We start from the raw sequence: 56,340 nt of genomic DNA, 5'->3' as shown, positions 1-56,340 counted from the left end.
TGACTTTGGGGTTGGGGGCTTGGGCCAGTGCGTTGCCTGCGGCCAGTGCGAGGCCAGTGGCCATGAAGTCTCTGCGTTGCATGCGGTCGGGTCTTTCTGTGGTGGTGGAAGGTAGGGGTGCGTTGGAATGTGTCGAAATCAGTTCACGCAGATTTCATCGGCCAGGCGGCGCATGAAGCGTTCGCACCAGGCCAGCTGGTCCAGCGTGACCCATTCGTTGGGCTGGTGCGCCTGCGCGATGTGACCGGGGCCACACACAATCGTCGGCACACCGGCCTGATGAAACAATGCAGCTTCCGTGCCAAACGAGACCTTGCCCGCACCCGAGCTGGCATCTGCACCGGCACAGGTGAAGCACAGCCGGGCAATCTCGCTGTCGGCGTCGGTGGCGAATCCGGGCAGCACCGAGTTCAGCTTGTGCGTGATGCCGGTATCTGGCGCCACCGCCTGCATCGCGGGCAGCAGGCTGTCGGCGAAGGCCTTGGCTTCGTTGAACAGCAGCTCGGGCGAATTCATGTGGTGGTGGCGGATTTCCCAGGTCACATCGCAGTCGCGCGGAATGATGTTCAGCGCGGTGCCGCCGGCAATCACGCCGGTGTGAATGGTGGTGTGGGGCACGTCGTAAATTGGATCAAACGGGCCTTCCTCCACCAACCGGCGGTGCATGGACTTGAGGTGCGCCACAAATTCGCAGGCAATCTCGACCGCGTTCACACCCAGTGGCGTGAGGGACGAATGCGCTTCGAAGCCGCGCACCGAGGTCTTGTAGGCGTGTTTGCCCTTGTGTGCAATCACCACCTGCATGCCGGTGGGTTCACCCACAATGCAGCCGGCCGGCTTGTAGCCTTGGGCCACCATGTCGGCGATCAGGCGGCGCACGCCAATGCAGCCGACCTCTTCGTCGTAGCTGAAGGCCAGGTGCACAGGCCGCTTGAGTTTGCGCTTGAGCAGTTCCGGAACCATCATCAGTGCGGTGGCGCCGTAGCTCTTCATGTCGGTCACGCCACGGCCGTAAAGCTTGTCGCCGATGATCTGCGCCACGAAGGGGTCGGTGTCCCAGGGCTGGCCATCGACTGGCACGACATCGGTGTGACCCGACAGCACGAGGCCACCCAATTTGGTTTCACCGTTCTCGGCGGGCAGCGTGGCCCAGAGGTTGGCCTTCTTGCCGCTGTCGTCGTAGGTCAGGTGGGACTCGATGCCGTAGGACGCCAGCAGTTCACGCGTCCATTCGATGATGGGCAGGTTGCTGTCGCGCGAGACCGAGGCGAACGAAACCCATTTCTCAATCAGCGGAAGGGCGGCCAGGTCGGCCGCGATGGCAGATTGCAAAGCGGTGGTGTGAAGAGGTGCGTTCATGGTGTGCCTTGTCAAAAACGGGCCGGCACGCTCGGGTGTCTGCCCACAGCATCGGTACAGGCGCATCTGCAGCGCGCCCCGGCCGAAAAAATACTAAGTATGCAAATTGTAGGCCTGCTGTGCAAACAGCGCCGCGCGGCGTGGACGCCGGTTGGCGACGCACACGCGTGAAAAAGCCACCTGGGCAGACTGCGCAGGTGGCTTATTGGGGAGGCGACGCGCTGTGTGCGAAGCGTCTTCAGTGTTGCGCGGGGGGGGGGGCTTACTTGCCGCCACCACCGCCACCACCGCCGCCGCCGCCGCCACCGCCACCGCCACCGCCACCGTTACCACCACCATTGCCGCCTCCGTTGCCGCCTCCGTTGCCGCCGCCATTTCCACCACCGTTGCCACCAGCATTCCCACCTTTGCCGCCAGAGCTGCCTTTGCCGCTGCTGGCGTTGTCACTGGTCCTGGACAGGCCGGCGGCCTTGGCTGAAGCGGTGGTCGTGTCTTTGGACTTCGCTTTGGCCGCAGCTGCGGTCTCCTTGGCTTTGGCCGACGCGGTGGTGGCCTTGGCGTTCTGTTTGGCGGCACTCATCACCGAGCCCAGGCTGACGCCCAGGCCCTTTGCGATCTGGCCCCAACCCATGCCGCTGGCACGTGCATCGGTCACGCTGCTCAGCGCGCTGGCCAGTTGTGCCGGTGTGGGGTTGGTGATGTTCTGCTGGGCCAGCGTGGTCTGGGTCAACGCCATCGCAATACTGATATTGCCAAATCCCATGGGGCCTGTGGCCGGGGATACGCTGGCCGATGGTGCGCTGGGGTTGCTGGGGGTGGCGCTCAGGCTGATCGTCGAGCTGGTCCGCAGGCCGCTGACCATGGCCTGAGCATTCTCCGGCGAGCCGGCCATGCTGGCGTAACCCGACGCGATCTGCGAGCCGGGCTGGCTGGTCGTTGAGCTTGCAGTCGTGGTGGTGGAGGTACCGGTCGTGGTCTGTGCCCACGACAGACCGCCAAATGCAAGCGCACTGACGGCAAGGGCTGTGATGGCCAGTTTGTATTGGGGTGTTGACATGATCGTTGCCTCTATCGGAAGTTGAAAGGTATGGCGCCGGAGCAATGCTCGGGCGTCATGACGCGATGATGAGCCTGTTTGTTGAGGCGAAATCGCGTTCTGGAAACAGTCCTACATTCTTGGGCGCTTTGCGCTGACAAAGCGTCTCCTGGTGTAAGAAGTGCAAGAAGTGCAACCGCGATCGCCTTGCGGACTCCCTGCGCAACGGCGCCTCTGCCGTCCCGTTCCGCCGCGACCTGACAATAGACACTCACCCCGCATCGGTGACGGTATTCCCGAAGGAATCAACCCATCCGGCGCGGTATTCTTTTTAGTTGCTTCCTTCGCTTCCTTCGTTTGATTTGCACCAACCGCCAGCCACTCCAGAAAGACATTCATGAGCGTTTCGATCTACACCGCCTCCGTTCCCGTTTTCACACAGATGCTGGGAGGCCTGCAGGGCGTTCTGGCCAAGGCCGAAGCGCATGTGGCAGCCAAAAAGCTGGACCCCAACGCTTTGCTGCAGGCCCGCCTCTACCCGGACATGTTTCCGCTGTTGCGCCAGGTCCAGGTGGCCAGCGACTTTGCCAAGGGGGTGGCGGCCCGGCTGGCGGGCGTGGAGCCGCCCAAGCTTGACGACACCGAACAGACCTTCGCCGAACTGCAGGCGCGCATCGCCTCAGTGCTGACGTTTATTCAGAGTCTGGATGCGGCCCAGTTTGCCGATGCGGACACCCGCGAAATCGTCACGCAGGCCGGCACGCCCAAGGAAAAGCGCTTCACCGGCAGCAGCTACCTGTGCAACTACGGCTTGCCGCATTTCTTTTTTCACACCACCACGGCGTACGCCATCCTTCGCCACAACGGCGTGGAAGTGGGCAAGAAGGATTACATCGGAACGTATTGAGCTGCGCGGGTGTGGCGCCAGCAGCAGGCCAGCGTTTCAGAGGATCAGCGTTTGCGCAGCGGCAGCGGTTCGGTCGCTGCGTAGGCGCCTTTGGCATGGGGCCCTGCGGCCTCGCTGCGCAGCAGCATGTCGGCGTCACGCACCGCGAACATCCGTTCAAGGTCCTGCTTCAGGTCGTCTTCGGCGCTGAACTTGCGCGGTGGTGCAGACCACAATGCAGGGTCGGGCAGTTCGGGATACGGGCAGCTCTTGCCGGTTTCAAACTGCCACGACACACCGTAGAGCCAGTCCTTGGCGTGCGGCTCAAACCGCACGATGTCGTGCATCAGTGACTTTTCGAACGCGACAGCATAGGTCAGCATGCGGATATCCCAGTGCTTCATGATGATCCGCAGGTACATGCCTTCACCGCGGCTGCGGCTGGAGACCAGCAGCATCTGGCAATCGAGCCAGCCGGCGGGGATGCCGTGCCGGCGTGTGGCGTCGTTGAGCAGCACCTGAACCAGTCGCCGGCGCAGTGAGTTGGGCGAGCCGTCTTCAATCGTCGGCGGGCCTTCCGGGCTTTGTGACGGTGTCGCCGATACGGTTTTCTTGTGACTTTTCAGCCCGAACAACTGGCGGATCTTCATGGGGTGCCTCCTGGAGCGACGTTCTCCTCCCTGGAACTCAGCCCACCCGCTTTCCGAATGGTTGCAAACTGTTTCCTTATGTATCTAATTATTTCGTCTTAGGGGATGATGCGCCCGGCTCCCGAGGGCGTCAAGTGCCCATACGGTATGGAGCGCGCAATTATTCACACCAAAAGCGGTTCAGATCGGCCTGCGCCTTGATAAGTCTTAAGTATTCGGTTGGCTGCTGGTCGGCCTGATGCCTGTCGTGGCGGTCTCAGGCGGTGCGCGCCCGGTTCTCCACGACTGCGCAGCCGGTGATTCGCCAGCTTTTGTCTTTTTGCCGTGCCAGGCTGTAAACCGCCAGCCAGGCCGTGCCGCCCGCATCGGTCATCTGCACGCGCTGGATGGCCTGGTCGCCTTCACCTTCGGGCTTGAGGAAGGCGACGGACGCGGGCCGGTACACCACCGGATAGTCCCGGCGCACCATGGCCAGAAAGGCATCGGCCGATCCCATCGCCGCCTTCACATTGGGCGCGGCATAGGTGTAGGCCTTTTTGGCGTCGTCGCGCGCAAAAGCCTTGAGCTGCGCCTCGATCACTGTGCGCACCTGCTTTTCGTCGGCGGCCGTCAGGGGTGCAGCCTGCGCGCCGGCGGGCTGCAGTGCCGCCAGCACCCACAGGCCACCCGCCATGAAGAGGGTAGCCCTGCGTGTGACTGTGCGGGGGGATGCGAGAGCCATCGTGGAAGTGGTCGTCATGGGAATGTCCTGTCTCGCGGTTTCACGGAGCTGATCTTGCCGTATCGATCTTGACTGTAGCGATCTTGTCGGTATGCCAGAGAGTACGCAGCATCTGGTTGACTGGATGCTGCACCACCGCTGGCCGCCTAGAATTGCCGTGCCGGTTCGCACCGCATGGCGTCTGCCCACACCGTTTCTCCTTTACCTTTTTCCACCCCATGTCCTCTTCACTTCAGGTCATCGAAGCCCAGACCGGCGAGCAGCCCGTCGCCACCATCCTCATCATGCACGGCCTTGGCGCGGATGGGCGCGATTTTGTGCCGATTGCCGAGCAGCTCGACCTCACTGCCGTGGGCCCGGTGCGCTTCCTGTTCCCCAGCGCGCCCAGCATTCCGGTCACCATCAACGGCGGGTATGTGATGCCGGCCTGGTATGACCTGATGGGCGCAGATCTGGTGAGCCGTCAGGACGAAGTCGGCTTGCGGCGCTCGCAGGCCTCTATCGAGGCGCTGATTGGGCGTGAAAAGTCGCGCGGCATCCCGGCCCGCCGCATCGTGGTGGCCGGGTTCTCGCAGGGCTGCGCAATGGCCCTGATGACCGGTCTGCGTCACCCGGAGCGTCTGGCAGGCATTGCCGGTTTGTCGGGTTATCTGCCGCTGGCTGACAAGACCGCCGCCGAGCGCAGCACGGCCAGCCTGGAGACGCCGATCTTCCTCGCCCATGGCACGCACGATGGCGTGGTGACGCTGCCGCGCGCCACCGCTTCACGCGATGCACTCACTGCCATGGGCTATCAGGTCGACTGGCATGCCTACCCGATGGAGCACTCGGTGTGCCCGCAGGAAGTGACAGACCTGCAGGACTGGCTGCTGCGCGTGCTGGCTTGATGACTTGATGGCTTGAGGTCAGCCCGCCGGCTTGCGATCGCCTTGCACCCGGTACAGCAGGAACGCGGCGATCCCGAGGTTCAGCAGGTTCCATGCGATTCCGTTCAGAAAGGCCGCGTGGTAGGAGCCGGTGAGGTCAAACACCTTGCCCGACATCCAGCCACCCAGCGCCATGCCCACCATGGTGGCCATGATCACGGTGCCGACCCGTGCACCGGCTTCTGACGGCATGAAGTATTCACGCACGATGATGGCGTACGACGGCACGATGCCGCCCTGGAACAGGCCGAACAGCGCGGCAATCAGGTAGAGCGACACCAGCCCGTCAAACGGCAGGAACAGCAGCAGCGCGATGCCCTGCAGCGCCGAGCCCAGCAGCAGCGTGCGCAGCCCGCCGATGCGGTCGCAAATCATGCCTGACACCAGCCGACTCACTACGCCGCAGGCCAGCATCAGCGACAGCATTTCGGCGCCACGTGCTGCGCCGTAGCCGAGATCGGTGCAATACGACACGATGTGCACCTGCGGCATCGCCATGGCCACGCAGCAGGCCAGACCTGCAACGCACAGCAGCGTTTGCGCCTTGCCGGGTGCCATGCCAAATGGCTGGGTGCTGGGCACGGCCGATGAACGCGCGTTGGGCGCTGCCGCCACAGCCAGTGGCGGGCGCTTTTTCATCATCAGCGCCAGTGCCGTCATGCTGACCACGCTGAAGAGGCCCAGCCCCATGTAGGTGTGGCGCCAGCCCTCGGTCTCCACAAAATGCTGCACGATGGGCGGCCAGATTGCGCCGCCCAGATAGTTGCCACTGGCGCAGACGGCCACTGCAATGCCGCGGCGCCGCACAAACCACAGCGAGGTGTCGGCCAGCAACGGTGCGAAGGTCGTGGAGATGCCCAGCAGACCAATCAGCAGGCCGTGCGCGAGAGTGAAGGTCCAGATGTTGTCAGACAGCGCGGCGGCGAGGTAACCCAGGCCGAGGCCGAAGGCGCCAATCAGCAGCGGCAGCATCACGCCAAAACGGTCGGCCAGCCGCCCCATCAGCATGCCGCCGATGCCAAAGCCGATCATCATCAGCGTGTAGGGCAGGGATGCATCGGCGCGCGCTACGCCGAACTCGGTCTGCACGGCGGGCAGCACCACGGCCACCACATACATGCCGCTGGCGCCCACTGTCATCAGCGCCAGTGTCACCATCAGGCGCATCACGGCGTAGCGGGAGTCTGCCAGGGGTTCAGTGGTCATGGGGTGCCTGACCAGGGACGGAGCAGGGACGGGGTAGGCTGCTCTGACGCGGCGCCACAGGACCACTCAAGGTGCGTGGCGCCGTGCCGGGAGCGCGAGGGCTCAGCTGCGGTCTGAATAAGACGCCGGCTGCGTGGCCTCAAAATCAGGGCGCTCGCCATCATTGTTCTCGCGGTTGATTTCCCGATCGCGAATCATGAACAGGCGCTCCAGATCCTTGAGTGTTTCGGTGTCTTCCGGGGATTTTGAATCGGCAGCTGCCACCGGTGCTGCTGCGGCCACAGCTGGCGCAGCTGCTGGCACGCGCCCGGGGGCGCTGGCTGGCGAGACGCGGCCAGCCGGCAAGGTGCTGGCGCCTGGCTTTTCGCCATCGGTCCAGAACGATTTTTCCGGCAACACGGTGTAGGGGCAGCTGCCCTCAACTTCCAGTTGCCAGGATATGCCATGCAGCCAGTCGGTGGCGCGCGGTTCAAAGCGGGTGATGTCCGTCATCAGCGTTTGCTGGAAGGCATGCATGTGATTGATCAGGCGCTGGTCCCAGTGCCGCACCACCAGGCGGACGAACAGACCAGCGCCCTTGGTCCGGCTGGCAACCACCAGCAACTGGCATTCCAGCCAGCTCGATGAAATGCCATGACGCCGCATCACGTCGCGCATCAGCACCTGAACCAGCTGCCTGCGGGTGGCGTTGTCGCTTCCGTCCTCGATCGTGACCGGGTTGTCGCGCGGGTCCCTGGCCTGGCCGCTGGGCATGAAGCCCGAGCTGGGAGTGCTTTTGGCGAAGTCGCCGGAACGCGAGCGCCCCAGCAGCTTGTTGATCAGATTTTTCATTCGATACCAGTTCCACGCGGTTTCATACCGTTCACTGCGGTGGCAGCCTGGAACGCGCTGCACCTGCTCACCCAACCCTGAAAACGGGATTCATCGTCGTTCAGGCGCCCGGGCAAGTCAAGCACAGCGGCTTCGCAGGGCGCTTTGTCGTGGTGTGAGGCCGACAGGCGGCCCTGTCAAGCCTGAGTGTCACGCGGTGCTGACATCTGCACTGACAGTGCGCTGACATCTGCAGTTACCAGCAAATGCCCACCGATGACCGCAGCACCGCCCTGTTGCAACATCAATTCGGCACTGGCGTGGGCTGCCCGCCTGGGCTGCCCTGTGGCCGGTGCAGGAAAGCCAGGCCCTGCCAGCGCGAAGGGCTGACGTGTGATAAGTTCCACACCCGACCGTTACAAGGGGAGGCATAACAACCATGAACACGCCACACACAGCATCGGCCTCGGCAACCGTCGGCATCGGGAACGGCCTGAAGGCGCTGACGCCTGAACGGCTCAAGGGCATGCGCCGCGGGCTGGAAAAAGAAAGCCTGCGCGCCCAGCCGGGCGGCGGCCTGGCACTCACGCCGCATCCGGCAGCTTTGGGCTCGGCCCTGACCCACCCAGGCATCACCACCGATTTCAGCGAATCCCAGGTGGAGCTGGTCACCGGCGCCCACCTCAGCGCAGAGGCCACCCTGCAGGAGCTGACCGAGCTGCACCAGTTCACCTATGAGGCCATGCAGGCCATGGGCGACGAGATGCTCTGGGTCTCCAGCATGCCCTGCGGCCTGCCGACCGACGAAACCATTCCCATTGCCCGCTTTGGTTCGTCCAACGTCGGACGTGCCAAGAGCGTGTACCGCATGGGCCTGTCGCACCGCTACGGGCGGCGCATGCAGACCATTTCGGGCATTCATTACAACTGGTCGCTGCCGGGGGTGAGCAACGAGCAATACTTCGCGCTGATCCGCAATTTCCGTCGCCACGCCTTTCTGCTGCTGTATCTGTTTGGTGCGTCGCCGGCCGTGTGCTCCACCTTTGTCGCCGGGCGCCAGCACGAGCTGCAAAAGCTCACCGATACCACCATGTACATGCCGCACGGCACCTCCCTGCGCATGGGGCGGCTGGGCTACCAGAGCGATGCACAGGCCTCGCTGGCAGTCAGCTACAACAGCCTTGACGGCTATGGCGCCTCGCTGCAGGATGCCTTGACCCGGCCGTACCCGGCCTATGAGGCGGTGGGCATCCAGAACCCGGGTGGCGACTACAACCAGCTCGCCACCACGCTGCTGCAGATCGAAAACGAGTTCTACGGCACCATTCGCCCCAAGCGGGTGATCTTCCCCGGCGAGCGGCCCCTGCACGCCTTGCGTGAGCGCGGCGTCGAGTACATCGAGGTGCGCCTGATGGACCTGGACCCGTTCGAGAAAGTCGGCATCAACGCGCAGACCATGCGCTTTCTTGATGTGTTCCTGCTGCACTGCCTGCTGTCCCCCAGCCCGAACGACACGCCGCAGGAAATTGCCGAGCTCAAGCACAACCAGCACCACACCGCTGCGCGCGGCCGCGAACCGGGCCTGCTGCTCAAACGTGGCGGGGGCGATGTGCCGCTCACCGAATGGGGTGCCGAGGTGGTGGCCCAGTGCGCGCCGATTGCTGCCGCGCTGGATGCGGCGCATGGCGTGACGCATTACAGCGAAGCGGTGGTGTCGGCCGAGGCCGCACTGCTTGACCCGGCCAGCCTGCCATCGGCGCGCGTGCTGGCGGCGATGGCTGCCGAGCACGACAACTCTTTTGTGCGCTTTGCGCGCGCCCAGTCCGAGAAAACCCAGCGCGCCCTGCGCGATACCCCGCTGGATGCTGCTGCGCGCGAAAGGCTGAAAGCGTTGAGCGAAGAATCGGTGCGCGAGCAGAAAAAAATCGAGGCTGCCGACACCATGCCCTTCGAGCAGTACCGCCAGCAGTATGTGTCAGCCGACCGGCTGGGCATTCCCCGGCGCGAAGTGGCGCACGCCTGACGGCACCAGGCTAGCGCGTGGCGCTGGCGACCGTTGCGGCGATGGTTTCCTCGGCTTCCTCCTGCCACCACGCCACAGCGGCGTAATAGCCTTCCCACACGCAGCCGTTGCAACCCCGGCCACAACAGGTGGTGGGCTCGGCGGGGGGTGATCGCAGCGTCACCCCGGCGGCTTGCGCGCGCTGCTGAAGCACACTGAACACGTGCTGGGCAGTGTCTCGGTCAGTGCACGCGCCCATGGTTGGTATGCGCTGGATGCGAAACCTGCGTAATTTGCGCGGGAATCAGTTCTTTTGTTTGGCCGTCATGCGCCGGCGCACATAGAGGCCCGCGAAGGCACAGCCGAGCACGAGCGCAAACCATCCGACAACCGCCGACTGGGCCACGATGCCCTGCATGCCTGGCGAGGTGATGAAGTAGGGCGACAGCAGCACGCCGAGGCCGATCATGGCGCACAGAATGCCCTTGATCAGCAGCTCATTGCTGGCTTTGGTGTGGGCCTGACGGTTCACTTCCGTGTTGGGGCGTTGGGTGGGGGCGTTCGGAAGCGGCATCGGGTACTCGGGTTGGACTGGCGCCGGAAAATGCGGGCCACAGGGCGCCATTTTCGCTGATTGCGGGTTGTCCGCCGCCGCCTGCCCCGGACGGGCGACAATTCAGCCCTTCACCGGCTCACCAGAGAAAGAACGATCCCGATGGCCATCCAGTGGTTTCCCGGTCACATGCACCTGACCAAAAAAGCCATCAGTGAGCGCATCAAGGAAATTGATGTCGTCATTGAGTTGCTCGACGCGCGCCTGCCCGGGTCGAGCGCCAACCCGATGCTGGCCGAACTCACCGGCGCCAAGCCTGCGCTCAAGGTGCTCAACAAGCGCGACCTGGCGGATCCGGCCTGCACGCCGCTCTGGCTGGCGCACTACAACAGCCTGCCCAACACCCGTGCGATTGAGCTGGACGCCAGCGAAACCACGCCGGCCCGGCGGCTGATTGACGCCTGCCATGCACTGGCGCCCACGCGCGGCAGCATGGTCAAGCCGATGCGGGTGCTGATCTGCGGCATTCCCAACGTCGGCAAGTCCACGCTGATCAACACCCTCACCGGCAAGCGTGCCGCCAAGACCGGCGACGAGGCGGGCATCACCAAGCTGGAGCAGCGCATCGTGCTGGCCGACGGCTTTTATTTGTGGGACACCCCGGGCATGCTGTGGCCGCGCATCATCGTCGCCAAGAGCGGCTACAACCTGGCGGCCAGTGGCGCCATTGGCCGTAACGCCTTTGACGAAGAAGAAGTGGCGCTGGAGCTGCTCGACTACCTCATCTCGCACTACCCCGCGCTGCTGCAGGCCAGGTACAAGGTGGGGGTACCGCCCGGCGTGACCGACGAGCAGATGCTCGAAGCCATTGGCCGAAAACGCGGTGCGGTGCTGCCGGGTTCACGGGTCAACCTGCAGAAAGCGGCCGAGATCGTGATCCACGAATTCCGTGCCGCCACGCTGGGCCGCATCACGCTGGAAACGCCGGAAGAGTTCGCCAGCTGGCTGGCGGCAGGGCGTCTGCTCGATGCGGAACGGCAGGTCAAGAAAGACAAGATCGAAACCGCGCGGCTGGTGAAGCTGAAAAAGCTGCCACGCCCCGACTCGCGCAGCAAGCCCTGAGGCACGCCGTTCAGCACACGTCAGTGATGCCCGGCCGCCTCCTTGGCGCGCATCTTGGCGGCGATGTATTCGCCATGGGTCACGTGCAGCAGGCCGGCGATCTTGCTGATCAGGTGGTTCTCGTGGGCGTCCAGGTGCGCGTCTGAATACGCCACCTCCCACATCGCCTCGACCACCCGTATTTTCTGGGCCTGGGTGAAGTGCTCGTTCATTCGTGAGGTGAAGCGGTGGTAGTCGTACAGCCCCTGCGCTTCCTGCTCAGCCAGCGCCACCAGCCGCTCCAGCTCGGCGCTGCTGAGCGCAAATTTGGCGCGCAGCGCACCCAGCACGGCACTGCGCTCGGCGGGCTGGATCTGCGGGTCGGCCCGCATCACTTCCACCAGCAGCACCGCCGTGCCCAGTTGCAGCGCATGCTCGCGGTCGGCGGGGGCCGCGCTGGTGCTTGCCGACACAAAGGAATCAAAAAGGCTTTGCAGGGATTGCAGCATCGGAGCGTTCCAGTCGAAGTGAGTGCCGGACTTCCTATCCGGTCGATGGCAAGGAAGTTAGCATTTTCGGCCCGACCCTCGGCGGCGTGGGGCTGAGCATTTTGCAGGCATCCCGTTGCAGCCCAATGCTGGCAAGGCCTGCGCGCTTTTTCCACCCTTTTATCCACAAGGTGACCCACAGGAACTGGGGGTAAAAAGCTCTGATTTCCAGCCCCACCCTTGGCGGATTTCACCCTAAGCACGCGATTGGCGATTCAGAGCAGCGCGCGTGAAGCACGGCCAGCTTTACGAACTCGGGGCCCCGTCCGACTGGCTGCACGCATGATTCCAGCTGAGAGTGCACGGCTTGCTGCAGCCTTTTGTCGAGGCGGCGGGGCACCCGCTGGCGAACTGAATGCCAGCGCATCTCTGGAAGGGCGGTGCAAGGCATCTGGACACCATTGCAATCGCGAGGTAATTACCCGGTAAAGCTCTGATTGGCTTACACGCGCTTTGCAATCGCAGTCCAACAATGCATTCACCGGGACAGCACAAACGCCTTCAGAAAGCGGTGCCCCGGTCGCCGCCTGATGTGTGGCTTGCGCGCTCTGGAATCCGTTCTGGGGCCTGCAGGTCACACCCCGGTGGTTGGTCAGTCCATCCACACGCAGGAGAACCTCATGACATCGAAAATTTTCAAAGCCTCTTTCATCGCATCAGCACTGTTCGCAGGCATGGCGTTTGCCCCAGTGATGGCGCAGACCACCTACACGCCGCAGATTGACCAGACGCAGCAGAACATCAGTGCCCGCATCCAGCAGGGCATGCAGGCAGGGCGCATCACGCCAGCCGAAGCGCAGTCCCTGTACCGCCGCGACCGCGAAATCACCGCCCGTGAAAGTCAGTACAAGTCCAACGGTGACATGTCACCCCAGGAGCGCCAGCAGATCCGTGCCGACCTCGCTGCCCTGAGCAATGAAGTCGAACGCCTGATCGCCAACGGTGCCGTGGCGGGTCAACCCGGTCAGCCCGGATACCCCGGCAATGCAGGCAATACACCCGGCATCGACAACGCCCAGTACAACGTCAGCCAGCGCATTGACGAAGGTGTGCGCATGGGACGCATCAGCCAGCGCGAAGCGCAACGGCTGCAGCGCCGTGAGCGGCAAATCCAGCGCCATGAAATGGATTTCAAGGCCGATGGTGTGGTGACCCAGCAGGAACGCCGCCAGCTGCGCAATGAAGTGGCTGCGCTGCGCGACCAGATCGAACGCATGATCCAGAACGACAGGCGCAATCGCGGGTAATCGCGGTTGAGCCCGGCCGGCGGCGCACTGAAGCGCCGCCGCGCATCCTTCACGATCTTCACGAGAGAACCGCATGAATAACAAAACCCTGATGGCCGTCCTGACGGTGGCCTCCCTTGCCTTTGGCGGCCTTGCGCTGGCCAAGGACAAGGACCACGACAAGCGTGGACACGACGACCACAAGCAGTACAAAAAGCACCAGAAGGCCCACGGCAAGCATGGCGGTGACCATGATGACGGTCGCCGCTATGAAAACAGCGACAACGGCCGGCGCGGCCCGCCTGCGTTTTCGCAGGCTGGCGGGCGCGGTGCCGGACCCGACCACGCCTTCTACAAAGGCCAGCGTCTGCCGGTGCAGTACCGTGACCGTGGCTACTGGGTGGACGACTGGCGTGGCCATCGACTCAGTGCGCCGCCTGCGGGCTACCACTGGGTCCAGACCGGCAACGACTATGTTCTGGTTGCCAACAACACGGGCTTGATCTTCCAGATCCTCCTCGGCCAGTAGGCAATCAAGCGCTGCCCCGTGAAAAGCCGCCCCAAGGGGCGGTTTTTTCATGTCTGCATGCTCATCTGTGTTCTCGCCTTTATTCCGGCCTGCATCCAACGTGCGCCGCAGTGCACGCAGACCATGCACGGGATGTAGTTCTAAAGAAGGCATTTGGTCGTCTGTCTTTACCCGTTTTCATCGGCTGTTTAGAACCAATGAACTACCGTCGCGTGAAGCCGAAAACGAGGTGAGACAAATCGCGGACCGTGCAAATTTCACGCGCTAAACTCAGAGGGCGCGTGACGTCATTTGATCGTGTTCATGCGCTTCTGTGTTTCCCTTCTGCAGGGCAGCGCGGGCTGCTGCAGGACACCGCTGATGGGCTTCACGCGCGGAAAGACACACATGCAGTTGAGCCAGCAGAAAGCATCGTCCAGGGATGGCCGCACCGTCGTGGTGCCGGACTGCCATTGGCCTGTGCCTGTCCATGTACCCATTCAATCTGCTGGCAAGCCAGCGCGCCAGCAAAGGCTTGCAGCGTGACAGAACCCCAGCTGGAAATGCTGATGGACGCCATGCCGCACATGGTGTGGCTGGCCAGCGCTGACGGACGCTGCACCGCCTTCAATCGCAAGTGGATCGACTACACCGGCCTGCCTGCCGAGCAGAGCCTGTCTGCCGGCTGGCTGGCCCAGCTTCACGCCGACGACCTGGCCCGCGTCACCACGCAATGGTCACACGCCCTGGCCCACGGTGAATCGTTCGAGGGCGAATGCCGCATCCGCCGTGCCGATGGTCACCACGGCTGGATGCTGGGCCGCGCCGTTCCCCAGCGCGATGCCATGGGCTATGTGATCCAGTGGGTCGGCACCTTCACAGACATTGACGAGCTGAAGCAGGCAGCAGTGCGGCTGGAAGAAAACATGCTGATGAACCGTATCGCCGGTCGTGTGGCGCACCTGGGCGGCTGGACGATAGACCTGCCCGAGCGCAAGCTCACCTGGTCCGACGAGAACTGTGCCATTCACGATGTGCCACCCGGTTATGTGCCCACGCTGCAGGAGGGCATCAATTACTTTCTCCCAGAGCACCGCTCCATCGTGATCCGCCATGTCGAGGCCTGCGCCCAGCACGGAACGCCCTATGAGTTCGTACTGCCCAAACTCACCGCCAAGGGCCGGCAGATCTGGGTGCGCTCCATTGGTGAAGCCCAGCGCGATGCCGATGGCAACATCGTTCGCCTGCAGGGCGCGTTCCAGGACATCACCGAGCAGAAACTGGCCGAAGAGCGCATGCGGGCGCTGGAAGTGCAGCTCACCGACACGCTGGAGAGTATCACCGACGGTTTTCTTTTGATGGACAGGGACTGGAACTTCCGCTTCGTCAACGGCCATGCCGAGCACATGCTCAAGCTCTCGCGGCATGACCTGCTGGGCAAGAACTTCTGGGAGGTGTTCCCCCTCACGCTGGGCACGATTGTCGAAACCGAGTTCCGCCAGGCCATGGCGACCCGGCGTACCGCGCAGTTCGACAACTTCTACGAACCGCTGGATTCGTGGTTCAGCATCCACGCCTATCCCACCCATGCCGGGCTGGCGGTGTACTTCCAGAACGTGACCGCCCTGCGTGCCCAGCAGGATCAGTTGCGACTGCTGGAAACGGCAGTCTCGCGCCTCAATGACATCGTGGTCATCATGCAGGCGCCAGACGATGGCGAGTCTACGCCGCGCATCGTCTTTGTGAACGATGCTTTCGAGCGCCACACCGGCTACACCCGCGAGGAAGCCGTGGGCAACACGCCCGGCTTTGTGTGGGCGCCGCACAGCCATCGGGCGGAGCGGGAGCGCATTCGCGCCGCCATGCAGAAGTGGCAGCCGGTTCGCGGCGAGGTGGTGGTGCAGACCAAGTCGGGGCAGGCGCTGTGGCTGGAGATCGATGTGACGCCGATTGCCGACCCCACCGGTCGCTACACCCACTGGGTGGCGGTGGAGCGTGATGTGTCCGAGCGCCGCCATCAGCAGCAGGAAATCCTGACGCTCAACAGCGAACTGGAAGCGCGCGTGGAACTGCGCACCGCCCAGCTGGCCGCTGCCAACAAGGAGCTGGAGTCGTTCGCCTATTCCGTTTCGCACGACCTGCGTTCGCCGCTGAACACGGTCGATGGTTTCAGCCAGCTGCTGCTCAAGCTGGAGTCCGAGCACATCAGCGACAAGGGCAAGCACTACCTCAACCGCATCGGGGTGGGCGTCAAGCACATGGGCGAGTTGATCGAGGGGCTGCTGACGCTGGCGCACCTGTCGCAGGAGCAGATCCGCTCGGAGCTGGTGGACCTCTCCGCGATGGCCCGCCGCATTGAGGCCAGCTGCCGCGACCGCGACCCCAGACGTGAAGCGCAGGTCGAGGTGCATGTGCAGGAGGGCCTGCAGGGCCGGGGCGACCCTCGCCTGCTGGCGGCGGTGCTGCAGAACCTGATCGACAACGCATGGAAGTTCACGTCCCGGCAGGCCGCGCCGCGCATCGAGGTGGGCAGTCAGCCGGGCAGCGATGGCGTTCCGGTGTTCTATGTGAGAGACAACGGTGCTGGTTTCGACATGGCTTTCGGTGGCAAGCTGTTTGGTACCTTCGAGCGGCTGCACTCCCCGGGCGATTTCCCCGGAACCGGCATCGGTCTGGCGACGGTGAAGCGCGTCATTGAACGGCATGGTGGTCGAGTGTGGGCTGAAAGCAAGGTCAATCAGGGCGCCACCTTTTATTTCACTTTGGCGCCTGCGCGCCGCTGAGTCTGGCCGCGCGTGGGCATCAGTGGCAGGGCGACAGTATGCCGACTCGAACCGTGTCGAAGCCCCTCTGGCACTTCAGGTTGAACCGCTTCCTTGCGGCCCTTCTTCCCGATGAAAGTCACAATCGAGCTTCTTCATCGCTTGCTGGCCCACCCCTGATCCATCCCCACCCGTGATCGACCTCCTTCCCCTGGCACTGCTGGCCACCCTGGTTTTCTTTGTGTTTCGCAAGCGCGAGCGCCTGCGCCGCGTGGTGCTGCTGGGCCAGCACCTGATGCAGTTCCAGATTGAAAAACTCATGGAAACCGTGGCCGACGGTTATCTGCGTGCGTTGGGTGAGCCCGACCCGACGCGCCGCGAGCAGATCTGGCGCTATCTGGACGCCAACGAAACCCAGCTGTGCGAGCAGTTCGAGCGCTTTGTGGCCGACTTTGCAAAGCGGGGAGAGGTCGAGACGCGCGTGAGCAAGCTGCCCATCGGCATTCCCATGGCTACGCAGATGTTTCCGCAGGCTACGTTTGATTTGCGCAAGGCGCTTGCCATTCATGCGCACGGGCTCACGCAGGCGGCTAGCAACGCCCTACAACGCACACCGCGCGACAAGGCTTTCACGATGTCGGCCGAGCTGTTCCTGATGCAGCACACCTGCCACTGGTTCTGTAACTCTCGCGCAGTGGCAGATGCGCGCCTGCTCGCACGTCACAAGACCAGCCACGCGCAAGTGCTGGCGGCGGTGGGGGCCGACACGCGCCGGGCCTATCTCGCGCTGACGGGTATCGGCTAGGCTCTTGCCGTCAGGCGCGGGGACACCTATTTCCTGACCAGCGTCACCAGTGCAATACCGCCGAGTACTGCCGCAGAAGCCAGCACCATCGGTAGCGAGAGTGATTCAGCAAGCAGCACCACACCGCCCAGCGCGGCAATCACCGGAACGCTCAGTTGCACCACTGCCGCCTGCGTGGTCTTCAGGGCGGGCAGGGCGTGGTACCAGATCGCGTAACCCAAGCCAGAGGTGACCGCGCCCGAGAGGAACGCCAGCCACAGCCCCGTGCCATCGGGCGTCAGCTGGTGGCGCGCGATCAGCGCCCACAGCAACACCATGGGCACGGTGCGCACAAAGTTGCCTGCTGTCTCGCGCGTCGGGTCTGTGGCGGCTGCGCCAGGCGCAGAACCTCGCTTGCCGCGCACCGAGTAGATGCCCCACGACACGCCGGCAGTGATCATCAGCACCGCACTGAGCAGCGACGGTGTGGCCAGCCCCGGCAGCATCAGCACCACCAGCCCCGCCAAGGCCAGCGCCAGGCCAGCCAGCTGGCGCCTGCCCAGACGTTCGCCCTGCCAGAGACCATAGCCCGTCATCGAGGCCTGTACGGCGCCAAACAGCAGCAGTGCGCCCGTGGCCGCCGGCATGCTGACGTAGGCCAGCGAAAAGCACATGGCGTAGGCGAACAGGGCGGCGGCCGACAGCCAGTTGCCCCCCAGTGTCACGCTGCGCTGGGCGCCACCGCGCAGTTGCACCAGTAGCCACAGCACGCAGGCGCCAGACACCATTCGCATTACCGTGAAGCTGGCAGCGTCAATGCCCGAGTCGCCTGCGCTGGTGGCTTTCAGCGCCATGCGGCACAGCAGCGAATTGCCCGCAAAGGCCAGCATGGCCAGCGACACCAGCAGCGCAAGGCGAAGCGGAGGCATCGTCATTCAGGCCTGCCTCCACACCAGCAACAGGTTGTTGGCCGGCATGGCGTGCCGCGCTGCGAGCCGCAGCCCGGCCTTGTGGGCTTCGGCTTCCACCGCTTCGCGTTGGCGAATGCCCCAGGCAGCATCGCGTGCGCGCAGGCTCTGGTCAAACGCCGCATTGCCCTCGGAGGTAGGCACGTCACGCTCCAGAAACGGCCCGTAGGTGATGAGCACACCACCCGGTGCCAGGTGCCGCGAACTGCCGTGCATCAGCGCGGTGCAGGCGGCCCACGGCGCGATGTGCAGCATGTTGGCGCAGTAAATTGCGTCGAACTGGGCGTCGGACTTTGTATGGTCGGGCAGCCATGCGGGCGCCATCACATCCAGCTGCAGGGGCGGGCGCACATTTGTCAGGCCCTCGGCCGTGGTGAGCGCTGCAATCGAGTCCAGCGCCTCGGGCAGCGGATCGCTGGGCTGCCAGGTCCACTGCGGCAGGTGCCGCGCAAACCACACCACATGCTGGCCGCTGCCCGAAGCGACCTCCAGTGCGTTGCCGCCAGCGGCCCGGGGCGCCAGCACCTCGCGCAGTGTGGCCAGGATGTCCTGCTTGTTGCGGTCTGCTGCCGGGCTGAACAGCGTCCTGCCCGCTGCTGGCACATTGCTGCCGAGTGCACCAGACCTGGACGGATTGGCCTGCAAGGGCTTCAAGGCACGATGACGATGGCGCCCGTCGTCTGGCGGGCTTCGGCGGCACGGTGAGCGTCTGGCAACTGCTCCAGCGAAAAGCGTGCGCCAATCGTTGCACGCACTGCGCCGCTGGCCATCGCCGCAAACACATCGGCCGCATTGGCGCGGAAGGTGATCGGGTCAGCGTTGTGCGGGAAGACCGAAGGCCGCGTGAGAAAGAGGCAACCCTTCTTGTTGAGCAGCTCGGGCTCTATTGCCGGGGCCGGACCGGAAGCGGCGCCGTACAGCACCACCATGCCGAAGGGCGCGGCGCAATCGAGCGAGCCCATGAAGGTGTGCTGCGCCACCGAGTCATACACCACCCGTGCCTTGCGGCCACCACTGGCAGCAATCACCTGCGCCACCCAGTCGGGCTGGGTGTAGTCAATGCACACATCAGCGCCTTCGGCCACGGCCAGCGCGCATTTGGCGGCGGAGCCTGCGGTGCCAATCACGGTGGCGCCCAGCGCCTTGGCCCAGCGGCACAGAATCAGCCCCACACCGCCAGCAGCAGCATGCACCAGCACCACATCGCCCGGCTGCACCGAGTGGGTTTTCTTCACCAGGTACTGCGCCGTCATGGCTTTGAAGAACACCGCGGCAGCGGCCTCGTCGCTGATACCTGCCGGAATCTTCACCAACTTGGCTGCCGGCACGTTGCGCCGGTCGGCATAAGCGCCAACCCCGGCGTTCATGTACACCACGTGGTCGCCCACTTTCAGGTCGGTTACGCCATCACCAAGGGCTTCCACCACACCAGCTGCCTCATGCCCCAGGCCTGTCGGCGTGGGCAGCGGATACTTGCCCGCGCGCTGGTAGATGTCGATGTAGTTGAAGCCAATCGCCGTCTGGCGCAATTGCACCTCGCCAGCAGCGGGCGCGGGCAAGTCCAGCGTGGCCAGGCGCATCACCTCGGGGGCGCCAAATTCGGTGAGCTGGATGGAGCGGGCTTGGGTGGTTTGGGTCATGGGGGCTTGTCTCTTTGGAGGTTGTTGGAGTCAAGACGTATTTTCGCCTTGCTGGCCCAACCGCGCTCGCCGGCCCCGATCGACAAACCGTCAGGCTGCCGCTTTGCCGGGCTTGCTGGCCCCCATCGCGATCAAGCCTTTCTTCACATAGTCGTCAAACTGCGTGCGCGGCATGGCGGTGAGCCCTGCGACGCCGTCGCCAGCGTCCCAGCTCAGCGTGGCGCTGTCGGGTGCCAGCGTCACCTCTACCGGACCCATCGGTATTTCAATCGGCGCGCCATCACCGGGCCTGTAAGTCACGCAGCCTGCTATCGTGCCAGCCAGGGGAACAGGCTCAGCGGCGGGTGGTGCTGTTGATTTGTCCATGCAACTCTCCTCAAAGCTTCATTAGGACAGCTGGCCCGGCCGTGGCGTGTCAGCCAACAGCGGTAGTTTGTGTGGACGTGCAGAATTGATTCAGCGGGCGCCGTGGCCACGCTAGAACGACGAGCCTGGCTCGCTTAAAAATGCCGTTTCTTCAGCCGTGGAAGCCCGGCCCAGCACGCCATTGCGGTGCGGATAGCGGCCAAACCTGTCAATGATGGCTTTGTGGCGTAGCTCATAACTCAAACCGTCTTCAAGCCCTGGCTGTGAGAACAGGCGCACGGCCTGCACATGGATCAGCGGCGATTCGCTGTGCATGTACGGCATGTAGGCAAAGCGGCGCTCGGCAGTGTTTAACAGCTGGTCTTGCCCGTTGGCCACAAGTTCCTGGGCCAGGGCCAGCGCCAAGGCGTCTTGTGCAAAAGCCTGCGGCCTGTCACGAAAAATATTGCGCGAAAACTGGTCAAGCACAATGATTTCCGCCAGCCGACCGCCATGCGTCGCGCGCCAGCCAAAAAGCTCACACCGCGCAGCGGCTTCCAGCGTTGCGCCAAAGCGCGTGCGAATCGTTTCGTCAAGCGCGAGGTCTTTGACGAAGTGCTGCTTGTCAGTCAGCTCCTCAAACCAGAAATGAAGAATGTCTTTGGCCTGCATGGCTGCGTCAGCTCAGCTGCATGACGCGCCGGCGGTACGCGTGAAGGTTTGGCCTTGCGCCAGTGCCAGATTGCCGCGGGCCGACGTGATGCGCAGCACGTTGTCAACGGCCTGCAGCACCAGCTCGCCGCTGCTGCCTGCGGGAGTACGAAGCTCGGTACCGCTGATCAAACCCGCAAGGGGCCGTGTACGGTCACGCCAGGCCAGCGTGCCTTCAAAGGCCTGGTACTTCTGCGACAGGCGCAGGCTTGCACCACGCAGCAGACCGCTGGCACACCACAGCCCCTCCACCCGGGCGGGCACCGTCCATAAATGAACCTTGCTCGACTTGTCGCGCCCGACCACCTTGTCTGGCACCGGCAGCACCGTGGTGCGGTCAGGCAACCAGTCACCCATGTCCCAGTCGTGCGAAACAATGCGCGTGCCCGGTTTGAGCGCGAGGATGGCCGGGCGCAGCTGCAGGTTGAACTCCGGCAGCAAGTACATGGTGATCACGGTGGCCGCTGACAGATCGGTCTTGAACAGGTCTTGCACCCTGAACTCAACCTTAGCAGCCACGCCCGCGTTGCGCGCGCTGGTGTTGCTGGCTTCCACCAGCCGCGGGTCAATCTCCACACCCAGACCCGTCGCCTCAAACCGCTTGGCTGCGGTGATCACGATACGCCCGTCGCCGGAGCCGAGATCAATCACATGGTCACCGCGTTTGACGCCTGCGCTGTTCAGCATCTCCAGCGTGACGTTGTCGGGGGTGGTGATGAAGGGGACTTCGTCCGTGAGTTGGGCGTGGGCAGCGGTGGAAGTAATGAAGATAGCGTACGCGAGCAGCGTAAGTGAAAGTGCTGGAGTCATATGTTCTGCCTGTTCAACCGGATACGTGATCTGCCCAGTCATCAGAAGACTCTAACGATCGCCTTGAAAGATTATTCTCGCAGCCCACTCGACGACTTACTTCGAGTGTGTGAGACACATTGGCTCGGTGACGCAGAACCTAAACGCTAGAAATTTCGGGCGTGGTGTAGTGACCATTTAACTTACCGCTTTATGGCTGTTCTTTACACCGGAGAGCGACTTTGATGTTGGTAATCTGGATTTCCTATGACTCGCAAAAACCTTCGAAAAGATCGTGAATGCTGAGCTACCTCTAACGGGTTTTGATGAGACATGATTTTTTGAGGGTCTGCGCCTTTGTCATACTCAAATTTCAAAGCAGCTTTATTTAGCAAGGTTTGCGCGTCGAGAGAGTCTGCCTTGTCCGGACAGACGCTTCTTACAAGTGCGGGCGTAACTGCAAATCGCTTGGGCTGCTTTCGTAATGCGTCTACATCTGCTATGAGCCAGTTTTCGACGCAACTATTTTTAACTACGACTTCTACCGCTATGTGAGGATACAACTTAGTAAAAGCTGCTTGCAGATTTTTAGAAAACGTACTTGCACTTGGGTTGTCTTCTAGATCAATTAGGACCACGATAAGGTCTACATTGCGCCTGCAAAAGTAGCCAATAGCCGCTTTGGCTGAGGCTGCGACCTGGGCTGGCGTAGCTTTCGGTTGTAGATCCGCCCTAAGCGGTTGGCCAAGAATTCCGTTCGGCGACGTCAGTTTGGGTATCAGCTGCTTAAAAGCGGGTACTTCGCCGTTGCCTTCAACAACTATTCCTATTCGCGCCACAGCTATCTCCCAGAAGGAACGGCTTCATCCACTATTCCTAGATCCAACAAATCGAACAATCGACCTTGCCCATTTTCCCAATCGTGAATGATCTCCGGTCCTATCTCTGTCAAGTTACGTATTGACGTTTCTCCGTTTATTTTGAAGCAAACCCACACGTCATTCGGGGATACTAAGTTAAGTATTACGGGGGAGTGCGTTGTGACGAAGACCTGTTTTTGCTTGCTTATCTTCTTCAACTGATTCGCAAGTTGACGTACTATCCAAGGGTGTACTGAGTTCTCTGGCTCCTCAATGAACATGAGGTCATTTCTGGGGTCAGCAAGCGATACCAATATTGCAAGGGATTGAATAGTGCCGTCTGAAACGTCTTCTGCGGTCCACGGTCGATTAAAGCCTTCTTCCTGAAAAACTAAACCTAGCGTTTTAGTATGAAGATATTGAGTGGAAATACTTTCAAGAGTTGGCACAATCGATCTCATAGAGGAGACCACAGATTCCCATTTGGCGGGATGTTTTCTTGAAAGCCAATCAATTAGTGAGGGCAGGTTCTGACCATAGCCAGACAATCGAGGATTTGGAGATGGTGCTCCTGGCGTTCTGCAAATTTGCGGTGAAAACTGAAAGACTGAGATTCCCGATAACGCAGTAGCAATTGCTGGAAAAAATACTCTGACATAGCTTTCGTCGCCTTCTGTATTGGCAATTTGCTCCGAAGGATCGCCTACTAATCGAAGATATTCTTTAAATCTATCGCCTATTTCTGCATTCGAGCTTTGAAAACTTACTTTTCCATCATTTTTTCTTAGTGTGATGGTAATAACGTCAGGGTCACGCGAAGACTCTGGTTGATTTAACCCTATCACCAGCTCAATAAGCTCGTCTTCTACGTAGTAATCAGCACTGATTGCTTGCTTAGACGCTCGCAGAGAAATTTTGTGTTCAAAGCTAATTGCACGAACTCTAGCAGCCGATATGGACCGAAGGACAAAGCTGCGGCTTACTGCTCGTCTGGCCTCAGCTTTCTCAAACTCAGCTTTAATTACAAAAGTGACTGCGGATTTCGTCCGCCGTTGTCGACGGAATGCGATATTTTCGAATCCTCCCTTTTTTGCAACAGCAAAATCAATTCCATTGGCATAGATATCGGCAATGAAGTCAAAAGAGCTGGAAAGGTTTGATTTACCAGAACCATTTGCTCCAATGATCACTGTCATATCTGAGGGGATAAGCTGCACCGACCTGAGGGATTTGTAGTTGTTTATCTCAAAAGAAAGTAGCTTCATTTTATTTCTCTCAGTCGGTCGTTGCTCGTGAGTTTATGTTCTCAACTCAATATCGTGTGCACTTTAGCCTTCGGAGAACTCTTTTAGTAGTAACTTATTTGCTGAACGAGTCCTTCATCCCTGTCACCCGGTTGAACACGGCCTTGCCCAATTGGTGATCAAGCATGTCCGTCACAAAGTACCCGTGCCGCTCAAACTGGAACCGCTGCCCCGCAGGCGCTGCGGCGGCTGAAGGCTCCACATAGGCAGTCACCACGGTGAGGCTGCCCGGATTCAGCTCTTCCAGAAAATCGTTGTCGCCGGCGCCGGGGTGTTCGGTCTTGAACAGGCGGTCATATAGGCGCACTTCGGCCTGTGCGGCATCGCTCACGCAGACCCAGGTGATCACGCCTTTGACCTTGATGGCGTCGGAGCCCGGGGTGCCGCTCTTGGTGTTGGGGATCAGGGTGGCGTGCACTTCGGTCACGTTGCCTGAGGCGTCTTTGGTGGCGCCCGTGCATTCGATGACGTGGCCGTATTTCAGGCGAACCTTGTTGCCGGGAGTCATAGAACCATCCACCGTGCGCTGCGGCGGATAAAGACGGAAGAAGCCTTTGGGCGGGGTTTCTTCGTAGTCGGTGCGTTCAATCCACACCTCTTTGCCGATCTTGAAGCTGCGTTTGCCTTGTTCGGGGTGGTGCGGGTGCACAGGGGCGCTGCACTCGTCCAAGCTATCGGTACCCATGACCTCGTCCCAATTGGTCAGTACCAGCTTCACCGGGTCCAGCACGGCCATGGCGCGCGGTGCTACTGGGTCCAGCGTGTCGCGCAGCGCGCCTTCGAGCGTGCTGTAGTCGATCCAGCTGTCGCTCTTGCTCACGCCAATGCGCTCGGCAAACAGTTGCAGTGCCTCGGGCGTGTAGCCGCGGCGGCGCAGGCCGACGATGGTGGGCATGCGCGGGTCGTCCCAGCCGCTCACGCGCTTCTCGTTCACCAGCTGGGCCAGCTTGCGTTTGCTGGTGAGCACGTAGGTGAGGTTCAGGCGGGCAAATTCGTACTGGCGGGGATGCGGTGATTCAATCAAACGGCCTTCGGCCAAGCGATCGAGCAGCCAGTCGTAAAACGGGCGCTGGTCTTCAAACTCCAGCGTGCAGATGCTGTGGGTGATCTGCTCCAGCGCGTCTTCGATCGGGTGGGCGAAGGTGTACATCGGGTAGATGCACCATTTGTCGCCAGTGTTGTGGTGGTGCGCGCGGCGGATACGGTAGATGGCCGGGTCGCGCATGTTGATGTTGGGGCTGGCCATGTCGATCTTGGCGCGCAGCACGGCGGCGCCGTCGGGCAGCTTGCCATCTCGCATTTCGCGAAAGCGCGCCAGGTTCTCGGCAGGCGTGCGGCTGCGGAAGGGGCTGTTGGTGCCGGGGTGGCCGAAGTCGCCGCGGTTGTGGCGCATTTCTTCGGCTGTTTGTTCATCCACATACGCGTTGCCGGATTCAATCAGGTACTCGGCCGCGCGGTACATGAAGTCAAAGTAGTCGCTGGCCTGGTAGGGCTTGGCGCTGCCGGCGGGCTGGCCCAATTGCACCCAGTCAAAACCCAGCCACTTCACCGCGTCGATGATGCTGTCGACGTATTCGGTGTCTTCTTTTTCGGGGTTGGTGTCGTCAAAGCGCAGGTGGCACACACCACCGTAGTCGCGCGCCAGGCCGAAGTTCAGGCAAATGCTTTTGGCATGGCCCACATGCAGGTAGCCGTTGGGCTCTGGCGGAAAGCGCAGGCGCACTTTGGCCGGGTCGGGCTGGCCGGCTGCGTGGTGGGCGGCGTCGCCGGGGCTGCCGCCCCAGTGGCGGGTGGCGTAAGTGCCTTCGGTCAGGTCTTTTTCGATGATCTGGCGCAGGAAATTGCTGGGCTTGGTGCCCTCTTTGCCGGGGTCTTTGTCGGTGGTCGCTGAAGGGGTCGCAGAGGGGGTGGGGGAGCTCATTGATTGATTTTAGGGCTACGGGCCAAAGGTTACGTTTCGCTACGGTCTTCACTGTGCATCCGGTATGCGGTTACGGCCACCGTGCGTTTAATTGACACGTGGGCACTTCCTGCCTGCTCAAGGAGAACCTGATGAACTTATCCCTCAAAGCCAACCGCTCCCGCGCCCTTGCTGGTACAGCGGCCGTCCTGGCCGTCGCCGCCATGGGCTTTGCAGGCGCAGCGCAAGCCCGTGACAATGTGTCGTTTTCCATCGGCATTGGTGTTCCGGGCGTGGCTGTCGGTGTGACCAACGCCTACCCGGTGTACAGCCCGCCGGTGTATGTGCAGCCTGCGCCGGTGTACTACCAGCCGCGCCCTGTGTACGTGCAGCCTGCGCCGGTTTATTACCAGCCACGTCCTGTGTATGTGCAGCCCGCACCGGTGTATTACGGCCATCCGCATGGCTGGAAGAAAAAGCACGGTCGCCGCGATGGTCATGGTGGCTACTATGTGCAGGGCCCACGCCCCGGGTATGGGCAGGTCTATTACGGACGTTGATCTGGCAACCTGGCGTCATCCGACCTGATCTGGCCACTGTCTCAGCCGCACAGTGGCCAGCAGGGTACGGCAAACCTGCTGATGTGCGGGGTACTGGGTTGATTTGGTGACGTGGCGTGCGCCGCATCGCGGCGGGAGTTTCTACCCCCAGCGCTGTTCAGGATTAGGAGCCAGCCTCTGATTCTTCGGAGTTGCGGTCGACGCCCGTCACTTCACAAGGGCCAGTGCGAAGGTTGGCACATAGGTCACCAGCATCAACACCACAAGCATCATCACGATGAAGGGCATGATGGCGCGCGCCACCGGCCATAGCTTCAATCCGCTGATAGCCATGCCGACGAAGAGGCAGTAGCCGATGGGTGGTGCGGCCATTCCAATGGCCACATTGGTGACGATCATGGCGCCGAAGTGGATGGGGTCCACCCCGAACTGATTGGCGATGGCAATCAGCATCGGGCCGAGGATCACCATGATGGCGATCTCGTCCATCACTGCGGCGAGCACGAAGAATCCAATGTTGAGCGCAGCCAGCATGATCCATTTCTCATGGATGTTGGCGCCCAACCAGGCTGCGAGCTTGGTGGCCATCTGCTCCTGTGCCACCAGAAAACCAAAGCCAGTGGAAACAGCCACGATGGCCATCACGATGGCGCTGAGAGACATCGCACGGCCAATAACAGCCGGCAAGTGACTCCACTTCAGACGCCTTTCAATCACGCCACCGACGAACAGGGCATAGAGGCAAGCCACCACCGCCGCTTCTGTGGGCGTGAACGCGCCGCCGTAGATTCCCCCCAGCACCACCACAGGTGCCAGCAGGGCCCAGATGCCTTCGCGCAACGCGGCTTTCACTTCGACTGCCGTGGCGTGTTTCTCGCGTGGTCGCTTCTCACGCAAAGCCTGGATGGTCACGATGACGGCCAGGCCAGCAGCCATCAGCAGCCCGGGCAGCACGCCCGAGAGGAAGAGCTTGGCGATGGACTGCTCGGCGATGACGCCCCAGATGACAAACGCAATCGACGGCGGTATCAATGGCGCCAGAACACTTGCGCTCACGGTCAGGGCGGTGGCGTAGGCGGCGCTGTAGCCGCGTTCAATCATGGCCGGGATCATCACGGCTCCAATCGCTGCCGTTGTTGCGGGCGCTGAACCACTCACGGCGGCAAACACCAAGGCCGCCACGATGACCACCCAGCCCATGCCGCCAGGCAGGTGGCGTACGAAGACGTCGGCAACACGCACCAGCCGTTGCGACAAGCCGCCCGCACTCATCAGCTCGCCAGCCAGCATGAAGAAGGGAATGGCCAGCAGGCTGAAGCTCTGCGTGCCAGCCACCATGGTCTGCGGCAGCAGCATGGGCTCGATGCCGGCCGCGACGATTGCCGCCAGCACGCACAGCCCGATCGCGAAGGCGAAAGGAAAGCCGAGAATGACGAGTCCAGCAAAACCAGCCGTCAGAATCAATGCAGTGGTGGACATCTTGGGCGCTGGTCTTTACTTGGCGTCAGGCGGTGCTGAAGGTGCCGGACCCATCAAGGCACGTTCAAGCGCAAAGATGGCGATCAACGCACCGCCTGTTGGCGCACTGGCATACAGGAATGCGATGGGGTAGCCGATGGCCGCCGACGTGGTTCCGAAGGAATCCACCACGTAGCGCACGCCAGCCCAGGTCACAAACACGCCCAGTCCGGCGATGCCAAGCGATACCAGCACCTCGACTGCCCGCTGCAAAGAGGGTGGCAACTGGTCGACCAGCAGGTCCATGCGCACATGGATCGCGTCGCGCACGCCCACGGCGATGGCCAGCATCATCACCCAGCCGAAGCAGCCCAGGGCGAGCTCTTCGCTCCAGCTCAGTGCTTCGTTAAAAACAAGGCGCATCACCACCTGCAGTGACAGCGACACCAGCATCAGAACTGCCAGTGCCACGATCACAACCCTGAGCACACCGGTCAACTGATCGAGTAGACGGCGTGCAAGGTCACTCATGTTGGTTTTCAAGGCATGGCAAGTTGGGTTGTTACTTCACGGCGGCGAGCACCTGCTCCAGCAACGGGCCTGCCTCACTCTTGCGGAACTTGTCGTAAACCGGGGCTACGCTCTTGCGGAAGGCGCCGACATCGGCCACGGTGTTGATTTTCATGCCGTTCTTCTCCAACTTGCTGACAGTGGCTCTGGCGTCAGCCAACGAAACCTGGCGTTGTACGGCAGTCGCGCTTTTGGCTGCACTCAAGACAGCGGTGCGCTGCTCGGGCGTCAGCTTGTCCATGGTCCGTTTGCTCATCACCAGACCGATCATGGAGTAAGTGTGATTGGTGAGCGAGAGGAATTTGGTGACTTCGAAATACTTGTTGGCGTCAATCACTGCCAGCGGAATTTCCAGGCCGTCGATGGTGCCCTGTTGTACGGCCGTGAAGGTTTCGCCCCATGCCATGGGAACCGCCGAGCCACCGAGGCTGTTGAACATGTCAATGAAGACCGGGTTCTGCATCACGCGGTACTTTACCCCCGTCACATCGCCGGGCGTATTGACCGGCCGCTTGTTGTTGATCATGTTGCGGAACCCGCCCTCCATGTACCCCAACACGACGATGCCTTTGGTCGAGAGGCGTTTGGACAGGTTGGCCCCGACGGCACCATCGAGAACCTTGTGGGCTTGCGCTTCATTGGCGAAAAGAAAGGGCAGGTCGTTCACGCTGAATGCGGGCTCCAGCTGTGCGATCACCGCGTTGGTGATGATGCCCGCATCCACGGTGCCGAAGCGCATGCCTTCGAGCATCTGGCGTTCATCGCCGAGTTGGCGATTGGGGAACAGTTGTACCTGTACTGAGCCGCGCGTTTCGCGCTCTACTGCACTCTGGAAAGCCCTGGCACCGGAGGCATAGGGGTCTTGGGCACCGTCGGATGTGGTCCATCCGAGCTTGATGACGGTGGGGGCTTGCGCCAGCGCTGGCCCGGTGACGCTCAGGCAAAGGCTGGCGGTCAGTGCCAGAAGGGTGTGCAGCTTGGATCGACGGTTCATGGTTGTCTCCTTTAATAGTAATGACACGGGTGGCGGTTTTCTGTTCACTGCGCCCAGTACAGCCTGCTGGGGTTGTCAACGAGCACTTGCTGGAGTTCTGCGTCGCTGCAGGCATCCAGCAGGGCATGGACGAGGTCTCCGTCGTCAACCATTGGCGGCGCAATGGCAGGGTGCGGCCAGTCGCTGCCCCAGACCAGTTGGCCGGGGTTCGCCCGCAGCAATGCTTCAACGAGCGGCAATGTGTCGGTAAAGCCGCTGCGCTGGCTGGTCAGTCGGTAGAGGCCGGAGAGTTTCACCCAGGCTCGCCCTTCGCGCACCAGCGCCAACAGGTTTTGAAATCCGGCACTGCCAAGGGCCTGATCGGCTGGAACGTGACCGCAATGGTCCACGACCAGCGGCACGCCAAAGTCGGCGAAGGCCAGTACCTGCTGCGGGTCGCGCGAGACATCCATCAGCACCTGAAAGTGCCAGCCAAAGTCCCGCACACGGTCAACGATACGCGTGAGCGCCTGCGCTGACACGCCGCCCTCAAACAAGGCATTGAAGCGCGTGCCACGGGTACCGAGTGCATGCCAGCGTTCTATGTCGGCGATCGGTGTGTCCGGGTAAACCACGGCCACGCCACGCATCCAGTCGCCACACAGTTTCAGCCAGTGCTCGAAGCTGGTGTGGTCCCTGCCATAAACACTGGGGTGCACCAGAACGGCGCGTTCCAGACCGAGGGCGTCGGCCATCGCGCGGTACGCGGCCAGCGGGGCCTGGGTCGGCGTGTAGCTGCGGGGCTCCTGAAAGGGAAACGGCATGTCCTGGGCGGCGCCGGGCTCAAAAATGTGGAAGTGGCAGTCGCAAGCGCCGCGAGGCAGGGGACGCGCAGGGGGCGCGACCTCAGCGCGGAACGGCAGGTAGCCCGGAGAGGGCTGGTCGGTCTGGGAAATGGCTGGGATAGACATCATTGAAGTGCATCCTAATTAAATTCTGGACTGTCCGATATGGCCAGAATCGAATATATTGAAAGGCCAGAATCCGTAGGTAACAGGAGCTTCATATGGCCCGACAAAGCTCAGGCGCGCTACTTCCAGGGCTGAACCTGTCTCGCGACAGCCGCACACCGATCGGCCGTGAGCTGTTTCAGGCCTTGCGTGAATTTGTCATTTCGGGGTGCATCAAGCCGGGCATGCGCATGCCAGCCACCCGAAACCTGGCCACCGAGTTGGGCGTGTCCCGCACCACCGTGGCCCAGGCCTACGAGCAGCTGAAGTCCGAGGGCTATCTGATCGGGCGAGAGAAATCGGGCACATTCATCCCTGCAGTGCTGCCTGACGCGCGCCAGGTGCTGGTGCCGCGTCAGTCCAGCGATTCAGCGGCCGAGATGGCAGCGCCCCCGCCGACGCTGGCCAGGCGAATGGAAGGCACAGCAGCCGTAAGGGCGGAGCGCGGCATGATCGCGCAGCCTTTCCATCCCGGCATTCCGGACATCGCCGCCTTTCCGGCAAAGCTCTACGTTCGCATCCAGCGCCGCGTATCACTGGATGTGATCAGGCGCGGCGCGGCGCGCTGTCCTGCCGAGGGCACGCCAGTGCTTCGAGAGCAAGTGGCGGCGTACCTGGGGGCGAGCAGAGGCGTGATCTGCGATCCATCGCAGGTGTTCATCATTTCAGGCGCCCATCAGGCACTGCACCTGATCATGCTCGGGCTGTCCAACCCTGGCGATGGTGCCTGGACCGAGAACCCCGGTTACCCGGGGGCGCGCAAATCGTTCGCTTTGTTCGGGCTGCGGACGACGGCAGTTCCGGTCGATGCCGAGGGGCTGATGGTTGCAGAGGGGCGTCGGCGCGATGACCATGCCCGCTTCGCTTACGTCACGCCAGCGCGACAGGCTCCGTTGGGTCACACCATGAGCCTGAGCCGGCGACTCGAATTGTTGCGCTGGGCGCATGAGCGTGACGCGCTAGTGCTGGAGGATGATTACGACGGTGAGTACCGCTTTGGCGGTGCCCCGGCCCCCTCGTTACAAGGGTTGGACCCGGACGGGCGCGTTCTGTATTTCGGCACCTTCAGCAAGACCCTGCTGCCGTCGCTGGGTGTTGGCTACCTGGTGGTGCCACGACGCTACGTCAATGTGATGTCCAAGCTGATTGATCTGGCTGGAAGGCCGCCCAACCTGGCCACACAGCTCAGCATTGCGCACCTGATTGAAAGCGGTGCGTTTGAATCGCATGTGCGTGCGATGCGGACGCACTATCGAAGGCGTCAGGATGCACTGCAGCACCATTTGCGTGAGAGTTTGCAGGACCTCGTGCGGACCGAGGTTCTCAATGCAGGTTTGCACCTGATCGGCTGGCTTCCCCCTCACCTGGACGACCGCCGTGTGGCCGAGAACGCATGGCGGCTGGGGCTGCTGCCGCGTCCGCTGTCTGACTTCGCCGTAGAAGGGCAGTTTCCGCCAGCCCTGATGCTGGGGTTTTCAAACCTGCCGGATGAGCGCATTCCCGAGGCCATTCAGACGCTGCGCCAGGCGATCGTCGAAGGCTGAAACCTGCGTAGTTGGCCTAGCCGCGATCAGCAGGCCGCCAGAAGACGTAATCGGCCTCGTAGGGCACGCTCATGCGCATGCCCAGTGCGGCTGCGGTGCACGACTTGCCGGTCACCACACCCCCCTGGTTGCGCAGGTTCTGGATGTAGCTCACGTTTTCGAGTGCACCGCGTCCCTCGGTCGGATCGGCCTTGGCACGCAGCAAGGGCATGTTGCCGCTGCTGAGGGAGACTTCCACAAACTCACGCGCTATCACCTCGGAGCCGTCGCTGTGCACCCAGCGCGAACGGGTGCCGGGGTAGTAGGTGACGACATTGCCGCGCCCGTCCTGCAGCTGCAGGCTGGGGTTGCGCAGCAGCCAGGTGTATTCAAAGGGCGTGCGGCGGACGGCCTGGCATTCGTACAGAAGATCGCCACGGCCCTGCGCCTGCAGCACCACCACGTTGCCCGCCGGCACGCGAATGTCGGCAGGCAAGCTGGCCTGGTCGAGGTTCTGCAAGGGGGCAACCAGGCTACAGGCGCCCAGCAGGCTCAATGCAGCCGTTGCTGCGAGGGACCTGTACAAAGGTGCCCGGCGCCCGGGTGGTACCCCGGGGCAGGGATCGGCAGACCGCTGTTTCATGGCGACTCCTTCAGACGGTGTGCTGGTTCAAGCGGCTTTCCAGAAGATGTAATCAGCCTGGTAAGGCAGCGTCAGCTTGTCGCCGACTTCGGTCTGCGTGCAGCGCTTGCTCATGTCCTGACCGCCTTTGGTGCGGATGCGCTGGATATAGGTGATGTTCTGCATGGCACCGGGCGCGGCGCTGGGCGTGCCTCTGGACAACTGGTTGGGAATGTTGGTGGCGCCGGTGGTGGGTGCCAGTGCGAGCTGTGTGCCAACGACGCTGGAGCCGTCGGTGTGCGTCCAGGTGGCTGGGGGGCCGACATACCTGCCGACCACTTTGCCGGTGCGGTCGCGCATTTCAGCTTCGGGTTTCATCAGCACCCAGCCAATCGCGCCTGCGTTGGCGGGGTTGGGTCGGCATTCGTAATTGAGCAGGCCGACAGCGGTGGTTTCCAGCGCCACGACGTTGCCCGCGGGTACCAGCATCTGATCGTCCAGGCGATCCTGGCTGTACTCTTTTGCAGGCGGTTTGACGGTGGAACAAGCCGTCATCAGCAGGGCGGTGCCCGTGACCATGACGGTGGTGATGGCGGCGCTCTTGGTCCAGGCCAACAGGACGTTGTGGGTGGATTTCATCGGGACTCCTCGGGGTGTATAGACAAAGTCCAGTACACCGCGCCGGAGCCCCTGGCCCTGTAGGACGCTTTACCGAGAACTTGCGGGCGCAGGGCGGCTTTGTCTGGCAGCAAGCTGTCGCACGCGCCCCTCGGGGTTGTGCCGGTCCTACCAGCGGTCTGATCGCATCTGCAGGTCCCACACGCCTTTGCGCACCGCGTACACACCGACGACGCCGTAGCGCTGTTCGCCGACATCGTCCCATTTCATCGAGCCTGTTACCGGCGCATAACCGTCGAAGCTGCGCAGCGTGTCGGTGATTCTTTTGGGATCAGCCGAATCAGCGCGCTTCATCGCGCCGGCCAGGATATACATCGCGTCGTAGGTGTAGTGGCCACCGTAGGCGGGTTCTACCTTGAATGCATCGACGTATTTGGCAAGGAACTGCTTGCCGCTGGCGAATTCCTTGGCGTCCAGAATCGGTGAGGTGGCGTAAAGGCCTTTGACTATGTCGCTGCCCTTGAGCATGGTGGTGGTCTTGATGGTGTCGCCGCCCAGAATGCTGAGCTGCGTGTACTCCACCTTCTTCAGCGCATCCAGCAGGGCCAGCACCTGGAAATCATTGAGTGTGGTAACGACCACTTCCACGTTGCCGTCCTTGAGCTTGCCGGCGAGTTCATCGAAGGCGGTGGTCTTGTCGTCAAACGACTGGCGGATGGTGACTTCTTTTTTCGCCAACTTGAGCTGCTCCACCGCGCCATCGGCCAGGCCCTTGCCGTAAGGCGTGCCGTCGTCCAGCACCGCGAACTTGCTGGCGCTGAGCTGGTTGGCTGCAAACGAGCCGATGGCCTTGGCCTGCAGGGTGTCGTTGGCCACCAGCCGATAGGTGGTTTGCAGGCCGAGTTGTGTGAACTTGGGGTTGGTCGAGATGGCCAGCTGGGCAATGCTCTTGGCGCCGTAGATGGGCGCCGCTTCAATGCTCACGCCGGAGTTGAGGTTACCGATCACGGCGACCACGCCGGCGTCGATCATCTGCTGCGCCACTTCCTTGCCGGTGGTGGCGTTGGCCCGGTCGTCCATGGCCACCACTTCCAGCTTCACCGTCTTGCCCTTGATCTTGAAGCCTTCCTGGTTGATGTCTGCTACGGCCAGCTTCACGCCGTTGAGCAAGTCCTGCCCGAGTGCGGCGAGGTTACCCGAGAGGGGCTGCGCCACACCGATTCGGATGGTGTCAGGGGTCTGGTTGCAGCCGACCAGCAGGGTAGTGGCGGCTGCAAGGCCAGCGCAGAGAGCCGCCAGGGTCAAGCGACGTACATTGAAATTGTTCATGGTCAGAACCTCGTTGGTTGGGGTGTGACGGAATGTAAGTTTCAATCCGGTGACGTGGATAGCGGGTTTCACCGTTATTGAATGAATGTCTGTATTGATTAGCTGAGCTAATGCTCGATGGTGGGTCGCAGCGAGCTGTTTGTGCACCGTTGCGGCGCAGATTCATCAGTTGGCCAGGGCTTTGGACCAGAACGGTGAGAGGCGTGGCCGGACCGGCGATCGCCACGGCGATAATCCCGGTGCATCAAAGGAGCACCCGTTGGACACCGTATTGCTGATCAAGGCCGCCGTCATGGGCATCGTCGAGGGCCTGACCGAGTTCCTGCCGATCTCGTCGACCGGTCACCTGATCTTGGCCGGCTCCCTGCTCGGGTTTGGCGGCGAGAAGGCCAAGGTGTTTGACATCGCCATCCAGACTGGGGCGATTTTTGCTGTGATCATTGTTTACTGGCAGAAGATCCGCAGCACGCTGGTGGCTTTGCCGACGGAAGAAAAGGCGCAGCGCTTTTCGCTCAACGTGCTGGTGGCGTTTTTCCCGGCGGTGATTCTGGGCCTGCTGTTCGGCAAGGCGATTCAGGCGCACCTCTTCACGCCGGTGGTGGTGGCCAGCACGTTCATCATTGGCGGCTTCATCATTCTGTGGGCTGAAAAACGCCAGCAGGCGAACCCGGCAGCGGCGCGTATCCACGATGTCGATGACATGCGCGTGTGGGATGCGCTCAAGGTCGGGCTGGTTCAGTGCGTGGCGATGATTCCCGGCACCAGCCGCAGCGGCGCCACCATCATCGGCGGCATGCTGCTGGGTCTGTCGCGCAAGGCCGCGACCGATTTTTCTTTCTTCCTTGCCATGCCGACGCTGATCGGCGCCGGTGCCTACAGCCTGTACAAGGAGCGCGCGCTGCTGTCGATGGCCGACCTGCCGTTCTTCACGGTGGGGCTGGTGTTTTCGTTCCTGAGCGCGTGGGTGTGCGTGCGCTGGCTGCTGCGCTATATCTCCAGCAACAGTTTTGTGCCGTTCGCCTGGTACCGCATTGTGTTCGGCCTGGTGGTGCTGGGCACCTGGTGGTCGGGCCTGGTGGACTGGGCTGCGTGACGCATGTGAAGGCGGCGTGCTGCCGGTCCTTCCACGGAGCGTTCAAGCGTTCTTGAGTTTGTCCACCAGCGCGGTGTAGGCCTGCATGGCCGACTCGCGGGTTTCACCGCGGCGTTTGGCCCACGCGTCGTATTTGGCGCGTCCCACCATGTCCATCATGCCCGGTCGGTCGCCCGTCACGTCGCCGGTGGTAGCCTGCTTGTAGAGCGCATAGAGGTCGAGCAGTGCATCGTTATCGGGTGGCTTGCTCAGCGTCTTGACGGCGATGCCTGCGGCTTCAAAGGCTTTCTCAATGTCAGACGGTCCGGTATCGGCCACAGGGGCGCCGAAGCTGGCGTCTTCCAGTGCCACATCGTCCGGGAACCAGCGCGCATCGAGCAGGCGACCTGACCGCACCGCGAAGGCCAGCACGCCCTGCGATTGCAGCGCACCAGCCGTCAGCGTGGCCGGCCACACTGCCATGCCCGCGTTGAACACCGGCTCGCCGAAGGCGGTGAACTTGACCTGGCTGCCCAGTTCACCGGGGCCTTGTGCCCAGCGTTGCAGGCTTTGCAGCCCCTTGCTGCCGCGGTAAATGCCGCTGGTGCTGTTGTGGCCGGGCTGGAACCAGGCCATGTCGGGCGTGCCCTTGCCGAACAGGCCGGCAAAGTCGCCCACTTCGAGCAGCGCGCGCAGTTCGTTGGCAAAGGCGCGCAAAGCTTCGGGGCTCATCTTTGCATCGTCCACCGCCATGCCCAGCGAGGCGGCGCTGCTGGCACCGAAGAACTCCAGAACGCTGCGGGCGACCTGCTCGCGGTCGTTGTCCACGCAGATCATGTGATAACTGTTTTCCAGCACCACCATGCGCGCTTTAGCGCCACCGATCTGCTCGACGAGAAAGTTGGCGGAGTTCAGGCTGGTGAGCTCGTCCTCGCGGGCGTGAATCACCAGCGTGTCGCTGACGATGCTCTTGAGGTTGGTCATGACCCAGTGGCGCAGGCGGTCCACCTGCCGCACGCAGGCCAGCGGCACCCAGCGGTAGTGAAAGGCTTCCCCGCGTGCGAACTTGGCCTTGACGATGGCGCGAAGCTGTTCGTTCTTGATGCCGTAGGGGTCTTCTTCCTCGACCTTCATGCGCGACTGCAGGCCGGGCACCCAGTACACTAGGTGGCGCAGCGGCGTGTACCAGGCGGTGGCCCAGCCGTCGATGTAAATGGGTGGCGCCAGCGCAATCAGCTTGCCGCAGGTGTGTCGCTGCCGCTTGGCCAGCTCAATTGCCAGCAGCGAGCCCATGCACATGCCCATCAGGTGAAAGTGCTCGTGCTGCGCGGCCACTTCGTGGTACTTGGCAGTCACGGCATCCATCCACTGCTCGGCCGTCACATTCACCAGATCTTCAGGCGTGGTGCCGTGGCCCGGCAGGGTGAGGGAGTGGGTGACGAAGCCCGCGTTCTTCAGGCGTTTGTGCATGGAGCCCAGGTCGTACTGCGTGCCGCCCAGGCCATGAATCAGGAACACCGCCGGCACGCTGCGGTCCAGTGTTGCTGCCCCGGCATTGGGGGCGCTCGTTGTCACCACGTCAGCCGGCATGGGGAACCTCGACGTCCAGCAAAGCCGCCACCTGTTCGACCTGTCCGTCCGCACCGCGCACGCTGGAAAGACGCGCGCCGAGTGTGACGACCTTGCCATCACTCCAGCGCAGCACGGTTTTCCACAGCACATGCTCGCGGTGGCCGGCGGCGAGGTCGCGCCAATCGGCCTGCAGGGCCGTCTGCTGCTCCAGCTCTGCGTGGGCGATGAGGTCATGCACGGTGCGCAGCAGGGCGGTGTCCACACGCAGCAAGGGGCCGGCGCCGTCGCCCCACTGCGCCAGACCGCTCACGGCATCGAAGTTGGCGACCACCGTGCGGTTGGACTCCAGAATCTGGCGGTAGCGGGTGCGCCAGTCACTGGCCTGCGCCAGCGCATGGGCATTCACGGCTCCCAGCGCATTGACCACACCCACCAGCAGCGCCATCACCGCAACATAGCCCTGCACCTCAATGATGGCTTCACCGCGGAAGCCTTCAATCTCGGCAAACGGCCCGCCGCCGGCGGCCGTCCAGCCGATCAGTGCGAGTGCGCCGATCAGCGTGGCCACGGTGGCGCCGCGTTCCTTCCAGAGGATGGCGGTTAGCACCATAAAGGGCAGCGGCAGATAGGTCAGTGTGGCGCCCAGCGAGGTGCCAAACCGGTCCGAGACATCACTGGAGAAAATCAGCGTCGCCACGACGAAGAACAGCACCAGCGTGCCCGCACCGGCAAAGAACTCGGCCGAGTTCATACCGCCAGAGCGCCGCACGCGAAAGCCCGAGAACGAAATCACCAGCGGCGCGACCAGCAGCACGCCAACGAAGGTGGTCGAAGCCCAAACCCGCCATTCGGTGGCCAGTTGCACCTGTTCGGGCAGTGTCCAGCTCCACAGGCCAATCGCCACGCTGGCACCCACAGCGGATGTGACAGCGGCGCCCAGCAACAAACCGGCATAGGCCTTGCCCGGCTCGGGGCGGCCGTCGGGTGTGGTGGTGCGAAAGCGCTGGGCCACCCAGGCGCCGACACCGGCAGAAAGCACTTCGTTCAGCGCAAAGACCAGTGAAGGCAGCACGGGGGTGCCGTCGAGCAAACCGAGCAGGGCGCAGGCCACACCGGTGCCCAGCAGCACGCCGCTGCGTCGGGCCGGGCGAACGGCCAGCAGTGCGCCGAAGGTGACGCCAGTCGCCAGCCAGACAGCGGCACTTTGCGTGGCCACATCGCCCATGGATTTGGACAGGATGGCCAGAAAGCCCCATCCGACAAACGTGGCCAGTGCGGTGACAACATTAGGCGCGACCATGGGAACTCCTGAAAACATGACAGTCATGACAAGTGCGAGGACGTCAGCGGTCTGGGCCAGTGAGGCGGCTTGGCGTCCCGGGTTCTGCGCAAGAGTTTAGCCGTGGCGCGGGCACTTTGGGTGAACCAATCAGGCGGGCGGACTGGCTGCAGAATGGGCTGCAGAACTGGTTGCCATGAGGTTGAGCAGCGCGGCCTCGACGGCGGCTGCGGTGACCGCAGGCTTTTCCATGGGAAACAGATGGCTGCCATCGAGCATCGAGATACGGCCACGGGTGACTTTGTCCGTCAACGCCAGCCCCACCTGCCTCAGCTCGGCCGACTGGCAGCCGCCAATGAACGCTGCCGGACACTGCAGCGGGTGCTGGCGCAGCAGGCGCTCGAGGTTGTCGGGCAGGGTGTTGTAGATGGCGGTTTCGACCTCGCGGTCAAAGCTCAGCAGGCGCTGGGCGTCGGGCCCGTCGCTGTCAGCCGCATGGGTGCCGTGGTCGATGTAGTCGCGCAGCACCTGCTCGTCCCAGCGCGCAAACGCCTTCTTGCTGCGGAAATGGGCCAGCACCTCGTCGCGGTTGAGCCACTGCTGCTTGCGCTTCTTGCTCACTGCGCCGGGCGATACCGAACCGACCAGCTGCGCGCGTTTGGCCACGCTGAGCGCCGTCGCACGCCAGCCGCCGACGAGCGGGGAGTCCAGCATCAGCACACCGCGCACCGCCTGCTCGCCCAGAACCGGGTGGCGTGAAGCGCACATCAGACTCAGAAAGCCACCGAGCGAATGCCCGACCAGAAAGGCGGGTTGCTGCGTGGCACGCACCTCGGTGTCGGTGAAGTCCGCCAGCTGCTGCACCAGGTGCGGCCAGTTGCTGGTGACAGGGTAGCGCGGGTCGTGGCCGAACTTCTCGATGGCACGGACTTGAAAGCCGCGCGATTCGAGATGGCGAAACAGCACGCTGTAGGTGCTGGCTGGAAAGCTGTTGCCGTGGGAAAAGACGACCAGCGGCCGGGAACGGGAAGGCACTTGCGGGCGGGTCGTCAGATCAGTTTGTCGTCAGGCGTGCTGATCTTCTTGAGTGGCGCATGGCGGGTGTTGGGCATTTTCAACGGGATGTCGGTGTGCGCGTCGTCCCAGACCGGGTCTTCAATGCTGTCGAACACCTGGCGCAGCTTCTGGCCCCAGTTGTTATGCATCATGCGGTAGTAGGGGTTCTCGCTGTCGATGCAGACGATCTTGTTGCTCTCGAAGCTGTCGGCCTCATAGACCACCAGATCCAGCGGCAGGCCGACCGAGAGATTCGATTTCATCGTCGAGTCCATCGACACCAGCACGCACTTGGCGGCTTCCGCCAATGGGGTTTCGGGCGTGAGCACGCGGTCGAGCACGGGCTTGCCGTACTTGTATTCACCGACCTGGAAATAGGGCGTTTCTTCGGTCGCTTCAATGAAGTTGCCGGCGGAATACACCTGGAACAGGCGCATCTTCTCGCCGCGGATCTGGCCGCCGAAGATCAGCGACACATTGAAGTCGAGGTCGGCATTCTTCAGCGCCTCGCCGTCACGCTGGTGCACATGGCGGATGGCCGAGCCCAGCACGCGTGCAGCGTCGAACATGCTCCGGGCATTCCAGATCGTCAGCGCTTCGCCGCCTTCGGAGTCCTTCAGATGCTCGACCTGCAGGATTTCGCGCACCGATTGCGAAATGGACAGATTGCCCGCCGACAGCAGCACCATGAAGCGGTCGCCCGGCTTTTCATAGACGATCATCTTGCGGAAGGTGCTGATGTTGTCCAGACCCGCGTTGGTGCGGGAGTCCGAGAGGAACACCAGTCCGGCGTTGAGTTTGGCAGCGACGCAGTAGGTCATGAGGGGCTCTGTGTGGGTGGCTGGTGTCGTGGGCGGCGAGAAAGAGGACTGGGGCAGGCAGGAAGGCGGCGTCATGAAGCGGCAGACATTTTCTTGAGCTGGTACAGCGCCTCCAGCGCCTCCCGCGGGCTGAGCGCATCAGGGTCTATGGTACCCAATGCCTTCATCGCCGGGTGTGGTTCGGCGGCTGCCACTTCCGGCGGCGGTGCAAACAGGTCGACCTGCGCACGGGTCTCGTGCTGCTGGGCTTCCAGCGCGGTCAGGGCATGGCGCGCATGGTTGACCACGGCCGTGGGCACACCCGCCAGCCGCGCCACTGCAATGCCGTAGCTCTTGCTGGCCGGGCCGGGCTCGATGTGGTGCATGAACACGATATCGGCGCCCGATTCCACCGCACTCACATGCACGTTGATGGCGCCGTGGTGCTGCGCCGGAAATTCGGTCAGCTCAAAGTAGTGCGTGGCAAACAGCGTGAAGGCCTGCGTCTTGTTGTGCAGGTAGGCCGCAATGCCGCCAGCCAGTGCCAGACCGTCGAAGGTCGAGGTGCCGCGGCCGATCTCGTCCATCAGCACCAGCGAATGCGGGGTGGCGGTGTGCAGGATTTGCGCCGCCTCGGTCATCTCCAGCATGAAGGTCGATTGCGCGTTGGCCACGTCGTCGGCTGCGCCGATGCGGGTGTGGATGGCGTCGATGGGCCCCAGCCGGCAGGCTTCGGCAGGCACATAGGAGCCCACGCTGGCGAGTAGCACGATCAGCGCCACCTGACGCATATAGGTCGACTTGCCGCCCATGTTGGGGCCGGTGATGACCTGCATGCGCTGCTTGCCGCTCATGCTGCAGTCGTTGGCGATGAAGCTGCCGCCGCCGGTCTCGGCCAGCCGCGCCTCGACCACCGGATGACGGCCCGCGGTGATGGCTATACAGGGTTCCTTCACGAACACTGGCGCCGCCCACTGCAGCGTCAGCGAGCGCTCAGCCAGCGCGCACAGCGCGTCCAGCGACGCCAGCGCGCGCGCCAGCCGCGTGAGCGCCGGCACGTGGGTCTGCAGTTCATCCAGCAACTGTTCGTAAAGCCATTTCTCGCGTGCCAAGGCGCGCTCCTGTGCCGACAGCGCCTTGTCTTCAAAGGCCTTGAGCTCGGGCGTGATGTAGCGCTCGGCGTTCTTCAAAGTCTGGCGGCGGCGGTAGTCGTCGGGCACCTTGTCGAGCTGCCCCTGCGTGACTTCGAGGTAAAAGCCATGCACCTTGTTGAACTGCACCCGCAGGTTGGCAATGCCGGTACGGGCTTTCTCGCGCACTTCGAGGTCGAGCAGAAAACCGTCGCAATTGGTCTGGATCGCGCGAAGTTCGTCCAGATCAGCGTCACAGCCATGGTTGATGACGCCGCCGTCGCGGATCAGCGCGGCAGGTTCGTCCAGCACATAGCGGCTGAGCAGCGCAGCGCAACCGGTGGGTGGTTGCAGGTCGGAAAAAATGTGCGTCAACAGCGCTGGCAGGTTATTGCCGCCCGGCGTGAGCCCTCCGGTTTTCTGCAGCGTATCGCGCAGCGCCACCAGCTCACGCGGGCGCACCTGGCGCAGCGCAATGCGTGCGGTGATGCGCTCCACATCGCTACAGCCCTTGAGCTGCTGGCGCAGCGTCTGCTGCAGGCCGCCGCGCAGGTGGGTGATGGCGTCCAGCCGCCCGGTGGCCTCGGTGCGGTCGCGCTGCGGGCTGAGCAGCCAGCTCTTGAGCGCGCGGCTGCCCATGCCGGTGGTGCAGGTATCCATCAGCGAAAACAGCGTGGGCGAGGTTTCGCCACGCAGGGTGTGTGTGAGTTCCAGGTTGCGGCGGGTACTGGGCGGCAGCTCGATCAGTTCGCCCGAGCGCACCACTTTCAGGCCCTGGATGTGCGACAGCGCACGGCCTTGCGTGTGCTCGGCATAGCCCAGCAGCGCAGAGGCGGCGGCATGGGCATCGCCCAGGCCCTCGGCGTTCCATGACGACAGTGACGCTGCCTTGAGCTGCTCCAGCAGGCGACGCGCGCCCAGTGCGCCGTCAAACTGCCAGGCGGGCCGGGCCGAGGTGGCGCAGCGCGCGGCCTTCAGGCGTTGTTCAAACGCCGACGTGACATCGACGTTGTAGAGCAACTCGCTGGGGCCGATGCGGTCCAGCCAGGCCTCGAGTGCATCGGGCGCGCAGTGCGCGAGGTGAATGTCGCCCTGCGTCACGCTCAGCCAGGCCAGCCCACAGTTGTGACGTGCACCCTGGTGCACGGCGAGCAGGATGGATTCGGATTTGTCGTCCAGCAGCTCGGCGTCGAGCAGCGTGCCGGGCGTCACCACCCGCACCACCTTGCGCTCAACCGGGCCCTTGCTGGTGGCCACATCGCCCACCTGTTCGCAAATGGCGACTGATTCGCCCAGTTTGATCAGCTTTGCGAGGTAAGACTCCAGCGCGTGAAAGGGCACGCCGGCCATCACCACCGGCTCGCCCGCCGACTGGCCGCGCCGCGTCAACGTGATGTCGAGCAGGCGCGCGGCTTTTTCGGCGTCGCCATAGAAGACTTCATAGAAGTCCCCCATGCGGTAGAACACCAGCGTGTCGGGGTAGTCCGCCTTGATGGCGAAGTACTGCGCCATCATGGGGGTGTGATTCTGAGGCCCGTCGACCTCCCCGGACGGGATCTTCACACCAGAGGGATTTTTGCTTTTATCTATCAAAATCAATAACTTATCGTTGTTGCTCGTCCTGCTCGCTTCACCATCTTCGCCGTTTTCAGCCGTTCTGAGCCGTTGTGGCACAGGTAACTTGTAGCTCGATTGTAGCGTGTAGCCTAATCCGCTATGCGCGGCAAACTGCCTGGGCTACACTATGCTAAGTTGTTGATTTGACTTGTAGCTCAGTGCTTTGCGGCACACAAAGCACCAGGCTACAAAGCGGGGGTCAACACCCCGTCAAATTTGGCTCTTGTGCCCATTAGGCTACACGTATGCATACCCAGCTAGACCGCACCCTCGTTCGCGTAGCGCTCACTATCGACAAGCGCCCTCAGGTGGACGAGAAGACTGGGAAGGTCTTACGCGACAGCAAGAAGGCGGTGCTCTTTGAAGCGAACGAGAGCCGCAAGCCATACATGGTATTTGATGAGCATCGGGATGCTCCAAAAGGCTTTGCGGTCAAGGTGAGCCCAAGAGGCAAGTCCTTCATCGTGCAAGTGCGTCAAGGCACACGTGTCATCAAGACCAAGGTGGGGGACATCAACGAGTTTGAGTCGATGCAGAACGCCTACGAGGCAGCTTTTCAGTCGCTCAAAACGATCCGGGAAACGTCCCGAAACCCCAACACCATCAGGCGCCATCGGCAACTGGGCGAGTACACATTGGGCGAGGTCTTTGATGTTTATAAGACGTACCTCACCACGGAGCGCAAGCCCAGAGCCAAGCCCAACAGCATCTTGTCCTTGGCGAAGGGCATTGCCAAGTTTGAGCCATGGCTATCTCGGCGTGTGGTGGACATCACTACCGACGAAATCAAAGCTCGTTTCAATGAGCTCTACGAAAAGGCACCCACAGCCACGGAAGCGGCGTTTCGTTGGGCCTCGTCTGCGGTGAGCCGAAAAATCGACAACGATTTGCTGGCAACGGGAAGTCGTGGGGAGCGCCCTGCCATTGTCTCCAATCCGTTCCACATCCTCAAAGTCAACAACATGTACCGGAACCGGAAGGAACTGGAAGAGGCCTATGAGGAGGGCCGGACCAGAAATCCATTGAACGTGCGGGCGGGCGACAACGAAAACCTCACGGCGTTTTTGAATACGATTTGGGACAAGCGGGGGATGCGCCGCACCGGCTGCGACTACTTGCTTTTGAACTTCTTGTGGGGCTGCCGCAAGAGCGAGCATGCGGGACTCAAATGGAAGGAGCTCTTGTCTCCTGATGAGGTGCCCGTGAGCTCATGGGTGGACTTGAAGGGCGGGATGGTCTTCTTTTACAAGACCAAGAACGGCCTTTCGCATCGCCTGCCCCTCGGCGACTTTGCAAAGAAAATCCTTCAAGAGCGACAAGAGTTTATGGCGGAGACTCAGGAGACGCAGGACCTCGGAAAACGCAGGCTCTTCGTCTTCCCAGCCGAGAGCCCCCTGTCCAAGACAGGCCACTATTCCTCGCCTAATGAACTATTGGAGAGCATTCGTGCGGATGCTGGGGTCGATAAATTCTCGATGCACGACATTCGAAGGACCACGGGCCGCATGTGCGAGTCGTTGGACTTCTCCGAGAAAATGACCAAGCGCGTCCTCAATCACGGGGTCAAAAGTGTGACAGATCGCTATACCGAGGCTGAGTGGGCAAGGTTTGCAGAACACATGCTGCGCTTGGAGCAAGCGTTTATGGCTAGGTGCCCTCGTGCTTGGAATGCTCTGCGTCCCTTGCACTTGCAGCCTTTGGATGAAAAGCCCTGGACGCCTAAACCTTTGCGTAGCAAAGAGTCGAAGAGCATTCGCAAATCACCAGTTAAGGAGACCCGTGCATGAGCGACGACATCACGTTGGGGGAAGCCGTTCAAAGGGAGTACGAGGCCTGGGAAAAGGAGCAGCTTCTGGATATTCGCAAGCAGCTTGAGGAAGCCAAGGTGCGTTCCCAGATCGCTTCCTTGAACAGTGAGACAGAGCTAACGCCAGGTCTTGCTGCCATTTTCACGGGCCGCTCGGAGCGCAACCTTCGGGAGCTCCGTGGCACCAAAAGTGGCCCTGTTTACACGCAGCCAGAAACCGACTCCACGGCTCGAAATCAGAAGATCACCTATCGCTTGGGCGACCTAAAGGATTGGCTCGCTTCGCAGCGCACGACCTCCACGATTCATGCAGCCGAAAGGCGGGGCACGATGTTCGCAACGCTTCAAAGTCTAGGTGTGCCAGAGCCCTTTTGGGTTCACAAGCAGAAGGGTGTGGAGGCGATCTTGGGACATGTGCTCGCAACGCCTTTGACCTCGAACTTGATATCGGGTCATGCTGCTCACATCGAGTGGATCGAGTGGCCGCATGCATTGCGGATGCCTTGGAGCAATGGGCAGCAGCGCCAGGTCTTTGAAGTGCCCTACACCACGCTTCTGACGCGCGCCCTTGATGCTGCGAACGCTGGCCGCGAAGCCACCGAGCTCATATAGGCTCTTCCCGAAAAGGCGCTCGACCCCCGGCCCCCGATTGACCAAATCGCAGCATGCTTTTTCTGCCTCAGTTTGGGTATCTGCATCCGGTAGTCAATGTCATAGCCCTTTATCGCTCGCAGTTGACGTGCTCGAAGACGAGTGCTGATCTAACAGTTTTCTTTCCCACGCAGCCATCAGAGAGCCTGACGTCAAAGTTTCTAGGCCGGTCCCCTGAGCCAGCTGTCCCACTTCGGCGCCTTCTGCTCTGGCATCGCCAAGGGTGTACTCAAAGGCCGCCGCCTCATCGCTGATGCTGTACGCGTAGGGATGGCAAGCCTCTGCGTCGCTTGCAAAGTCGAGGTCATCCTTGGTAAGTGCCGCAGCCACGGCGTCTTCGGGACTGTTTGCCTCTACCTGCACCCATGCAACCTCTTGCACCAAGCGCTCAACCCGCACTCGAAATAGCGTCATCACTTGCTCCTTTGCTCCGACATTCTGCACGCCTTCTCAAGGACCTGATCGGCATCAAAGGAAACGCCACCGACTAGGTGGCGTTTCTACGTCTGGCAGCAGGTTGATGGGCGTCCCCATCGGAATGACTAAGCCGCACGTGGTGCGGATAACTTGCGACATGCATGCTGCGCGTGTTCTGCCAATTTCTAAGCCGCACATTGTGCGGATCACGACGCTGCTGACGTATGCACAGATTAGCGATCGAACACCAGAAGTCAACGCCCTCAGTCTCCCAGTGCGGTAGATCGGAGATCCGCTTTCTACCGATACGGTGTACCAAATAGAAAGTCTCCCTTATTGGGAGTGCAATGGAGGCCAAATCAGCCCGAAGTAAACGTTATTGGGAGATCATCTTATTTCTATCTCTGGAACAATTACACCTGTGATCGGCATACATCGAAAGGAATCAATTGCAACCCAAGAACACGCCGTTCTGCAACTCCGCTAGGAGTGGCCAAGAGGCGTTTGGGCAACGCTTCATGGTCTACCAATCAACCGTCCAATTAAAGGTAATAACCATGAAGAAAAAATGCAAATCCAATCATCACCAGAAAAGGGTCCCATTAACGCTGTTGGAAATAATCAGCCTCCTTAAACCCAAGATGGAGGTGGTTAGCTCAAATCGACGCATCATTGATGGACTCAAATTCGAGTTCGTGAAATTCGTTGCTCACTTCCCCCGACTGAGCGGGGAGTGCGACCGAATCTTGATCACTTCGAAGATGGTGGAAGGAACTCAGCTCACGGACTTAACAAGCGATGTTCTGACTCTTGACAAAAAGAGCCAGTTATTTGCCCTTGCGAAGGAGGTCCACCATGCTTGATCGCATCCACAACCTCCCCATCACAGGCCTCTACGATTTTTCTGAGCGGTACAAGCTCGTGAAGCGAACAGGCGACGACCTCGAACGCGACAAATTGATTGAGGTTGCCTACCTGGCAATCAGAGCCATCGAGCAAGGCCATCGGGATAGATACCTTCTGTTGCGAACTAGGCTAGCGGCAAAGGTCATCGCTGGTGGCAATGGGGCACGCATCTTCTACGACCGCAAGTCGAGGACTACGCGAACCTGGGACGACTTAATCCTCGCTCACACCACGGCAGAAATCGCTGCGAGTGCTTTCCTCGCAACAGAAGTGTTCGAGGGCTGGTTTTCGAGGACTGTCAACATGTTTCGCGGTCGCGAGAGATTGACGTGGCGGTGGCACGCAAAGAACGAGATGTTCTATTTCCGATGCAAGCGGGTGATCAAGTGTCCTGAGTTTGACGATGCATTTGCCAAAAGCATGCTCGACTTGAATGCCTGGGTGAAGCCCAGATGCCTAACTGAGTTGGCGGCTGAGGAAGCACTGGAAATCGAGAACGCCTTAGACGAGCGGAACAGGCTCCAACGGCAGTACTCGATGCAGGACGCCGAGGAGGATGAGGGGTCAGATGAAGACCCGCACCCGAGCCCGTGGCTAACTGCTGGTGTTTCTGGGTCTGCTGGTCAATCCGTCATGCGGCTTTGACACCTGTTGACAACCCCTCTCGCATTTGAGAGTGGTAGTAGCAGGCGATCAACAGCAGGCGAGAAGCAAGCAATGTGGTCAACACGGGGGTACCCGTGTTCACCACGCTTGGCTGGCATCGCCAGCACACACCACCGGAGGACACAACATGACACAACCACTACTGCCGCAACAGGCTCTGCGGCATCGATATGACATCTACCTGAACGCGGCGGAGCTGACCCGAGTGCGGGACAAGGCTCGTCAGGCACACCTGCCTGTATCGACTTTTGTGCGGCACGCGGCACTGGCTCAACCCGTGCATGCACCCCCGAGCGAAGTCAGCATCGCGGCGTGGCAGGACATGGCACGAGTCGCGGGCAACCTGAACCAGCTTGCGCACGCCATCGCCGCAGGTCGAGCGACAGGGGTGGACGTTGCGACTGTCCAGCAGGTGGCCGAGCAGGTTCGGCTGCTGCGGATGGAACTGATCGGGGCCAGTGCAGGAGCCGAGACGTGATCGCCAAGATGGTGAAGGGCAGGGGGTTCCGTGGAGCCCTGAACTACCTGTTCCGTGGCGACAGGGCCACCATCATCGGCGGCAACTTGTCGGGCCGCTCGCCCCGTGAGCTGGCTGCTGAGTTCGGTCAGTTCCGCAAGCTGCGGCCAGGGCTCGCAAAGGCCGTGGTTCACATCCCCCTGTCTGCCCACCCCGAAGACCGTTCGCTGACCGATGGCGAGATGGCAGAGATCGCCGACCGCTTGACGCAGGGCCTGGGATACGCCGACAGCCCGCACATTTTCGTGCGGCACAGCGACACCGAACACCAGCACATGCACCTGCTGCTGTGCAGGGTAGACCGACACGGCAGAGCTGTGTCGGATTCCAACGACTACCGCAGAGCCGAGCAGCTACTGCGGCAGATCGAACGCGACTACCGCCTCAGGACGGTGGACGCACCAGGGGCCAAGACCCCGAAGCAGAAGAAAAACAAACCCAAGGAGGACGACATGAATACACCACAAGAACCACTCAGACCCACGGAGGCGACCGAGCCCATCAAGCACGACAGCGACGGCGGCTACTCGCTCACCATGACCAGCCCCGATGCAGCCAAGCCTGGCAACGCGGGCACGAAGTTCAAGCGTGAAGCACGCCGCACGGTGCTGACCGAAGACTACGAGAAGCAGCTTCGTGTCCTATGGGGCGAGAGCTTTCGGTTCTATCGACACGACCGTGGCTTGGTCCTGTACTTCGACAAGCCCAAGCAGCTCAGAGACGAGGGCAGCACGGTTTCGGCAAAGGGCTTTGACGAACGAGAGGCCGCGCAGAAGCTGGTAGCCATGGCTGTCGCCAAAGGCTGGAAGGGGGTGTCCTTCACGGGCACGCCTAGCTTTGTAAAAGAGGCCATCCGCCAGGCGATGCAGATAGGCCTTGAAGTGGTCGCTGCTGACATGAGCCAGGTGGCTCTGATCGACGAGGTGAGAGCGGAAGTAGCCGCGTCGGTGCTGACCGCACGCATGGAGCCCAGCACCAGCGACTTGCTGCAACGGCTGCACGAGAGACGCAAGAAGTTCGGGCAGGTGCCAGGAGCACCTGCCCAACAAACGGATCGCCCACGACACGGGCTTTATTAACCAAAAAAGGAGTTCAACATGACTAACAAAGGAATAAGCCAGGCGGCAGCAACCGCCCAGGTAGGAAAAACGGAGACCGACATCTACATCAGCTTTGGCAGGGGGGAGTGGGCTGCCCTCAGGCAGACCTGCCTGCGATCCCAGCGCCTCTATGCCGAGCTGAAATGGCTCGCCAACTTCAAGACGGGCGTGGTCGGCACGTTCGGGCAGCAGAAGCTGAGCTACGAAGGCCTGGCCCAGATGGTCGCCATCCCCGTGAGACAGGGCGCGTCGGCCAGCCATGCGACGGTAGACGGGACGGAAATCAGGCGGCTGCTGGAACGCCTAGAAAGCCTGGGCCTGGTTGCTGATCTGCTCCACGACGGGACACGATTGACGATGACCCTGCCCATGTCGCCGATCCGAGCCAGCAAGGCTAAGGCAGTGCCCACCAAGACTGCCAAACAACCGTCAGCAAACGCGGCCAGTCGTGGGGTGGATCCCTTCTTGATAGCTGACTTTGAGCAGCGGGAGGCATCAGCGAGTTCTGACAATCGTTGGCAAGATGCCGGCAGTTATGGTGAAAAGTTGCCGACAGTTGCCGAGAAGTTGCCGACTGCCGAGCACCCCGAATCGGCTGCAAACCCGCATGAAGACTGGGATTTTGACCATCCCGACACCCCCCCATCAGTACTGGCTCTCAATACCGACCAATACCTTTCAGTACCTGACTCAGTACGGGAAACGGGTGAAGCCCTCGCTTCACCCAGTACTGACGGGGCGTGCGACACGCCCGCCCCGCCGCCGCCCCATTCGGAGCGGCCACTTTTAGAGGGGGGTGGGGCGGCCGAGAGGACGATGGGCGAGCTGGAAATCGAGCTTGCATTGAAGGCACTCCCGTCGCATGTGCTCTACATGGGGACCGCAGACAGCCGCCAGTTGATCCGGGACATGGAATCGCTGGGGGTAGAGCAGTGGGAGATCGAGCAGGCTATGGGGCGCGTGCAGATAGATGCTGGCACGCCCCTGACGCCCGCCGCAATCCTGCGGGAGCTAAAAGCAGGCAAGGTGATGCGCCGGCAGCGCAACTCCCGAGGTCTCGGGAGCCGCGTGGCCCTTTGAGCTAGGCCGATGGTCGGTGGCCTTACGGCAGCCGACCATCGGGCGATACAAGTCTGATTTGCTGTGAGAGCTTGACCCCGAGGGGGACAAGCTATGGAGAACATCAGGCAGCAAATAACCGACCAGATCGTGGCAGCCATCGAGGCGGGTACGCCTCCATGGCGGAAGGGATGGTCAAGCCCTGAGCTACATAAAAACGGCCTCACTCAGGCGTCGTACCGGGGAGTGAATCAGGTCATTTTGGCTATGACGCCATACACAGACAGCAGGTGGTTGACGTGGAAGCAGGCTGAGACTTTGGGAGTCAAGGTTAAGCGAGGATCCAAAGGCCACCGTATCGTCAAGATGGTCGAGGTGGACAGAAGCCGTGCTGCATCCGTCCAAGAAGGCGAAGTACTTGCCGAGGACAAGGGCAAGGCCCTCATCATGAAAGGCTACGTAGTCTTCAACGCCGAGCAGATCGAGGGGCTCCCTGACTTGCCACGGCCTACAAACAAGGTCGAGCCTGTTGCCGCAGTAGATGCACTGATCGAAGGCATGAAGGGCACGGGCTTGACCGTCCTGTATGGGGGCGGTCAGCCAGCGTATGCCCCACTGACCGACACCGTGAAGATGCCCTTGCCTGATCGCTTCCACACGACCCAGGACTACGCAGCGACGATGCTGCACGAGCTGGCCCACGCCTCGGGAAACAAGAAAAGGCTGGACAGGCTGAACTTGTACGCCCGATTCGGCAGCGAGGAGTACAGCAGGGAGGAGCTGGTGGCAGAGCTCTCGTCGGCATTCTTGGGTGCACAGCTCGGAATGCCCATGGCGGCCTCGATGATGGAGTCGCACGCTAGCTACATGGCGAGCTGGCTCACCGTCTTGAAGCGGGACAAGAACGAGATTTTCAGAGCAGCGGCAGAGGCCCAGAAGATCGCCGACTACTTGGCTGCATGGGCTCCTTTGCCTGATTTAGGTGTCTGCAAGGAGCCCGAACTGAATCCTTCTATGCAACACCCAAACCCCTCGCCGGCGAGGATTCGGCACTCTGCTTAGGCTGGGTCGGGGCGCTGAACGCTACCGTTGAGTCTTGTCGGTATGTGGGAGAATTGGCAACACTTGGCAACCGATGATCTTCAACGGTAAAGGCGAGACGATGTCAGAACCTGAAGGTGAAGTCCTGACCCTGGACGAGGTGGCCGCCTACTTGAAGGCCGGGAAGCGCACCGTCTATCGCCTTGCGGCCGAGGGAAAGCTCCCTGGCTTCAAGTTAGGTGGTACGTGGCGCTTTCGTCGTAGCGATCTGGACAAGTGGATTGCCGCCAAACTGAAGAGTAAGGATGCGGGGTGAGTAGCTGATGGAGCTGATCGACAACATCAACCGCCTACTAGGCGACGACCTCAAGCAGACGCTCAAACCGGGTGCCCGCCTGAAGATCGCGGCATCCTGCTTTTCGATGTATGCGTTTGAAGCGCTCAAAGCAGAACTGGAAAAGATCGACGAACTCAGTTTCATCTTCACGTCGCCCACGTTCACCGCTAGCGAAGTCACTGACAAGATTCGCAAGGAGCGCAAGGAATTCCACATTCCCAAGCAGGACCGCGAGCGCAGCCTTTACGGCAGCGAGTTCGAAATCCAGCTGCGCAACAAGCTGACCCAGCGGGCCATCGCCAAGGAGTGCGCTGACTGGATGCGCCGCAAGGCTCGGTTCAAAAGCAACCGCACCAAGGCCCCCATGCAGCCGTTCGCCTGTGTGCAGGCCAGCGGCACTGACACCGCCTACATGCCCTTGCATGGCTTCACGGCCGTAGACCTCGGCTACCAGCAAGGCAATGCCGTGTCGAACCTCGTCAACAAGATGGACGAGCCCGCCTTTGCGGCCACCTACCTGAGCCTCTTCGACCAGATCTGGAACGACCCAGAAAAGCTGGAGGACGTGACCACGCAGATCTGCGAGCACATCGCGTCCGTCTACCAGGAGAACTCGCCCGAAAGCATCTACTTCCTGATGCTCTACAACATCTTCAACGAGTTCCTCGACGAAATCGACGAAGACGTTCTGCCCAACGACCGCACCGGCTACCAGGACACCCTCATCTGGAAAAAGCTCTTCAACTTCCAGAGAGACGCGGCCACCGGCATCATCAACAAGCTAGAAACTTACAGCGGCTGCATCCTGGCTGACAGCGTGGGCTTGGGCAAGACCTTCACCGCACTGGCCGTCGTCAAGTATTACGAGCTGCGCAACAAGTCGGTTCTGGTGTTGTGCCCCAAGAAGCTGGCCGACAACTGGCTCAACTACAACCGCAACCTCAAGACCAACATCTTCGCCAAGGACCGTTTCAACTACGACGTCCTTTGCCATACCGACCTGAGCCGCACCAGCGGCGAATCCTTCGGCACCCCGCTGAACCGGATCAACTGGGGCAACTATGACCTCGTGGTCATCGACGAATCCCACAACTTCCGCAACAACGATGCCTTCAAGGACAAGGAGACCCGTTACCAGAAGCTGATGAACAAGGTCATCAAGGAAGGCGTGAAGACCAAGGTGCTGATGCTCTCGGCCACCCCAGTCAACAACCGCTTTGCCGACCTGCGCAACCAGCTGGCTCTGGCTTATGAGGGCGACTCAGAAAACCTCAGCAAGAAGCTGAAGATCGGCAAGAGCGTTGAAGAAATCTTCCGTAGCGCACAAGCCTCGTTCAATGCGTGGGCCAAGCTGCCCCCCGAAGAACGCACCGCCCGCGCCATCCTGGACTCGCTCGACTTCGACTTCTTCGAACTGCTGGACAGCGTGACCATCGCCCGCTCACGCAAGCACATCCAGACTTTCTACGACACCACGGACATCGGGCAGTTTCCTGAGCGCCGCAAGCCACTGTCTTTTCACTGTCCGCTGACCGCTAGGCCAGACGTGATGGGCTTCAACGACATCTTCGCTCAGCTTTCCTTGCTCAAGCTGGCGGTGTACGCCCCAGTCAGCTACATCCTGCCCAGCCGCCTCAAGAAGTACGAAGAAGCCTACGACACCAAGGTTGGCGGGAAAGGCACCCTCAAGCAAGCTGACCGTGAAAAGAGCTTGCAGGCCCTGATGACGGTCAACCTGCTCAAGCGGCTGGAAAGCTCCGTCGAGTCGTTTCGGTTAACTTTGAACGCCTTGCGCCGCAATCACCAAGGCACCCTCGCGAAGATCACCACCTTCAATCAGTCGGGCGTGGCAACCAGCGTCGGTGACCTGACGGAGGCACTGGAGAATCTGGACGCAGAAGACGATGACCTGCCCATCCTCGATGACGACAGCGGGGAAATTGGCTGCAAGGTGAAGATCAGCCTCGGCGATATGGACCTACCGTCGTGGGAGCACGACCTCAAGGTAGACCTGGAAGTCATCGACGCTCTGCTGGCCTCAATGGGCAAGATCACCCCGGAGGATGACGCCAAGCTCCAGCACCTCAAGGCGCACTTGCTGAACAAGATCGCCAACCCGATCAACCCCGGCAACAAGAAGGTTTTGCTCTTCACGGCGTTTGCCGACACGGCCGACTACCTCTACGCCAACCTCGCACCTGAGTTGCTGGCTGTGCAAGGGCTGCACACCGCCAAGGTGACCGGCAAAGGCGGGCCAAAGTCCACGCTGAAAAAGGGCTACGACTTTCAAGAGCTGCTGACGCTGTTCTCGCCACGCTCCAAAGAAAAGGCCGTGGTGCTGCCGACTGAGGCTGCAGAGGTGGACTTGCTGATCGGCACTGACTGCATCTCGGAAGGCCAGAACCTTCAGGACTGCGACTACCTCATCAACTACGACATCCACTGGAACCCTGTGCGGATCATCCAGCGGTTTGGCCGGGTGGACCGCATTGGCTCACCGAACAGCAGCATCCAGTTGGTCAACTACTGGCCCGACATCTCCCTTGATGAGTACATCAACCTCAAGGACCGGGTGGAAAGCCGCATGATGATCGCGGACGTTTCCGCCACCGGCGATGACAACGTGCTCTCGGCCCAGGCCAATGACGTGTCGTACCGCAAGGAGCAGTTGCGCCGCCTGCAAGAAGAAGTCATCGAGTTGGAAGATCTGAAGACCGGCGTGTCGATCACCGACCTCGGCCTCAACGACTTCCGCATGGACCTGCTCAACTACGTGAAGGAGCATGGCGAGCTGGGCAACGTGCCCACTGGCATGCACGCGGTGGTTCCGGCAAAGCCCGCCATGGGCCTGCATCCGGGCGTGATCTTCACGCTGCGCAACGTCAATGCAGGCGTAAACATCAACCAGCACAACCGGCTGCATCCGTACTACCTCGTCTACATCAACCGGGCGGGCGACGTGGTGCACGACCACACCGAGGTCAAGCGCCTGCTGGACTTGGTTCGCACTTGCTGCAAGGGGCAAGACAAACCCATCGCGCAGGCCTGCGAACTGTTCAATCAAGAGACTGCCGAAGGCCGAAAGATGCAGGTTTACTCAGACCTGCTGGGCAAAGCCATTCGCTCAATGGTCGAGGTGAAGGAAGAAAAGGACCTGGACAGCCTGTTTACCGGCGGGAAGACCACGGCGCTGACCAACACCATTTCCGGCCTAGATGACTTTGAACTCATCACCTTCGTAGTCATCCAGGAAGCCGGATGAGCCAGCTCAGCGATGCGAAGACTTGCCCAGCTTTGGTCAGCTACCCCAAGCAGGCCGAGTTCGGCCGCACGCTGCCCAAGAACAAAATTTACGAACACAGTGGTGCTAACACCCGTTTAAAAGACCTGTTCGTGGAGCAGGTCGAACAGATCGTCTGGCGATACAAGTTAGCTCCCGAGACGACCAACTTGCCCGCCAAGCCCGGCGTGCCGGAGATTCAAGTCTTCACCATTCAGTTGAAGACCCCCGAGCTGAACCACGATGTTCTGCGCTGCATTGATGGCGCGGTGCAGTTCCCCATCATCTTTGAGTTGACGTATGGCAGCGGTGCCGACGCACTTACACAGGTAGTGGCTGCCTTTAAGCGCCCGAGTGATGCGGACGCAAGCCGTTGGGTACTCTCAGATTACTTCTCGACGGACTGGTGGCCTGCGCCCACCGGACGAGTGGCAATGCCCTTATCGCTAGACCTGGCTGGACTGTACGAGCAATTGCTGCATCGTTTGCTGCCATTGCCAGCGCGAACCCAAGAACCTCTGGCTGGCTTAGTCACGCGAATTGAGCAAATCGCGACTAAGCGACGCGAAGTAGAGAGGGCCGAAGCCCGCCTGACCAAAGAAAAACAATTCAACCGCAAAGTCGAGATCAACGCGACTTTACGAACACTTAAAACCGAACTTGAAAAAATGAGCCGCTGATCTTGGGCGGACTCGAAGGAAATTAATATGGACAAACTGAAGATGCACTCCAGCAACCTTACGCAGGACCACATCGAGCGCATTCGGGACATGTTCCCGGGATGCGTAACAGAGGCAAAGACGGCAAGCGATGAAATGAAGCTGGTGGTGGATTTCGATCTGCTTCGCCAGGAGCTAGCCGACTCAATTGTCGAAGGTCCGCAAGAACGCTATCACTTGAACTGGCCCGGGAAGCGTGAGGCACTATTAACGGCTAATGCGCCGATAGCCAAAACGCTTCGCTCGTGCCGCGAGGAGAGCGTGCACTTCGACACCACGAAGAATTTGTTCATCGAAGGCGACAACCTCGACGCACTGAAGTTGTTGCAGGAGACATACCTCGGTAAGGTCAAGATGATCTACATCGATCCGCCATACAACACGGGAAAAGACTTCGTCTACGAAGACAATTTTTCAGAAAATTCCGCTGAATATCTAAAGCGTTCGAATCAGGAGGACGAAAAAGGAAATCGGCTTGTAGCCAACAAGGAATCCAATGGGAGATTCCATTCGGATTGGTTGAGCATGATGTACAGCCGCCTTGTGCTTGCGCGAAACTTTTTGACCGCAGACGGAGTTTTGATCATCTCGATAGATGAGAAGGAACACGCAAATCTCAAGAAACTTTGCGATGAAATTTTTGGCGGCCAAAACTTCTGCGGGGAAATCGTGTGGAAGAACAGCAGCAAGAATGATCAAGCCTATATCTCAATGCAACATGAGTACTTCGTTGTCTACGCGCGAGACAAAGAACAAAACAAAGGCGAATGGGTTGAAAAGAAAATTGGCCTTGATGAAATATATAGCGCATTTGATGGATTCAAGCGCACTCATGGTGACGATTGGAACGCCATTCATCAAGGTGCGCTTGACTGGTATGGGCAATTTTCGGCGTCTAACCCAATAGTCGATAGCAAGCATTACAACTGGATGGATGAGCGTGGCGTATATTTCGCGTCGGACATCTCAGGGCCTAATTTCGGTCAGTACGTCTATGACGTCATTCACCCCAAAACCAAGGCGATCTGCAAGCCACCAGCGTCGGGCTGGCGCTAT

At 61.2% G+C, this 56,340-nt stretch carries 54 protein-coding genes (2 of these 54 only partly in view); 22 read left to right on the top strand and 32 right to left on the bottom strand.

From position 1 onward, the window contains the following. The 3 genes from AAG793_RS06965 to AAG793_RS06955 all read right to left on the bottom strand — a co-directional run. Positions 1-82, bottom strand: partial view of a tripartite tricarboxylate transporter substrate binding protein gene (locus tag AAG793_RS06965; RefSeq protein WP_341906032.1) — the start only. The gene continues 878 nt to the left of window position 1, outside the view; 82 of the gene's 960 nt are visible here — the first part of the coding sequence; the start codon lies at positions 80-82; the stop codon falls past the left edge of the window. Between the two features lie 56 nt (positions 83-138). Further along, positions 139-1,359, bottom strand: a complete 1,221-nt coding sequence (gene argE / locus AAG793_RS06960; RefSeq protein WP_341906029.1) for an acetylornithine deacetylase — start codon at positions 1,357-1,359, stop codon at positions 139-141. 262 nt (positions 1,360-1,621) lie between these two features. Then, a complete protein-coding gene (locus AAG793_RS06955; RefSeq protein WP_341906026.1) occupies positions 1,622-2,416 on the bottom strand; it encodes a hypothetical protein in 795 nt (264 codons plus the stop codon). A gap of 376 nt (positions 2,417-2,792) precedes the next feature. On the opposite strand from AAG793_RS06955, the gene AAG793_RS06950 reads away from it, so the two are divergent. Then, positions 2,793-3,302, top strand: a complete 510-nt coding sequence (locus tag AAG793_RS06950; RefSeq protein ID WP_341906024.1) for a DUF1993 domain-containing protein — start codon at positions 2,793-2,795, stop codon at positions 3,300-3,302. A 44-nt stretch (positions 3,303-3,346) separates the two neighbouring features. On the opposite strand, the gene AAG793_RS06945 is transcribed toward AAG793_RS06950, so the two are convergent. Next, positions 3,347-3,931, bottom strand: coding sequence for a hypothetical protein (locus AAG793_RS06945; RefSeq protein WP_341906020.1), 585 nt, complete (start codon positions 3,929-3,931; stop codon positions 3,347-3,349). A gap of 256 nt (positions 3,932-4,187) precedes the next feature. After that, complete coding sequence (locus AAG793_RS06940; RefSeq protein ID WP_341906017.1) at positions 4,188-4,670, bottom strand: DUF4864 domain-containing protein; 483 nt, start codon at positions 4,668-4,670, stop codon at positions 4,188-4,190. A gap of 200 nt (positions 4,671-4,870) precedes the next feature. On the opposite strand from AAG793_RS06940, the gene AAG793_RS06935 reads away from it, so the two are divergent. Next, the gene (locus tag AAG793_RS06935; protein WP_341906014.1) at positions 4,871-5,539 is read left to right on the top strand and encodes a dienelactone hydrolase family protein; all 669 of its coding nucleotides are present in this window, start codon (positions 4,871-4,873) and stop codon (positions 5,537-5,539) included. Between the two features lie 18 nt (positions 5,540-5,557). Here the strand turns inward: AAG793_RS06935 and AAG793_RS06930 are convergent, their stop codons facing one another. Both AAG793_RS06930 and AAG793_RS06925 read right to left on the bottom strand, forming a co-directional pair. Continuing rightward, positions 5,558-6,784, bottom strand: a complete 1,227-nt coding sequence (locus AAG793_RS06930; RefSeq protein WP_341906012.1) for an MFS transporter — start codon at positions 6,782-6,784, stop codon at positions 5,558-5,560. A gap of 102 nt (positions 6,785-6,886) precedes the next feature. Then, positions 6,887-7,615: a hypothetical protein gene (locus tag AAG793_RS06925; RefSeq protein ID WP_341906009.1), complete on the bottom strand. Its 729-nt coding sequence runs from the start codon at positions 7,613-7,615 to the stop codon at positions 6,887-6,889. Positions 7,616-8,033: 418 nt separating this feature from the next. Here AAG793_RS06925 and gshA point away from each other — a divergent pair, with 418 nt between their 5' ends. Further along, a complete protein-coding gene (gene gshA / locus AAG793_RS06920; protein WP_341906006.1) occupies positions 8,034-9,617 on the top strand; it encodes a glutamate--cysteine ligase in 1,584 nt (527 codons plus the stop codon). 10 nt (positions 9,618-9,627) lie between these two features. Here the strand turns inward: gshA and AAG793_RS06915 are convergent, their stop codons facing one another. Then, a complete protein-coding gene (locus AAG793_RS06915) occupies positions 9,628-9,855 on the bottom strand; it encodes an oxidoreductase-like domain-containing protein (protein ID WP_341906004.1) in 228 nt (75 codons plus the stop codon). A gap of 45 nt (positions 9,856-9,900) precedes the next feature. Then, positions 9,901-10,170: a hypothetical protein gene (locus AAG793_RS06910; protein WP_341906000.1), complete on the bottom strand. Its 270-nt coding sequence runs from the start codon at positions 10,168-10,170 to the stop codon at positions 9,901-9,903. A 141-nt stretch (positions 10,171-10,311) separates the two neighbouring features. On the opposite strand from AAG793_RS06910, the gene ylqF reads away from it, so the two are divergent. Then, positions 10,312-11,271 carry a ribosome biogenesis GTPase YlqF gene (ylqF, locus tag AAG793_RS06905; RefSeq protein ID WP_341905998.1) on the top strand — a complete coding sequence of 320 codons (960 nt, stop codon included), beginning with the start codon at positions 10,312-10,314 and terminating at the stop codon, positions 11,269-11,271. Positions 11,272-11,291: 20 nt separating this feature from the next. Here ylqF and AAG793_RS06900 read toward each other — a convergent pair whose 3' ends face one another. After that, positions 11,292-11,759 carry a TerB family tellurite resistance protein gene (locus AAG793_RS06900; RefSeq protein ID WP_341905995.1) on the bottom strand — a complete coding sequence of 156 codons (468 nt, stop codon included), beginning with the start codon at positions 11,757-11,759 and terminating at the stop codon, positions 11,292-11,294. Positions 11,760-12,418: 659 nt separating this feature from the next. Here AAG793_RS06900 and AAG793_RS06895 point away from each other — a divergent pair. The 4 genes from AAG793_RS06895 to AAG793_RS06880 all read left to right on the top strand — a co-directional run bounded on the left by AAG793_RS06895 (position 12,419) and on the right by AAG793_RS06880 (position 17,099). Continuing rightward, positions 12,419-13,045: a hypothetical protein gene (locus tag AAG793_RS06895; protein WP_341905992.1), complete on the top strand. Its 627-nt coding sequence runs from the start codon at positions 12,419-12,421 to the stop codon at positions 13,043-13,045. Between the two features lie 73 nt (positions 13,046-13,118). After that, on the top strand, positions 13,119-13,553 hold the full coding sequence (locus AAG793_RS06890; protein WP_341905990.1) for an RcnB family protein: 435 nt from the start codon (positions 13,119-13,121) through the stop codon (positions 13,551-13,553). 521 nt (positions 13,554-14,074) lie between these two features. After that, entirely contained in the window at positions 14,075-16,315 is a 2,241-nt protein-coding gene (locus tag AAG793_RS06885) for a PAS domain S-box protein (protein WP_341905989.1), read from the top strand. A gap of 172 nt (positions 16,316-16,487) precedes the next feature. Further along, on the top strand, positions 16,488-17,099 hold the full coding sequence (locus AAG793_RS06880) for a hypothetical protein (RefSeq protein ID WP_341905987.1): 612 nt from the start codon (positions 16,488-16,490) through the stop codon (positions 17,097-17,099). A 26-nt stretch (positions 17,100-17,125) separates the two neighbouring features. Here the strand turns inward: AAG793_RS06880 and AAG793_RS06875 are convergent, their stop codons facing one another. The 9 genes from AAG793_RS06875 to AAG793_RS06835 all read right to left on the bottom strand — a co-directional run bounded on the left by AAG793_RS06875 (position 17,126) and on the right by AAG793_RS06835 (position 25,616). Beyond that, complete coding sequence (locus AAG793_RS06875) at positions 17,126-18,007, bottom strand: DMT family transporter (RefSeq protein ID WP_341907639.1); 882 nt, start codon at positions 18,005-18,007, stop codon at positions 17,126-17,128. Between the two features lie 6 nt (positions 18,008-18,013). Beyond that, complete coding sequence (locus AAG793_RS06870; RefSeq protein WP_341907637.1) at positions 18,014-18,628, bottom strand: DUF938 domain-containing protein; 615 nt, start codon at positions 18,626-18,628, stop codon at positions 18,014-18,016. A gap of 68 nt (positions 18,629-18,696) precedes the next feature. Further along, positions 18,697-19,686, bottom strand: a complete 990-nt coding sequence (locus tag AAG793_RS06865) for a quinone oxidoreductase (RefSeq protein WP_341905985.1) — start codon at positions 19,684-19,686, stop codon at positions 18,697-18,699. A 90-nt stretch (positions 19,687-19,776) separates the two neighbouring features. Then, entirely contained in the window at positions 19,777-20,052 is a 276-nt protein-coding gene (locus AAG793_RS06860) for a hypothetical protein (RefSeq protein WP_341905983.1), read from the bottom strand. A gap of 111 nt (positions 20,053-20,163) precedes the next feature. Next, positions 20,164-20,703, bottom strand: a complete 540-nt coding sequence (locus AAG793_RS06855; RefSeq protein WP_341905981.1) for a DUF924 family protein — start codon at positions 20,701-20,703, stop codon at positions 20,164-20,166. Positions 20,704-20,715: 12 nt separating this feature from the next. After that, positions 20,716-21,552, bottom strand: a complete 837-nt coding sequence (locus AAG793_RS06850; RefSeq protein ID WP_341905978.1) for a methyltransferase domain-containing protein — start codon at positions 21,550-21,552, stop codon at positions 20,716-20,718. A 203-nt stretch (positions 21,553-21,755) separates the two neighbouring features. After that, positions 21,756-22,370 carry a DUF4276 family protein gene (locus AAG793_RS06845; protein WP_341905975.1) on the bottom strand — a complete coding sequence of 205 codons (615 nt, stop codon included), beginning with the start codon at positions 22,368-22,370 and terminating at the stop codon, positions 21,756-21,758. Between the two features lie 2 nt (positions 22,371-22,372). After that, positions 22,373-23,656, bottom strand: coding sequence for an AAA family ATPase (locus AAG793_RS06840; protein WP_341905972.1), 1,284 nt, complete (start codon positions 23,654-23,656; stop codon positions 22,373-22,375). 94 nt (positions 23,657-23,750) lie between these two features. Next, positions 23,751-25,616 (bottom strand): glutamine--tRNA ligase/YqeY domain fusion protein, encoded by a 1,866-nt coding sequence (locus tag AAG793_RS06835; protein ID WP_341905970.1) that lies wholly within the window; start codon positions 25,614-25,616, stop codon positions 23,751-23,753. 131 nt (positions 25,617-25,747) lie between these two features. On the opposite strand from AAG793_RS06835, the gene AAG793_RS06830 reads away from it, so the two are divergent. Next, entirely contained in the window at positions 25,748-26,155 is a 408-nt protein-coding gene (locus AAG793_RS06830; RefSeq protein WP_341905967.1) for a hypothetical protein, read from the top strand. Positions 26,156-26,362: 207 nt separating this feature from the next. On the opposite strand, the gene AAG793_RS06825 is transcribed toward AAG793_RS06830, so the two are convergent. From AAG793_RS06825 to AAG793_RS06810, 4 genes are read right to left on the bottom strand one after another with little or no spacing between them, the layout of a single operon-like run. Further along, entirely contained in the window at positions 26,363-27,634 is a 1,272-nt protein-coding gene (locus tag AAG793_RS06825) for a TRAP transporter large permease (protein ID WP_341905964.1), read from the bottom strand. A 15-nt stretch (positions 27,635-27,649) separates the two neighbouring features. Further along, a complete protein-coding gene (locus tag AAG793_RS06820; protein WP_341905961.1) occupies positions 27,650-28,144 on the bottom strand; it encodes a TRAP transporter small permease in 495 nt (164 codons plus the stop codon). Positions 28,145-28,175: 31 nt separating this feature from the next. Further along, positions 28,176-29,177: a TRAP transporter substrate-binding protein gene (locus AAG793_RS06815; protein WP_341905958.1), complete on the bottom strand. Its 1,002-nt coding sequence runs from the start codon at positions 29,175-29,177 to the stop codon at positions 28,176-28,178. 44 nt (positions 29,178-29,221) lie between these two features. Then, positions 29,222-30,127: an amidohydrolase family protein gene (locus AAG793_RS06810; protein ID WP_341905955.1), complete on the bottom strand. Its 906-nt coding sequence runs from the start codon at positions 30,125-30,127 to the stop codon at positions 29,222-29,224. Positions 30,128-30,222: 95 nt separating this feature from the next. Here AAG793_RS06810 and AAG793_RS06805 point away from each other — a divergent pair, with 95 nt between their 5' ends. Beyond that, positions 30,223-31,710 carry a PLP-dependent aminotransferase family protein gene (locus tag AAG793_RS06805; protein ID WP_341905952.1) on the top strand — a complete coding sequence of 496 codons (1,488 nt, stop codon included), beginning with the start codon at positions 30,223-30,225 and terminating at the stop codon, positions 31,708-31,710. A 16-nt stretch (positions 31,711-31,726) separates the two neighbouring features. On the opposite strand, the gene AAG793_RS06800 is transcribed toward AAG793_RS06805, so the two are convergent. The 3 genes from AAG793_RS06800 to AAG793_RS06790 form a co-directional block, all read right to left on the bottom strand. Then, positions 31,727-32,209 carry a DUF3455 domain-containing protein gene (locus tag AAG793_RS06800; RefSeq protein ID WP_341905949.1) on the bottom strand — a complete coding sequence of 161 codons (483 nt, stop codon included), beginning with the start codon at positions 32,207-32,209 and terminating at the stop codon, positions 31,727-31,729. 150 nt (positions 32,210-32,359) lie between these two features. Continuing rightward, on the bottom strand, positions 32,360-32,950 hold the full coding sequence (locus AAG793_RS06795; protein ID WP_341905946.1) for a DUF3455 domain-containing protein: 591 nt from the start codon (positions 32,948-32,950) through the stop codon (positions 32,360-32,362). A gap of 147 nt (positions 32,951-33,097) precedes the next feature. Further along, positions 33,098-34,258: a branched-chain amino acid ABC transporter substrate-binding protein gene (locus AAG793_RS06790; RefSeq protein WP_341905944.1), complete on the bottom strand. Its 1,161-nt coding sequence runs from the start codon at positions 34,256-34,258 to the stop codon at positions 33,098-33,100. Positions 34,259-34,517: 259 nt separating this feature from the next. On the opposite strand from AAG793_RS06790, the gene AAG793_RS06785 reads away from it, so the two are divergent. After that, the gene (locus tag AAG793_RS06785; RefSeq protein ID WP_341905941.1) at positions 34,518-35,351 is read left to right on the top strand and encodes an undecaprenyl-diphosphate phosphatase; all 834 of its coding nucleotides are present in this window, start codon (positions 34,518-34,520) and stop codon (positions 35,349-35,351) included. A gap of 42 nt (positions 35,352-35,393) precedes the next feature. Here AAG793_RS06785 and AAG793_RS06780 read toward each other — a convergent pair whose 3' ends face one another. From AAG793_RS06780 to mutS, 5 genes are all read right to left on the bottom strand, one after another. After that, positions 35,394-36,920: an acyl-CoA-binding protein gene (locus AAG793_RS06780; protein ID WP_341905936.1), complete on the bottom strand. Its 1,527-nt coding sequence runs from the start codon at positions 36,918-36,920 to the stop codon at positions 35,394-35,396. Beyond that, positions 36,910-38,202, bottom strand: a complete 1,293-nt coding sequence (locus AAG793_RS06775; RefSeq protein ID WP_341905933.1) for an MASE1 domain-containing protein — start codon at positions 38,200-38,202, stop codon at positions 36,910-36,912. Before AAG793_RS06775 ends, AAG793_RS06780 begins: the two co-directional genes overlap by 11 nt. A gap of 129 nt (positions 38,203-38,331) precedes the next feature. Continuing rightward, positions 38,332-39,216: an alpha/beta hydrolase gene (locus tag AAG793_RS06770; RefSeq protein ID WP_341905930.1), complete on the bottom strand. Its 885-nt coding sequence runs from the start codon at positions 39,214-39,216 to the stop codon at positions 38,332-38,334. A gap of 14 nt (positions 39,217-39,230) precedes the next feature. After that, a complete protein-coding gene (locus AAG793_RS06765) occupies positions 39,231-40,058 on the bottom strand; it encodes a proteasome-type protease (RefSeq protein ID WP_341905927.1) in 828 nt (275 codons plus the stop codon). Between the two features lie 71 nt (positions 40,059-40,129). Continuing rightward, positions 40,130-42,682, bottom strand: a complete 2,553-nt coding sequence (gene mutS / locus AAG793_RS06760; protein WP_341905924.1) for a DNA mismatch repair protein MutS — start codon at positions 42,680-42,682, stop codon at positions 40,130-40,132. A gap of 347 nt (positions 42,683-43,029) precedes the next feature. On the opposite strand from mutS, the gene AAG793_RS06755 reads away from it, so the two are divergent. After that, complete coding sequence (locus tag AAG793_RS06755; protein WP_341905921.1) at positions 43,030-44,571, top strand: tyrosine-type recombinase/integrase; 1,542 nt, start codon at positions 43,030-43,032, stop codon at positions 44,569-44,571. Then, positions 44,568-45,203, top strand: coding sequence for a hypothetical protein (locus AAG793_RS06750; RefSeq protein ID WP_341905918.1), 636 nt, complete (start codon positions 44,568-44,570; stop codon positions 45,201-45,203). Before AAG793_RS06755 ends, AAG793_RS06750 begins: the two co-directional genes overlap by 4 nt. A gap of 99 nt (positions 45,204-45,302) precedes the next feature. Here the strand turns inward: AAG793_RS06750 and AAG793_RS06745 are convergent, their stop codons facing one another. Further along, the gene (locus tag AAG793_RS06745; protein ID WP_341905915.1) at positions 45,303-45,656 is read right to left on the bottom strand and encodes a hypothetical protein; all 354 of its coding nucleotides are present in this window, start codon (positions 45,654-45,656) and stop codon (positions 45,303-45,305) included. An 858-nt stretch (positions 45,657-46,514) separates the two neighbouring features. On the opposite strand from AAG793_RS06745, the gene AAG793_RS06740 reads away from it, so the two are divergent. The 9 genes from AAG793_RS06740 to AAG793_RS06700 form a co-directional block, all read left to right on the top strand. Next, positions 46,515-47,210 carry a hypothetical protein gene (locus AAG793_RS06740; protein WP_341905912.1) on the top strand — a complete coding sequence of 232 codons (696 nt, stop codon included), beginning with the start codon at positions 46,515-46,517 and terminating at the stop codon, positions 47,208-47,210. A 148-nt stretch (positions 47,211-47,358) separates the two neighbouring features. Then, entirely contained in the window at positions 47,359-47,709 is a 351-nt protein-coding gene (locus AAG793_RS06735; RefSeq protein ID WP_341905909.1) for a hypothetical protein, read from the top strand. Further along, on the top strand, positions 47,706-48,827 hold the full coding sequence (locus AAG793_RS06730; RefSeq protein ID WP_341905906.1) for a relaxase/mobilization nuclease domain-containing protein: 1,122 nt from the start codon (positions 47,706-47,708) through the stop codon (positions 48,825-48,827). Before AAG793_RS06735 ends, AAG793_RS06730 begins: the two co-directional genes overlap by 4 nt. Before the next feature lie 18 nt (positions 48,828-48,845). After that, positions 48,846-49,928, top strand: a complete 1,083-nt coding sequence (locus AAG793_RS06725) for a hypothetical protein (protein WP_341905902.1) — start codon at positions 48,846-48,848, stop codon at positions 49,926-49,928. A gap of 93 nt (positions 49,929-50,021) precedes the next feature. Then, on the top strand, positions 50,022-50,969 hold the full coding sequence (locus tag AAG793_RS06720; RefSeq protein ID WP_341905900.1) for a zincin-like metallopeptidase domain-containing protein: 948 nt from the start codon (positions 50,022-50,024) through the stop codon (positions 50,967-50,969). Positions 50,970-51,069: 100 nt separating this feature from the next. Then, positions 51,070-51,264 (top strand): helix-turn-helix domain-containing protein, encoded by a 195-nt coding sequence (locus AAG793_RS06715; RefSeq protein WP_341907634.1) that lies wholly within the window; start codon positions 51,070-51,072, stop codon positions 51,262-51,264. A 7-nt stretch (positions 51,265-51,271) separates the two neighbouring features. Beyond that, positions 51,272-54,547, top strand: coding sequence for an SNF2-related protein (locus AAG793_RS06710; protein WP_341905897.1), 3,276 nt, complete (start codon positions 51,272-51,274; stop codon positions 54,545-54,547). Beyond that, complete coding sequence (locus tag AAG793_RS06705) at positions 54,544-55,245, top strand: DUF4391 domain-containing protein (protein ID WP_341905894.1); 702 nt, start codon at positions 54,544-54,546, stop codon at positions 55,243-55,245. The genes AAG793_RS06710 and AAG793_RS06705 overlap by 4 nt, the downstream gene beginning before the upstream one ends. A gap of 27 nt (positions 55,246-55,272) precedes the next feature. Beyond that, on the top strand, positions 55,273-56,340 hold the 5' portion of the coding sequence (locus AAG793_RS06700) for a site-specific DNA-methyltransferase (protein ID WP_341905889.1). It continues 951 nt past the right edge of the window; the window shows 1,068 of its 2,019 coding nt (coding positions 1-1,068); it begins with the start codon at positions 55,273-55,275; the stop codon falls past the right edge of the window.

Origin of the sequence: Polaromonas sp. YR568 (assembly GCF_943372955.1) — a bacterium.
Classification (GTDB): Bacteria; Pseudomonadota; Gammaproteobacteria; order Burkholderiales; family Burkholderiaceae_C; genus Polaromonas.
This window is presented reverse-complemented; position numbering and strand designations above follow the sequence as displayed.

Bases quoted from the DNA above. Each gene is read 5' to 3' on its own strand.
- AAG793_RS06740 (WP_341905912.1), top strand. From the start codon at position 46,515: ATGCTTGATCGCATCCACAACCTCCCCATCACAGGCCTCTACGATTTT.
- AAG793_RS06805 (WP_341905952.1), top strand. From the start codon at position 30,223: ATGGCCCGACAAAGCTCAGGCGCGCTACTTCCAGGGCTGAACCTGTCT.
- AAG793_RS06735 (WP_341905909.1), top strand. From the start codon at position 47,359: ATGACACAACCACTACTGCCGCAACAGGCTCTGCGGCATCGATATGAC.
- AAG793_RS06810 (WP_341905955.1), bottom strand. From the start codon at position 30,127: ATGTCTATCCCAGCCATTTCCCAGACCGACCAGCCCTCTCCGGGCTAC.
- AAG793_RS06750 (WP_341905918.1), top strand. From the start codon at position 44,568: ATGAGCGACGACATCACGTTGGGGGAAGCCGTTCAAAGGGAGTACGAG.
- AAG793_RS06950 (WP_341906024.1), top strand. From the start codon at position 2,793: ATGAGCGTTTCGATCTACACCGCCTCCGTTCCCGTTTTCACACAGATG.
- AAG793_RS06765 (WP_341905927.1), bottom strand. From the start codon at position 40,058: ATGACCTACTGCGTCGCTGCCAAACTCAACGCCGGACTGGTGTTCCTC.
- AAG793_RS06940 (WP_341906017.1), bottom strand. From the start codon at position 4,670: ATGACGACCACTTCCACGATGGCTCTCGCATCCCCCCGCACAGTCACA.
- AAG793_RS06775 (WP_341905933.1), bottom strand. From the start codon at position 38,202: ATGGTCGCGCCTAATGTTGTCACCGCACTGGCCACGTTTGTCGGATGG.
- mutS (WP_341905924.1), bottom strand. From the start codon at position 42,682: ATGATGGCGCAGTACTTCGCCATCAAGGCGGACTACCCCGACACGCTG.
- AAG793_RS06725 (WP_341905902.1), top strand. From the start codon at position 48,846: ATGACTAACAAAGGAATAAGCCAGGCGGCAGCAACCGCCCAGGTAGGA.
- AAG793_RS06850 (WP_341905978.1), bottom strand. From the start codon at position 21,552: ATGACTCCAGCACTTTCACTTACGCTGCTCGCGTACGCTATCTTCATT.
- AAG793_RS06835 (WP_341905970.1), bottom strand. From the start codon at position 25,616: ATGAGCTCCCCCACCCCCTCTGCGACCCCTTCAGCGACCACCGACAAA.
- AAG793_RS06915 (WP_341906004.1), bottom strand. From the start codon at position 9,855: ATGGGCGCGTGCACTGACCGAGACACTGCCCAGCACGTGTTCAGTGTG.
- AAG793_RS06855 (WP_341905981.1), bottom strand. From the start codon at position 20,703: ATGCAGGCCAAAGACATTCTTCATTTCTGGTTTGAGGAGCTGACTGAC.
- AAG793_RS06895 (WP_341905992.1), top strand. From the start codon at position 12,419: ATGACATCGAAAATTTTCAAAGCCTCTTTCATCGCATCAGCACTGTTC.
- AAG793_RS06830 (WP_341905967.1), top strand. From the start codon at position 25,748: ATGAACTTATCCCTCAAAGCCAACCGCTCCCGCGCCCTTGCTGGTACA.
- AAG793_RS06705 (WP_341905894.1), top strand. From the start codon at position 54,544: ATGAGCCAGCTCAGCGATGCGAAGACTTGCCCAGCTTTGGTCAGCTAC.
- AAG793_RS06745 (WP_341905915.1), bottom strand. From the start codon at position 45,656: ATGACGCTATTTCGAGTGCGGGTTGAGCGCTTGGTGCAAGAGGTTGCA.
- AAG793_RS06935 (WP_341906014.1), top strand. From the start codon at position 4,871: ATGTCCTCTTCACTTCAGGTCATCGAAGCCCAGACCGGCGAGCAGCCC.
- AAG793_RS06840 (WP_341905972.1), bottom strand. From the start codon at position 23,656: ATGAAGCTACTTTCTTTTGAGATAAACAACTACAAATCCCTCAGGTCG.
- AAG793_RS06955 (WP_341906026.1), bottom strand. From the start codon at position 2,416: ATGTCAACACCCCAATACAAACTGGCCATCACAGCCCTTGCCGTCAGT.
- gshA (WP_341906006.1), top strand. From the start codon at position 8,034: ATGAACACGCCACACACAGCATCGGCCTCGGCAACCGTCGGCATCGGG.
- AAG793_RS06865 (WP_341905985.1), bottom strand. From the start codon at position 19,686: ATGACCCAAACCACCCAAGCCCGCTCCATCCAGCTCACCGAATTTGGC.
- AAG793_RS06825 (WP_341905964.1), bottom strand. From the start codon at position 27,634: ATGTCCACCACTGCATTGATTCTGACGGCTGGTTTTGCTGGACTCGTC.
- AAG793_RS06820 (WP_341905961.1), bottom strand. From the start codon at position 28,144: ATGAGTGACCTTGCACGCCGTCTACTCGATCAGTTGACCGGTGTGCTC.
- AAG793_RS06925 (WP_341906009.1), bottom strand. From the start codon at position 7,615: ATGAAAAATCTGATCAACAAGCTGCTGGGGCGCTCGCGTTCCGGCGAC.
- AAG793_RS06890 (WP_341905990.1), top strand. From the start codon at position 13,119: ATGAATAACAAAACCCTGATGGCCGTCCTGACGGTGGCCTCCCTTGCC.
- AAG793_RS06930 (WP_341906012.1), bottom strand. From the start codon at position 6,784: ATGACCACTGAACCCCTGGCAGACTCCCGCTACGCCGTGATGCGCCTG.
- AAG793_RS06860 (WP_341905983.1), bottom strand. From the start codon at position 20,052: ATGGACAAATCAACAGCACCACCCGCCGCTGAGCCTGTTCCCCTGGCT.
- AAG793_RS06945 (WP_341906020.1), bottom strand. From the start codon at position 3,931: ATGAAGATCCGCCAGTTGTTCGGGCTGAAAAGTCACAAGAAAACCGTA.
- AAG793_RS06900 (WP_341905995.1), bottom strand. From the start codon at position 11,759: ATGCTGCAATCCCTGCAAAGCCTTTTTGATTCCTTTGTGTCGGCAAGC.
- ylqF (WP_341905998.1), top strand. From the start codon at position 10,312: ATGGCCATCCAGTGGTTTCCCGGTCACATGCACCTGACCAAAAAAGCC.
- AAG793_RS06755 (WP_341905921.1), top strand. From the start codon at position 43,030: ATGCATACCCAGCTAGACCGCACCCTCGTTCGCGTAGCGCTCACTATC.
- AAG793_RS06720 (WP_341905900.1), top strand. From the start codon at position 50,022: ATGGAGAACATCAGGCAGCAAATAACCGACCAGATCGTGGCAGCCATC.
- AAG793_RS06875 (WP_341907639.1), bottom strand. From the start codon at position 18,007: ATGCCTCCGCTTCGCCTTGCGCTGCTGGTGTCGCTGGCCATGCTGGCC.
- argE (WP_341906029.1), bottom strand. From the start codon at position 1,359: ATGAACGCACCTCTTCACACCACCGCTTTGCAATCTGCCATCGCGGCC.
- AAG793_RS06715 (WP_341907634.1), top strand. From the start codon at position 51,070: ATGTCAGAACCTGAAGGTGAAGTCCTGACCCTGGACGAGGTGGCCGCC.
- AAG793_RS06795 (WP_341905946.1), bottom strand. From the start codon at position 32,950: ATGAAATCCACCCACAACGTCCTGTTGGCCTGGACCAAGAGCGCCGCC.
- AAG793_RS06910 (WP_341906000.1), bottom strand. From the start codon at position 10,170: ATGCCGCTTCCGAACGCCCCCACCCAACGCCCCAACACGGAAGTGAAC.
- AAG793_RS06815 (WP_341905958.1), bottom strand. From the start codon at position 29,177: ATGAACCGTCGATCCAAGCTGCACACCCTTCTGGCACTGACCGCCAGC.
- AAG793_RS06790 (WP_341905944.1), bottom strand. From the start codon at position 34,258: ATGAACAATTTCAATGTACGTCGCTTGACCCTGGCGGCTCTCTGCGCT.
- AAG793_RS06780 (WP_341905936.1), bottom strand. From the start codon at position 36,920: ATGCCGGCTGACGTGGTGACAACGAGCGCCCCCAATGCCGGGGCAGCA.
- AAG793_RS06710 (WP_341905897.1), top strand. From the start codon at position 51,272: ATGGAGCTGATCGACAACATCAACCGCCTACTAGGCGACGACCTCAAG.